Source organism: Fibrobacter sp. UWR4, assembly GCF_003149045.1.
GTDB lineage: Bacteria > Fibrobacterota > Fibrobacteria > Fibrobacterales > Fibrobacteraceae > Fibrobacter.
Genome location: NZ_QGDU01000023.1, coordinates 1 through 56491 on the forward strand (window position 1 = coordinate 1; position 56491 = coordinate 56491).

Here is a 56491-nt window from a genome sequence, read left to right on the forward strand (position 1 = left end):
TGTAGATGTAAAGATAGCCTACGAATGGGAATCGGAATCGAGAGAATCATCTAGCAAGGCTGCCTAAATGCTTCCACACATGTTGATGATGCCTCGTTCTTCTGATTTATTCTCACGATTGCAAAAATACGACATCGTAAAAAGCGGCTTGTTTGCATTTTACGAGGAACTGCATACACAGAGCCTTGACTGGGTCTCCGATTTCATCATCGAATCCTTGCAAAATCGGGAGGCTCAAAACATATGATTCTTTTTCACGGTTCCGACATAGCTGTAGAAAAGCCAATTGCCAATTACGGGCGTAACAAGGTTGATTTCGGCCAAGGATTTTATCTTACAAGTTTACGCGAGCAAGCCGTAAAGTGGGCCAAGATCATAGCCTTCAAAAAGGGCGTCAAAAAGGCGTTTGTCACTGAATTCAATTTTGACGAAGACTTCCTAGCTTCACTTGGTTCGCGTTACAAGAAATTCCAGGTTTATGACATGGAATGGCTTGATTATGTAGTCGATTGTCGCAACGGTGGAAATTTGCAAAGTCTATACGACGTTATTGAAGGCGGTGTCGCCAACGACAACGTTATCGATACTGTTGAGAACTACGAGAACGGGATTATAACCACAGAACAAGCTCTTGGGCAGTTACAATACAAAAAGGTCAATCATCAAATTTGCTTCCGTTCCCAAGAAGTTTTGGATAAATCATTGAGTTTCGTTCGCTGGGAGGAGGTCTAGCCATGCAAAATGGAGTTCTTTGGCGTAAGGAAGCAAGACTTGTAAAGAAACTGGCCGAAGCCAAGAATATTGATAGCGCAACAGCTTTATCAATCTTTTTCGCATCCAACACCCACAAGTTACTTCTGCAGCCTGAAACTGGTTTGCAGCTTATGAGCGACGGCTACATTCTCGAAGACTTGCTCAACGAACTTCGCTAAGAAAAAGAGAACGTCGGCTAGTGCCGCGACAGCAAAGGCTCCCACAGCGATCTCCACACCCAAACCGCAAAAATTCCCCTTGTCCTCCCCACTCTCCGTTTGATATACTGCAGGTATAACCATCAACGTTCGCCATGCGGACAAGGAGAAATCATGAGAAGCTACACAACGTTCAGCCTGCAGTACGCCCACCGTTTCTACGGTTTCAAGGGAGAGGCGCAGTATCTTCACGGTCACACGGGGATCTTGACCATCGAAGTGGAGGATTCCATCAATGCGGGGGTGAACATGGTGTTCCCCTGCAACGAAATCCAGAAGACGGCCTGGGACATTCTGCGGAATTTCGACCACGCACTCATTCTGCGTGAAGACGACCCGCTGCTCCCCGCGATTCTGGACGTGTACGAAAAGCAGGGCATCAGGAATGGCCATCCGCAAAACAAGATGAAGGGGCCTGCGTTCAAGACGGCACTGGCCACGGCTTACCCGGATTGTCGCCTGGTGGTGACGAAGGAGACCATGACGGTGGAAGGCATGATCAAGATTGTCTACGACCTTCTGAAAATGAAGCTGAACATCGCAAAGATTACATTCACCAGCGGAGTGAACGCCGCCTCCCAGGAATTCCCTGTCTCCAGCACTGTCAAGCGTTGCCCTCTCTGCGGAATCGCCCTGGACGAAAACGGCGTTTGCCCCAAGTGCGGATATAAGGAAAAAGCGTAATTCGCGATTCGCCCACTCGGTGCAAAACAATCTTAGAGGTCGCCCATCGATTTTGGGGCGGCCTTTTTTATGACGATTTTTTCTTAAACTGTTAAGACAATTTTATTATTCACTTTCAATTTATAATTTCCATTATTTTCTAATTTCCTTATTTTGTATATTAAAGGATTTCTATATGAGACATCGCATTCTTAAAACTTTAATTACAGCGGCCGTATGCCTCATCGCTGCTGGTTGCAGTTCCACCAAGCCTGTCCCTTCTTCCGAAAACTTCGGCAATTTGTTCATTGGTGCATGGGTGGGCGGCCCGGAAGAAGTTCCCCAGCCCACTGTCGCCAACGTAGAGGCATTCGAGAAACTGCAGAACCGTCACCTGGACGTGATCAACCACTTTGTTCTCTGGCAGTACAATGACTGGGCATGGACCAAGCCCTACGTCGAAATGGCAAAGAGCCGCGGCTCCATCATGATGATCACCTGGATGCCTCAGCCCTACACCGCCCAGGATATTCTAGACGGCAAAACCGACGCCTACCTGGATGACTTCGCCAAGGGCGTCAAGGAATTCGGCGCAGAAATCTGGTTGCGTCCCCTCCACGAATCCAATGGAGACTGGTACACCTGGGGAACCGGCAAGGATCCCGCAAACAACGCCGAAGAAAAGGTGGCCGCCGCATTCCGCCACATCGTGGAACGGTTCCGCGCACAAGGCGCCACTAACGCGAAATGGATCTGGACAACCAACGCAGGCAGCAGCGCAGGCGCCACACTCACCGGCTCCTACCCTGGCGACGACTATGTGGACTACACTTCCATCGACGGCTACAACTGGGGAACCGCCCAAAACTGGTCCCATTGGCAATCCTTCTCCGAAGTTTTCAAGCCCGCCTACGATGCACTTTCCGCATACGACAAGCCCATGTTCCTGGCAGAATTTTCCTGCACGGAACACGGCGGCAGCAAGGGCGAATGGTTCAAGAACTTGTTCGAAGTTCTGCCCACAGAATTTCCGAAAATCAAGGGTCTCGTCATCTTTAGCCAAAGCAAGAGCTACGAAGCCGACTGGGGCGTTGACACTTCCGAAGATGCTCTAAATGCCTGGAAGAACGGCATCGCCGCCTCAAAGTAAGAATTTTTCGAATTTCCGTTTATTTTTTTTACAAAATCAATTTCACTTATTTTTTCCAAATTCTCGAACAAAATAACAGTTGCAACAGTTTTTATCGTTGCAGCCATTAAAAAAGTAAGTTTTTCTGTAAAAACTTTTATTATGGGACGTTGGAGGAAACAAAGTGAAAAACTTCTTTTTAAAATCATTGGTTGCAGCCTGTGCCTGCAGCTTCTTCTTCGGTTGTGGTTCAGACAAGTCTACCGCACCTAACGATAACCCCATCAGTTCTGCCTTAGATATTCCTGCCAGTTCTGCAGCGAACATCCCTCTGATTCCCCAAAGTTCCTCTTCATCACAGGCTTTCACTCCCGTCAGCTCTTCTTCTCTAATTTATATTCCCTTAAGTTCATCTTCTGAAATTTCTAATCTTCCAGAATCTTCTTCTGCAGAAGTTCAGACAACATCTTCAAGTTCCGAAACATTTAAGTCCATGTTCATTGGCGCCTGGGTAGGCGGTTCCGAAGAAACCCCTCAACCAACAGCGGCCAACGTTGACGCTTTCGAAAGATTACAGGGGCGTCACCTGGATATTATTCACCATTTCGTGCTATGGCAATACAACGACTGGAACTGGACAAGGCGTTATGCAGACATGGCAAAGAATCGTGGGTCCATCATGATGATTTCATGGATGCCCGACCCCTATACCGCGCAGGACATTTTAAACGGTCTAGCCAATGACTACATCGATGATTTTGCCAATGGCGTCAAGGATTTCGGTTCCGAAATTTGGCTTCGTCCCCTTCACGAATCCAACGGAGATTGGTACACTTGGGGCACCGGCAAGGATCCCGAGAACAACGCCGAAGACAAAGTGGCTGCAGCATACCGTCATATCGTGAACCGTTTCCGAGCCCTTAACGTCACTAACGTCAAATGGGTTTGGACTACCAACGCTAGCAATAGCGGATCCAAATCCACATTGAAGGGTTCTTATCCCGGCAACGATTACGTGGACTACACTTCCATCGACGGCTACAATTGGGGAACCGCGCAAAGCTGGTCTAGCTGGCAATCCTTCTCCCAGGTTTTTAAGCCCGCCTATAAAGCTATCGAAGGTTTTAACAAGCCCATGTTCATCGCAGAATTTTCCTGCAGCGAACACGGCGGTAGCAAGGCGGAATGGTTCAAGAACATGTTCGAGGTGTTGCCCACAGAATTCCCGAAAATCAAGGGGCTCGTGATCTTTAGCCAGAGCAAGAGTCACGAAGCGGATTGGGGCATCGATACTTCCAACGAATCCCTGAACGCCTGGAAGGCCGGCATAGCAGCCTTCCCCGCAGCAAGGTAAACTAACTCAGCAAATCAGCTAATGTCTCCATCAGCTTATTGATGTCAATGGGCTTTGCCAGATGTTCGTTCATACCAGAAGCAATAGCCTTTTGACGATCTTCTTCAAAGGCATTCGCGGTCATCGCCACAATGAGTACATTTGCCTTTGCAGGATCATTCATCTTACGAATCATCCTAGCGGCTTCATAACCATCCATCACAGGCATCTGGATATCCATCAGCACCAGCTTGTATGTATCCGCAGGAACATCCTGAATTTTCTGGACAGCATCCTGGCCGTCAACAGCCACATCCACAACGAATCCTGCTTCCGTCAAAATTGTAGAAGCAATTTCCTGGTTGAGCAAGTTGTCTTCCACAAGAAGGATGCGCGTTCCCTTGAAGTCAAAGTCAATAGGCTTAGAGGAGGCATTTCCAACTTCACCCTCGCCGACCTTGAACTGCAACGTAACAATGAATTCCGTACCACACCCAGCTTCCGAGATCACCTGAATATCGCCCCCCATCATGGTTACGATATTCTTTGTAATAGCCATGCCTAGGCCGGTGCCCTGAATTCCAGAAACTGTAGAAGTTTCTTCTCGAGCAAAAGCTTCAAAAATTCGTTCCTGGAACTTCGGACTAATACCGATACCATTATCCTTCACGCGGAATTCATAACGAGCATGACCAGCTAAGTCGCAAGGCTGTTCACAAACATTCAGGCTGATAGAACCACCTTCCTTCGTAAACTTGATTGCATTGCTCAGCAGGTTCAAAAGGATTTGATTCAAGCGGAGTTTATCCGTCACAATATTTTCGTTGTTCACAGAAACATGGAAGGCCAGGTCCTGATTCTTGTGACGAACGTTTGCCTGCACGATAGTCTTTACATCCTGCAGTAAATCCGGAAGATGAATTTCCTGTTCTTCCAATTTGACACGACCACTTTCAATACGTCGCATATCCAGCACGTCGTTAATCAGGGAAAGCAAGTGCTCACTGGAAGTATTAATCTTGGATAAATAATCCTGCAGGCGATTCTTGTCATCAATATGGCTTGAAGCAAGGGCTGTAAAGCCAATGATGGCATTCATGGGTGTTCGAATATCATGGCTCATATTATTCAGGAAGAACGTCTTGGCATTATTAGCCTGTTCCGCCTGAACCAGGGCGTCGTGAAGTTTACGCTCGGCCATTTTTTGTTCATTAATTTCCTGAGAAATATAAATCACATGAGAAGGATTCCCCTTCTTATCGCGTCGGGCCACAAGAATCGTCACCCTACACCACCCAAGAACATTGCCCTCATATTCCGCACTATAGGAATCGCGAGAACCAAGGGTATTCTTCCATTCAGAGATGGTATTGAATCGATGCAAGATAGGTTTGTACTTTTCAAGGACCATCTGGTCAGCCATAAGGAACAGAGCCTTCTGCGCATCCTTTTTTAGAGGGCTTATAACCTTATCGACAAAATCCAAAGTATGGATAGTTTCAAAGGAATTGTCGACCACATCCACAAGGAACACGCTATGATACAAATCGCTGATGGTCCGAATCACATCCAGCTGCATTTCAAGTCTTTCATTCTGGGCAAGTTCCCTCGCGGCCTGTTTCTTGGTGCGCCTAAGCCAGAAAATCAACAGCAAGAAGATGACACTCACGAAGGAGGCCGATATTGAAATAACCATTTCCAGATAGTCAGTCAAATCATCCAGCAGGGATGGTTTATAAAGGGATGCCACATACTTGTAGGACAGATTCAGAGCAAAATCATCCCCCATCAAGGCAATACCGCGGTTCAGAAGTTTCAGCAATGGTTCATCACCGACCGCAACACCAAAGTACTTGTCATTGGGGATATTCAGAAGCTTTACGGACAAGCTGGAGAACTTTCGATTTTTAAGGATGTAGGATGCGCGCTGATTTCCAATTACAACGGCACTGGCTTCACCATCAAGAATTGCATTTAGGCAATCTTCAACAGTAGCATAAAACTTGATTTCTGCGTCGGGGAAATGATCCCGGACCAAAAATTCCATCATCCTGCTGTTTCTATTGATCGCGAAAGTCTTAACAGTAGCGTCGTTAAAGCGGCCCTTAAAAACAAGACTTACATCAGAACGAACTACAGGAGCGGATTCTCGGATTCCGTTTTTTTCTGCCCAATACAAACTGCCGCCTACAGGGAAGCCAACGTCAACCTGTTTCTGGGCAATAGAGGAAACCAAGTTCTCGTAATCATCAAAGGCCGTGTAGTGAAGAATAATGTTCTTGGAAGAAATGTACCGATTCATTTCATAGAACACATCCGCCACCATCCCCGTAGGAATGTCACCCAAAATAACAACATCACTGGGGACGTAATGTTCTCGACGTTTCTGGTCAGAGAGCACATCACTATAGGGTAGCAGCTTCTTCAGGTAACCAATTTTCAAAGTATCGTGGCTAGCAAGCCATGCTCTTTCCGGACCAGTCAAAGACTTACTGATGGCGCTAGGACGAATATACTTGTTGAAAAGCTTTGCTGTAACAATGGGGTCGTCTTCCATCAACTGCCCCAAGGCACGGTTTAATTCCCCCAGCAAATCCGGACGTTTCTTGGTAACGCACAGGAAGTAGAAGGAATTACTCATCTTGAAGAAAATTTCAAAATTCGGCCCAATTTTCAAGCCAAGATTTTCCACAACAGCTGCATTCACAGAATCACAAGCCAAGGCAGAATCACGAGCGGCAACATCCTTATAGACCTTCACTTCGGCTTCAATTTTATTTTCCGCAAGGAACCTACGTAAAGTCTCCTCCATAGCACCACGCAAAGTTCCGATCTTTTTTCCCTGCATGGACATAGGATTCGGGAAAAGGGACTGATCCGTCTTTTTCTTCATGAATTGAAAAACTTCTCGACCCATAGGCACTTTAGAGAAGTACATCAACGGTTCACGATCCTTAGAGAATGCTAGACCCGCCATCAGGTCCACCTCACCTCTCAAGAATTTCTGGTAGATTTCATCTACAGAACCGAACACATATTCATAACGCCAGCCGGTATACTGAGCCACCCGCTGGTAGTATTCATACGCATAGCCATTAAGGGACGTTTCCTGAGTTCCTTCCTGGAAATTTTCACTTTGGAAATATCCAACACGGACCGTCTTAGGACCACCTTCAGCACAAAAGGCGATTCCTGCAAAAATTGCCAAAAAGCACAAAAAAACAAATTTTCGCATGATACCAAACTCTCTATATATTCCCCAATCAAAATTAATTTTTTTCAGAAAAAAACAATTTCGTACAAGTTTTCAAACATACGTCCAAATTGGGCTAAAATTACACTAGCCACAGATTGTATCATTTGCAAGAGCGTCTGTTTCATATACGCAATTATTCTTTAAAAACTAGCCGTTTTACACGATTTTTTGTAAAAATCCATAACTTTTGTATCATTCGTCAATTTATCTTATGAGAAAAGAAATTAAATTATTGGAGAACATCATGAAGCTGCATTCTAAATTCATCATTAGCGCATCCGCAATCGCCTGTTCTGCGTTCCTTTTCGCAGGATGTTCCGACAGCACATCTGCAAACGACGTTATCGAAAATCAGCCCATGATTGAAGAAATCCCCACACCGGAACAGCCACAGGGCATCCTGGTAGAGGAACAGCCCGCGGATACAACGTCCTTGGCCACAAAGGACTCCTTTGAGGAGCCGAACGAAGTCGAACCGCCCCTTGATGAAAAGTATTTATGCGAAAATGATGCCTACGCCAATACGATTGTCGACCCTGAAGGAAAAACCTTTACGTATAATGACCGTACCGCCGACTATTCCTTCAAGGGAGACACCTTGATCATTCGCTGGCGAGACATGCGTCCGGCAATGGACTGCGGCCCCAACTGCTACGGAACTGCCGACGGTATTATGCTTGTAGGTGGTATTGAAGGCAAGCTGGAGGGTGGTTCCTGGGAAATGATTCCCTATATCCAGGAAAATTCCTTTGGAGCTAGTGGAACCATCACTCATGTGAACAACATGAGAACCGCCACCTACACCTTTACCGAGATGTGCGAAAATGTCTATCACCTAGCCACCACGGAACAGGAATCATTCGACATGGAAAAATCAGATGACCTGATGAATTCCACCTTCATGGCAATCCTGTACAAAAACATCTATAGTGCAAAGAATAAGGATGAAATCCTCTATTACGACGGATACTTTCCTTCCTACGCAGACTATTTGCTCTACGACAACAAAAAGGATGTAGAGAACAATATTTCCAAGTATGACGTAGAGGTTCTTGAAAAGACGAATACTAGCGAAACATTCTCTATGTACGGGAAGACTTTTACTGTAACCGTAGATTTCGCAAACGCCTTCCCTCTAGGGGACAAGTTTAAAATCGGAAAGTCCATTGTGAACGAAAAAACATCTTTCACCATCAAGTCTGGCGAAGTTTCCTGTAGCTACAAATACAACTACAATCCCAAGGATAACGATCCTGCCAGAAACGAAGCCAACGACACCTACGCCGATTGCTTTGAAAATCTTGTAAACTTTGATTGAGTCCAATAATGAAGCCTGTTTTTGAATACCAAGACTACCGCTCCTTTATGATGGAGTACTACGAGGATCGAAAGAAAAAGTCAGCCTTTACCTGGCGCGACTTTTCCAAAGCCGCAGGTTTTGCATCCCCTTCGTATTTGAAGCTGGTCTGTGATGGCAAGAGTTCCTTGAGCCGTGTCGGTATTCCGAAAGTAGCTTCCGCCATGGGACTTTCTGGCGCAGAAAGCACATTCTTCGAAGCTCTGGTCGAGTTCGGGAATGCCAAGGACGACAAGAAGAAAACTCTTTTCTTGAACAAGATGACCCGCATCGCAGCGGAGCAGCAAGTCCGTGTTCTTTACGCAGACACCTTCGCCTACTATGATTCCGCAGTCAATTCCATTGTCCGTGAATTGGCTCCTTTGATGCCAGGCGCCCTTCCCAACGACATGGCGAAAAAAATCATGCACACATTTTCCGCCCAGCACGTACGAGAATCGCTAGTATTCCTGGTAAAAGCGGGACTTCTACGCGAAACGACTACAAACACATACGAACAGACGGACAAAGCCATCACAGGATCCAAGGAGGCCATTCCTCTCGCCATCCGTTCCATGAATAGGCAGATGATTGATCTGGCCAGAGAATCTTTAGATAAAGTAGACACTAGTGAGAGAAATATTTCTGGCGTTACCATGGGCGTAAATGCAGAGACTTATGCAGAAATTGCCCAGGAAATTGAAGCATGTCGCAAGAAAATCATTGCAATTGCGAACAAATGTCAAGACATTGACCGTGTTTATCGATTAAATTTACAACTGTTCCCTTTGACAGAAACGGTTTAGGAGATAAGCATGAACGCACGAAAGCAATCAACAGCAACAAAGCTAGTGAAAGCAGTTTCATTCGGGCTATGTCTCATATCCGTTTTTAGCGCTTGTTCCACCAATGTTGCAGGCACTGATGAACAAGGAAATACCATTGCCGCGGATTCCTCCACGGACGCGCCCACACCAGCATCTTCCACCAGCGTCAATGTCACTGATGTTCCGTCTTCTAACAGCAGTTCAAGTACAATTGTTGAATCTTCCAGCAGCATCCAAATAACGATTCCTGTTAATCCTGTCGATCCAGAAAAGAGTGAGCCAGGCTCCAATCCGAGTTCAGGTTCAACAGGATCTATAGGTAACTCCGAAAACCTGGAGCATATTCTCAACGCAGCAGCGAATAACGTCATTCTCACTACCGGAGTTGACCTTCCCGATTTACCGCCTAGTTCATCCGATTCGGGAGGCACCCCCATTCAATCAATGATTCAAGTCAGCGTTGAAAACGGATCTCTTACATATTCAACAAAAGAAAATAGAGCATTCGTCGCCTGCGACGAAAACAACTTCGATACCCATTCCTACCTCGTCCTGTTAAATAGCGATGTTGCAATCAAGGAATTCGTATCAAATTCTGCAGAGGACCACGAACTTTTCAAGACGCTTTGCGAATCCCAGAACGGAACGTACTCGTCCAAAGAAGAAAATACTTCGACCTGCAGGATATCCGCAATGGATATCTACAAAGATCCAGACTGGATGACCTTCAGCAATAAGGTCATCAGCCATTGTAGAACATAAAAGGAGGACCAATCACGAGATCCACACTCAAGACCATTATGACCGGGGCGGTCGGAATGGCGTTCTTCGCCTGTGGCGATAACGAAAGCAGCACTGCTCCAGAAAACGGCAACATGCCCGAAAGCAACATCGTACCGGAATCTTCCGCAGCGCAAGAAGTTTTATCAAGTTCCGATGCATTCCATAAAGAATCCTTGCAACGATGGATCAAGGAGAACTACGTCACCAATATGGTGACAATCGATTGTCCCACCACAGGACCACAAGAAGCTCATTCTTGTGCCGAAGAGCGGCTGCGAATCGGAGCCAACACCCTAACTCACGCATGGATTGGGCACAGTAATTACTTCGCATGCGAAACCGATTGCGAGGCCGAGCAGGGAACATACTCTGTTGACAGCGATGGCGTATCCTTCTGCATTGTGGAGGTTCCTCCAATTCCATCACCAGTTTATGCAAGGATGAACCCATCGAGGGACTCACCCACTCCAATCGCATCAAAACGGGAGAATGCAAGGTCGACGGCTTCTCAGTTCATTCAGCACTAGCAAAGGATGGTGCGGTAGAATCGTCCAAGGCAAAGATAATTGACGAAGAAAACGGCTACGAAATCATGATTCCAGACATCAGCGATTATTGCGAAATTGACGTAGGCCTCGTTAGAAAATTAGTGGGAGATATACTATACATCCAATACGACATGGATTGCAAGGAACACGAAGCCCATTTCAATTCATTAGGAAACGACGGCTGTGATGAAAATGCCTGCATCACAATAGCACCCATTCGTAAGCAATTTGATGAAACCTGCTCTCCAGCCATCGCATCAAAATGCATGTGCATCAGCGACCACTATTTCCCTGTTGGTTTAGATTATTTACGTGGAGCAAAGTTCGTCGTTTTCAACGATGTCACCTACCCCATTGAAAATCCTATAAGCCCGTAATATTTTTATTCATCTCTCCTAAACAAAGAACCCCGCACCTTTCGGCGCGAGGTTCTTTTTACGTTTATTATGGCTTTTAAATCATTTCGGCTTATGCCGCGATCCTACATGTTGCTGAAGATCTGGAAGCCACCGTAAGATTCCTGACCATGTTCGGAGAGGTCGAGACCGCGGAGTTCTTCCTTTTCGCTAACGCGGAGGCCCATAGTCTTCTTGATCACGATGAAGATCAGGCAAGCAGAGAGGAAGCAGGGGATTGCGTAGGCAACGACACCGAGAAGCTGGGTGGAGAAGTTGAAGCGGCCGGTGTAATCGAAGATACCAACTGCAAGGGTACCCCAGATACCGTTGACCAGGTGAACGGAGAGAGCACCAACCGGGTCGTCCAAGCGGAGCTTTTCGAAGAAGTACACAGCCAGGACTACGATCACACCACCGATTGCACCAATGATCCAGGCACTGAGCGGGGAAACAGTATCAGCAGGAGCGGTGATTGCAACCAGACCAGCCAAGCATCCGTTGAGAGCCATGGTGGCATCGGGCTTCTTTGCGATAATCCAGGAAGTTGCAGTTGCGGTAATGATGCCAGCCACAGCAGCCAAGTTAGTAGTCACAAGAATCAGAGAGGTATCGAAGGGGTTGCCAGAGAGAGCGGAACCACCGTTGAATCCCCACCAGCCGAACCACAGGATAAACACACCGATAGTTGCCAGCGGAACGTTGTGAGCGGGAATTGCATGAGCCTTGCCGTTCACATACTTGCCGATACGGGGTCCGAGAATGATTACGCCAGCGAGAGCGCCCCAGCCACCCACGGAGTGAACCAGTTCAGAACCAGCCAGGTCGTGGAAGCCTTCTGCACCGAATGCAGCGAAGTTGGAGAGCCAACCACCACCCCAAACCCAGGAACCAACTACCGGGTAGACGAATGCTACGTAGAAGAAGGTGAACACCAGGAAGGAGGAAAGCTTGATACGTTCAGCAACGGCACCGGAAACGATGGTTGCAGCGGTAGCGGCAAACATAGCCTGGAACAGCCAGTCGGTGAACAGGGAGAAGTGACCGTTGTAGGCGGCAGTGAAGTTTGCGGGGTTAAGCCAATCGCCAATGCCGAAGCCTGCAAAGCCAAGCCAACCGTTAAATTCACCCGGGTACATCAGGCCGAAGCCCAGGAGTGCGTACACGGAAATACCGATTGCAGGTACAGCCACGTTCTTAAAGCAGATGTTGGATGCGCTCTTTGCGCGGCAAAGACCGGATTCAACGCAAGCAAAGCCAAGGCCCATGATGAACACCAGCATTGCAGAAATCATGATCCAGATATTTTCGGTCATGAAGATTGCTTCGCCCACAGTGGGAGCGGCTTCTGCAGCAGGAGCAGCGGCAGCTTCGACGGCGGCAGCAACAGGAGCAGCAGCTTCGGCAACAGTTTCAACAACGGCTGCAGCTGCGGAAGAAACGGTATCAGCCACGGCAGCGGCGGTATCGACGATAGTAGAAAGAGTATCAGCCATTTTTATACCTCCTTATTAGCCAATAGCTTCCGGGCCAGTTTCACCGGTACGGATACGGATACATTGTTCAAGGTTCGTAACGAAAATCTTGCCGTCACCGATGTTTCCAGAGCGGGCGCCGGCGATAATTGCATCGATGCAAGGCTGAACGAACTCATCGTTCACGGCAATGCGGATGCAAATCTTCTTGAGCAGGTTCACTTCAGTTTCGACACCACGATAAACCTGAGTGTGACCCTTCTGCTGGCCGCAACCCAGAACGTTGGTGACAGACATCTTGAAGATTTCGGCTTCGTAAAGCGACTGCTTTACGCTATTAAGCCTTTCGGGTTGAATGTAAGCTGTAACGAGCTTCATGTTTTCGTCCTTGTGTTGAGGTTTTCTTTTTGTTTACGCCCTCAATATGCAAAGACCGTGCCAACTTTCATTTTATGATTAAGACACAAGATGTAAAAGCTCGTATTTCCTTATAAATCAAGGAAATAAAGCAATTTTCAACAATTTTGGGAAAGCACAAATCGTCCTAGGGGATCGTTTTTTACAATTACACTTTATGAAGCACCCAAACAAAGTGTTTTACAAATTGTGTAATTTTACCAGATTTTTTCTTATTACAAGTTGGAATACGGGTTCAACCAGCGCCTTAAGGGTCAATAACAGAAATTCGTAATTTTCATTTTTTGTAATAAGCCAATTCGATTTTCTATAAACAAAAAAAGCCCCTTCACAAGGGCTTTTTTTTCGCATTTTCAATGAAATTATTTCTTGGAAGATTTCTTTGCAGTCTTCTTTTTCTTGTCCTTCATTTCAACACGGCGGCTACCGGAGCGAAGGCGTTCCCAGGGAGCAAAGGTCATAACGGGGAACTGGATCACGAAGAACCACAGATTAAACACAAAGAAGAAAAGAACCGCACCCCAGATGTTCGCATTCTTGGCAGGCTGAGCAGCCCCTTCAACCACCTGAACGTTCGGCATATCGAAAGCAATAGCTGTTACCACCAGCAAGGAGGACACCAGCATAGGAACCACCATCTGCTTAGCAGCTTTCACCATGGCACCTCCCTTGGGCATCCCTTCGCCAAGATACTTCCCCGCCAAAGCGGACAACCCCATTGTGCCAGCAAAACCAAGAGCGGAGAGAGCCGCCCATACCAGATAAGAAGGTTCCAGGGACGGCTGAAGAACAGCGACCAAGGCACTCAAGAACAACCAGCCCAGCACAAAGGGGAACAAGCCGCAGGCAACACCCATCTTTACGAAGAGAATGCAGACAATAGATACAAGAGCCAGTACTCCAAAGAAAATCAGGGGCATAGTCTCGTTGCCATCCATCAGCACAAGACTTCCCACAAAGAGGGCAATGGAAGCCACCGCACTTACGCCTGCACGAACTTTTCCAAAGACAAAGCTCAAGACCACAGTCGCAATAGTCGCAACCACCAGATACTGGGCGGAATTCCAGGCATTTGCCACACTAAAATCAGGCAGCCATTCAACAAGAGCACCAGAAGCGCCTACCGGAAGGGAAACAATGTTCTGCCAGCTGGAAGCAAGAACGGCAATCGTTGCAACGACCAGTCCCACCAGGGACAAAAGACGAATTCGCATCAAAATTTCCAGAATTTTCTGGACCTTGCCCGGTTTTTCTCTCAAATCCATATCATTACCTCGAAATCAATAGTTTCTGCTTTTTAGTGAAAGTCTTCTTGCCGTTAGGGGTAGACACCTGTGAGCGGACAACGTAGTGATACAGGCCATTAGCCAGAAGTCTGCCATGGTTATCACGGCCATCCCAGTGGGTTACACCGGATTCAGCATTCTTTATGACCTTTACCAACTTACCATTCTGATTGTAGATGAAAATTTCCACCTTAGCATTCTTATCTACAGCAAGATCCTTAAAGTAGAAGACAGTTCCCTTCTTGCCCATGGGATTGGGCACGTTATAGACATTCTGAAGACCTGCAGTCAAGCCATCCGTAATGTCCAGATATACCATCTTTACGCTGCGATTACCCAACACATCCAATGCACGAACCTTAAAGATGTAATTTCCTGCAGGATAAAGATTTTCACTAAAGTTCATGCGCATCTTTGCACGTTTGGATGTCTGTTCCAGATAAGGCCAGGGATGGAACGGATCCTTTACGCCAGCGATTTCAAAAGTAATACCTTCATCAGCCTGTTCCCTAAAGTCGAGAGCGGTTGAATCTTCCACCACGACCTGCAAGCAGGCAGGTGCCTGAAGTTTAACGGTTTCGCCATTGGTAAAGCCCGTTTTCTCCCCCATATTGCAAGGCTGTATGGTAATGACAGGAGGAACAGTGTCCTGCAAGGAATCCGCATAGCTGGATACACCTTCAATGCGTATATCCCTATGCAGGTACTTGGACACCTCAGGTTTCTTGTTATCAAACGCCCACATACGGATTTCAGAGGTGGAATCCCCGAAGGAAAGTTTCTTGGGCGTAATGAACTGGGTTTCGAAGCGGCCGTTTTTCACAGGGACTTCTTCAGAGAACACCAGGTTACCCTCATTAAAGATGGTAATGGAGTCCTCATCTACCTGCAAGGATATGCGACGGCTGAATCGACCTTCTGTAATCATCAAGTCTACGTAGCCGTCCTGGATGTTGTCAACTGTACCAGAAAGCACGACCTTGTCCAGAGCCCGTAAAGTATCCAATTCACGGTCAAGATGCACTAAGCCTGTAAAGTTAGGAAGCGGGATTACAGGTTCACCAAACAAGGTGTAACGTTCTTCATTATAGCGGTCAGAATTATAGACTGCTTTGCCAGCGCCAGCCTTCTTTCCATAACGGAACGCATCCCCCAATCTCGATCTGCCATTCACTAGACCACCCAGCATGTAGGCTTCAGCAAATTTCTTGTTGGAGGAAGCCCAGGTTTCACGAGTCGCACCAACGGAAGCAATAGCACCCACATCCTTTGCCAGGACAAATTCTTCGGATAATGACTTCTTGGCGCCAAAATCAAAACGGCCCACCGTGCAGGAGAACGAGCCAAGAATCGTATTACGCCCCTTGTTATTCAGGCGGGTCACATACCCAACCTTCATCAAGCCTTCACTAGCCCAGTCCGTCATGGAGCCATGACCAAAATAAGACGTAAACAATGCGCCCTGATTCAGCACATTCATAAAGTCCTCTGCAGCATCCTTCTTCTGGGCTGCAGCGTCTTCTTCGTAGTCAATCAGGTAAACTTTCTTGAAGTTCCAGCGAATGCCATGCTTCAAGGATGCGCTATCAATCGTCGCAATCAGGCTTTCCGTAGACATGGTGTGCCTCGAATAGTCCACGGATCCGCTATTCTTACCATCATCTGCAGAAACAAGCAGGGAGGAACGCCAGTTGGAGAAATCCATGGAGCCGGACATTTCATAGTCCTTTGCCTTGCGGTAATAATTTACCAGTTCCGTATTGCTAGATACAGGCAGTCGGGCGATCGACATATCCAGATCATAAGTACCATACATAATCTGTTCACCCGAATCAAGAACGGCATAGAAGTCATCCACCGCCTTGTCTTCTATTTCGAAGGGCGGAATATAGATAGGGCCAAGCTTGCTATTCATACCACGATAGTCGTAATGACCAGAGCCTGCCAGAAGCACATAATTCAGGTTGGGACAAACCTCTCGGGCATAGGCAATGTAGTTACGAATAGCCACCGGAGACATTCGACCTGCGGTATACTTGCGGTAGATATCTTCCACAGTCACAATAGCCGTAGGAATAGTGGAAGAAGCCTTTCCGCTGGAACGGAATTCAGCCAGAGAATCTGCCCCAGCCACAAATTCCGAGGGAACGATAATCAAGTATTCAATTTTGGAATTAGGACGGCTAAGGTCAGAAATCACCCCGTCCCTCCTGGCGGGAATGCCGGCAACCTTCAAGCCCGTGCGGAACATGTTGTTCTTTACAGCCAGATAACGAACATCCTCATAAGATTTTACACTATCCTTTGCAATTCCATTTGAACCGTCCAGAAGGCCCACCGGCTGCAAGTCCACAAACTTCATGACCTGAGTCCCTGCAGGAACAGGAACATTAATTACGCCGGATACGGCCCCCGGCAAAAGCCATTCAGCAGAATCAACCACGGGCTTCCACTGATAGGCAACGCTGTAACCATCGAATCGTTCAAAACGACCGGAAGGAAGCATGGTCAAGGCATACTGGTTTCCATCAGCCTTCAAGACGGCATTATCCATACGGAAATTGCCCCCCGGCATAAGAGTCACCTTTTCTTCCGAGCCCATGGGACTGGATGTGGCTTTGGAACCATTCACATCCATGGTGAACCAAATTTCATCCATTCGTTCCTTGTACGGTTTCCCACTCAAGCCGGATACATTCTGCTGGCCGCCGTACTTAGTATTATCCCATACGGAACGATTCGGGAAGTAGGAAATCGCTACATAGCTCTTGCCACCTTCAATGAAGCCCGGCAAGGTAGAAGTTTCCCTGGCATGCAAAGTGGAGGGAGCAACTTCAACCGTATCGGATACTTCGCCCCAGGCCCAGAACCATTCCTTACCCGTAGAGGATTCCCAGTCCAGGTCTTTACCGAAGTAGGTATCACGCAGAATGGCGTCCTTTTCAGCGCGGACGTAGCGCATCCAGTCCACATCCTTACCAGCGGCATTAACCACAGGAAGCTTTTCGCTTAAACGCAGGCCACTACCGTTTTCCTTGACGCCAAAGAGGAAACTCTGGATGTAGGAATAGGGGGAATAGGAATGGAAATAATCCATAGTCCCATTGACGTAGGAAGAATCTTCACGGTCCGCACGCTTCCAGAAGCCGTTGCCATAGCCAATAAAGACGATGGAGTCACCTTCGTTGAAAGTTCCATCGGCAACAGAACTTCCATTCGGAGAATGATCTCGGACTTCAATGGGAATTTCAAAAATATGGTTAGGGTTGCGGGCGTCCGCTCCTGGTCCCATAGAGGACAGTGTATCCGGAGACGCCCCGAACAGGCAAAGCTGATCCACCGCAATGCCATCTAAATCATTCTGACGTCCAAGAGACAGGAGGGACGTGCGAATGGTCTTGAAATCTACGGCATAAAGACCGTCTTCACTGAGAGAGCCAGGACGGTTCTTATCCCCTGTAACTTGCAACTGGGCAAGGAACGTCACATTGGAGGTTTGATCAGCGCTAGCCTTACGACGAGCCTTGCGAGATGCACTCATGGACACGCCGAACTTTTCGGCAGCCTTAGCGTTTACTACGGACGAGAGGGCGCGTTTCCCCGGATTCACACCGAGGGTAGCATTTTCAAACTTGACGTTCAGCCTGTAGCTCTTACGGAGGGAGGAGCCATTCCCACTTTTTACATACAGCGGGACACGAATGTCTGTAACCCAGAGTCCATCCTTGAAGTACGGCTCAGAAACCTTGAGAGATGTGTAACGAAGGGGCGCGCGGGCAAAATCCATCTTATCGCAAGCGGATTCATCCTGAAGCGCATTTCCCAAGGGCAAAAGTCTTTCCCCACTTAGGGAGACCACAGGACTATTCTTGGAAGGCAATGCCACACGATACAGACGATAGGGCACGCCGTTGTCATCATCCACAAAAGACCTTTCCGGATCAGCACATTTGCTTACCTGGCTATTGACAACTTCGTCATCCAGCACAAACCTAGATCTGGAATCTTCCACAATAATTGACGCCAGGGCAGGAACTGCCGCAAGCATCGCAAGACATGTTTTTAAGACAGGGAACTTCACATTCCCAAAATAGCAATTTTACTTCTTCGTTTTGATTTCTAGAATGGATAATCCGGACCCATTTGTCCTTAATTCTACGGATTCCCCCTTTGGAGTGGTAGCCCTGAACAAAACGAAAAACTCAGGTGTAATGCCACGGGAAAGAATCGCTTCCAATTCGTCCTGTTTCATCATGAATTTTCCATTCCAGGAAGGCATATACCAATGCCAAGCCTGCCAATTGAAAATACTGCGAGTGGACTGGACGAAAGCACGAAGCATCAAGGAATACTCATACTTGAAATAGTCGTCAAAATCACGCAAAATCACACGTTTTTCAACCATATTCTTCTTGGAAAATTCAGGATCGAGGATCAGCGGGTTCTCCCCCTTCTTTTCGTAGGACAGACGGATGGTATTCCTGGTAACGTAAGCCTTCAGGTTAGGCTGGTCTCGATGGACGAATTCGTTATCGTTCACTTGTCTGTAATCACGTAAAACCACCAGCGGATCCAGGACCCCATTGATGGCAAGATCTACAGGCTTTGCATCCAGATCCTTCAATTCGTAAAACACGATGGTCTCACCAGCGCCCTTGGGAAGGAGCACCGCCATCAAGGGCTTCCTGTTTTCCCCATCACGTTCCGTAAGGATCCAGACCATCTTAGGCTTGTTGCTGGACTTCAGGAGAGGATTCAGGACATCCATTACAGAAGGATCCTTAACGCCATTGACGTCCCACTCCATCCAGGTACCGGAACCACCCACAGAGTCCAGCACCGCAAAAAGGCGGTCCCCATCAAATAGACTCCTGGATTCCACAGCCCCAAGGACGGAAGCGGAACCAGCGGTAAGCCAGCCACTCTTGCTAGCCTTGACGGGAGCGGCGACGGACATGACGGCGGCAGCCAGCAGAATAATCAAAAAAGAAATCTTTCTCACAAAACCTTCCTAAGGAACAAGTAAAATACGTGCCTTAACAGACCGCGGCACTAGAAACCGATAGGTTCGCAGAGGGAATCGTCCAGACGGCTATACTGCAAATGGTATTCCTGGTCCAGCCAGTAGAGAGCCAGTTTCTTGTTGCTCCAGTTCTTCTTGGAGGCGGTGGCTTCGATGCCCTTGGTAATCAGGGGAACCGTTTCTACCAGGTCCAATTTCCAGGCGCTATCATCCCAAGTAAAAAGCATAATGGGAACTTCCGGACTCTTTGCAAGGCCGACGCTACCGCGGTCATTCTTAATCTTTACAGGTCCAAGATTCAGGCTAGTAAAGCGTTCGAACATACCACCCTTGGAAAGGAACAGCCAAAGCATCTTGTATTCGGAAACTTCCCACAGATGTTCACGTTCATACAGACGATACAGCAGAATGGAATAAGCTTCATAGAACTGACAGGTATCCAAGTCTTCCGGAGTGTAGCTTTTTGCATGTGCTTCCAGAGTGTCCAGCCAGTATTCAGAAGAATCCGTAAGCATTTCCAGCAATTGTTCGGAAGTAGAGCCATTGGAAACCGCACTTACAAAACTCTGGAACATATTTTCCAGCAAGGACTGCTTATCCTGTTCACGGGCCTGGACCTTGGCATCCTTCTGGTCGGCGGACTGACCAAGTGCAGCGTCCAGGGCATTAGGCTTTGCGCCATCGGTATTGGAACCAGCACAGCCTGCAAAAATGGAAAGGGCGACGCCCATGAGAACCGTAAGTATTTTATTTTTCAGTACATGCATCGTGATACCTACTTAAGAATGAGTTTAGACGAACTTCTCCGTGCCTGCACCCTCAAGGGCTACCAGGGCAGTGGTCCCGGCGGACAGCACCGGAACAAGACCAATACGGGAGTTCTTCTGACACTTCGTGAGTTTAATTTAGAAATCAAATCCTGCGAAGGAAGAAGCGCCCACGAAAACAAGGTCCATGCACTGCACCGAATGCAGATGGCCCTGGCCCTCCAGGTAAGATGCGAGCCCGCCAACCCGGAAATTCCCTTTCCCGGAAGCAATGGACATATCCAGACCTCCAACGCTCTGTTTCCCTTATTTGTCGCCCACGTATTTGACATTATGGCAAGTAAGGGCGGAGACACGAAAATGGCGGCTGCGGCATTTAAGCTTACCCCCAGCGCCCTTGTCAAAATCTTAAGGCAGGATAAAGCCTGCGCCACGAAACTTCAGGGCAACCGCCAGCAGAATGGACAAAAGCCTTTGAAGCTGTAAAAAACATTTTACAGCTTTTTTCGGGAAAAACTGAAACATTGGGACATTTCCCTCGTTTTAGTATGTAGGACACCAACAAACGGAGGTTTTATGAGTCCTACAATCAAGAACCGCGGCATCTTCGGTACCGCGGCAATCATCCTGTGTGCAGCCACGTTATGGAACTGCTCTACAGACAGCGCAAATGACAATAGTTCTGCAGCATTGAATGGCACATCCACCAATGTGGCACTGAAACTGGAATACAACGCCCCGCCCCTACTGGACAGTCTTGTACTGGACTGCTATGGCGCAGACACGCTCCATCTGGTCCACGCCGCCAATGACGGCAACTTTAGCCTGGACCTGTTCCCCAGCGATCACTGGAACTTCCAGGCAAAAGTATACGCCAATGGAGCCCTCATGCAGGTAGGTGAACTGGAAACAAAGCTGGATGCAGGCACCAATGTAAACCTGAACATCCAGATGCATCCCATTGTGGGATTTGTCTATGTGGAAATTCCCTTAGGTCTAGGCAATGCAGCCGGTATCAGAACCGGCGTCATGACGCTCTCCTCAAAGGAAAACCATTATGAGATTCCCATGACAATTACCGCCAGCAAGGGCTATTTCAAGAGCGAGATGCTTAAGCTGGGAGCAACTTACGACGTGACCATTTCCCTTCAGGATGCCGACGGAAATGAGATCTACGCCCTGTCAGACAAGTTCCTGTTAAGCGAAGACAGTCCTAATCCGGATTTGTCCCTCAATTCCCTCAGGGCACAGATTTCCATTGCCATCCAGGCGGCAGCAGAAAAGAACGTGAACCTCACGTTACCGCTTCCTGCAGGCTACCGTCTCCCTCGGGCAGAGGAACTTCTGATTACCGAATACTTTTCCGCCCCCGATTCCAAGGATAGTAGTCAGTATGAGTTCGTGGAAATATTCAACGGTAGTCTGGACACTTTGATTCTGGACGACTGCACCTTGAACGTTACCAGCGGCAGCACCAGCAAAAGCTTACCCTTGACCGTGAGCGAAATTCCTCCCGCAGGAATCCTGGTGCTAGGCTCCGCCAACTCCGAGAAAACTCCCGCGGGAAACGTAAACACCGAGGGTTGGCTCGACCTTGGGAACTCCAAGGGAGCGGTCGCTCTCAAATGCGGAAACGAAGTGATGGATGAAATCTACTATGCTACAGAGCCCGACAGTCTCCACGCAAACGTGGTTCCGGCCCTAGGTTCCAGCAAGTACGGAAGTTCTGGTCAACTGGACATTGACCAATGGAATAACCGCAAGGAAACAACCGCCTGGTGCCTCGGCGCTCCCACCCCAGGCAAACTCTCCTTCTGCAACTAAACATTCATTCCAGAGGCGAACCCGAGAGTACGCGCTCCTATCTTGAATTAGCACAATCCTAACGCAGGTTTTTCTCCCGACGAACGGGATTGTGCGGGCTTTCATGAGCGAAGGCCCGCTACGAAAGCAGGCCTTTTGCAATCTTTACGGTCTCATTCATTCCAGAGGCGAACCCGAAAGTACGCGCTCCTATCCTGAATTAGCACAATCCTAACGCAGGTTTTTCTCCCGACGAACGGGATTGTGCGGGCTTTCATGAGCGAAGGTCCGGTCAACACCGGGCCTTTTGCGAGCGCGAGGGTTCGTTCGCTTGGCCGAGCCAAGCGATAAAGAAGCCCGAGCTTTTATTTCATGAGCGAAGGCCCGGTCAACACCGGGCCTTTCGCGAGCGCGAGGGTTCGTTCGCTTGGCCGAGCCAAGCGATAAAGAAGCCCGAGCTTTTATTATTACGCGTGGATTTGAGAATTAGCGCGTTCCACGTCGAACAGTCTGCGGAGCAGTTCTGTACGAGCCGGTTCGCGTTCTTCAGCCAAGGTCAGCGGCCCCATATTGATAGCCACCAGGATAGAACCCGGATAATTGTTGGCATTCTTGATGAATTCGCTTTCGGAAACACCTTCAGTATAGAAGTCAACGACAAAGGTATCCCACTCGTCACTTTCCAGCTGTTCCTGTGCTTCGGCTTCAGTCTTTACAGCCTTGATGGTTGCACCCACCAGAAGATCCGTGAGAACTTCCAGGCAAGCGTCGCGACGAGCATCATCGTCTTCCCAGATCAGGATATGACGGTCACTGTAGTCACGAACTTGGTTAGCAGAACCATCGGATTCATCCTCGAGGAATGCTTCGGCGGATTCGTCCATTTCTTCATCATCAAAATCTTCAATATTCTTTGCCATAGTGACCCAAATATAGTAAAACCCCTTCTAAAAACTTGCCATATATAGGGCATTTTTCTATCTTTGGGCGCAAAAAATCAACCTCTCTTATAAAAAGAAGGCCTTATGGATCAGTCTAAAATCAGAAACGTCGCCATTATCGCCCACGTTGACCACGGTAAAACTACCCTGGTGGACCAGCTCCTCAAGCAGTGCGGAACTTTCCACGAAGGCGAAGAAGTCAACGAACGCGTGATGGACTCCGACAACCTGGAACGCGAACGCGGCATTACCATCCTTTCCAAGAACACCAACGTGATGTACAAGGGCTACCGCGTGAACATCGTGGATACCCCGGGGCATGCCGACTTCGGTGGCCAGGTGGAACGCGTTCTCGGTACCGTTGACGGCGTGATTCTGGTGGTGGACGCTTTCGAAGGTCCTATGGCCCAGACTCGTTTCGTTACCCAGAAGGCTCTCCAGATGGGCCTTATGCCTATCGTCGTGGTGAACAAGATCGACCGCGATGGCTGTAATCCTCATGGCGCCCTGGACAAGGTGTTTGACCTGTTCTGCGAACTTGATGCAACTGAAGAACAGCTGGACTTCGACAAGGTGTTCGGTTCCGGCCGTAAGGGCATCTGCAAGGCAGAAATGGAAGATCCGGATGGCGACTTTTCCATCCTCATGGACAAGATCATTGAACGCATTCCGGCTCCCAAGGGCGATCCCAATGCAGAACCCCTCATGCAGATCACTTCTCTGGAATACTCCGGCTTCCTCGGCCGTTTGGCTGTGGGCCGCGTCCAGAACGGTATTTTCAAGCCGGGTCTCACCGTCGCTCAGTCTTCCGTAGACGGCAAGTTCAAGAACGTCCGTCTCCAGAAGGTTCTCCGTTACGATGGCCTTACCCCGCAACCGGTGGAAGAAGCAGGTCCGGGTGACATCGTCCTCCTGGCCGGTTTCGACAACTTCGATATCGGTGATACCCTGTCCGCCCCCAGCAATCCGGTGGAACTGCCCCGTATCCATATCGACCCGCCCACCATCTCCATGCTGTTCACCGTGAACACATCTCCCCTCGCTGGTAAGTACGGTGGAAAGTTCATGACTGGTAACCAGCTGCAGGAACGTCTGGAACGCGCTCACATGGCTGACCCCGCCCTCCTGGTGGAAAAGGTGGATGGCGCATCTACATTCAAGGTTTCCGGTCGTGGTATCCTCCATCTGACCATCCTGGTGGAAAATATGCGTCGTGAACTCTATGAATTCACCATCGGTTCTCCCCAGGTGATTTTCCAGAACGACGAAAACGGCAAGCTCCTGGAACCTATCGAAGAATTCAAGGTTGAAGTGCCCAGCGAATATAGCGGCGCCTGCATTGAAGAAATCGGCAAGCGCAAGGGCGAAATGGTCAACATGGTCACCGACGACAACGACCGAGTGACTTTGGAATACCTGGTTCCCTCTCGTGGCCTTATCGGAATTCGTCCCAAGCTGTTGTCCCTGTCCAAGGGTTACGCCATCAGCCAGTCCATCTTCAAGGCATACGAACCGTACAAGGGAGAAATTCCCGCTCGTATCAACGGTGTGCTCATTGCCAAGGAACCGGGCGAAGCTGCTAGCTATGCACTTTCCAACCTGGAAGACCGCGGCTACCTCATCATCGGACCGGGTGCAGAAGTTTATCCGGGTATGATCGTGGGCGAACACAACCGCGACGTGGATATTACCGTGAACGTGACCAAGGGTAAGCACCTTACCAACATGCGTTCCAAGTCCGCTGACGATATGATCCAGCTGACTCCGTACCGCCGCCTGACTTTGGAAGAATGCGTCACCTTCATCAACGAAGACGAATGCATCGAAGTCACTCCGGAAGTGCTGCGCCTGCGCAAGACCGAGCTCGACCCCATCAAGCGTAAGCAGCTCTCCAAGAAGCCGGTGGAAGAAGACTAATTAGAGGCTAGGATTTAGGATCTAGGGGCTAGGGAATGTTTGTGAAGAACGTTTCCTGAACCTAGAGCCAGCTGAATCCTCTGACTATACGAAAAAGGCCCGCTTTTAAAGCGGGTCTTTTTTGCGTTTAATGAATAAATCCCAGGCGGCCTTCCCCGCTTTTGAGGTATTCATTCATATAGTCTTTTGCAATCTTGCAAGCTTCAGGAAGACTCTTGCCTAGCGCCACATTGGCAAGGATGGCAGAACTCAACACGCAGCCGGTTCCATGCTTTCCGCAGCCTGGCAAACGGGGGCTTGCAAACTTGTATTCCTTACCTTCATGGAGCAGCGTGTCGATGGACTCGGAACCTTCGCAATGGCCGCCCTTCAAGAGAACAGAGCAGTCCTTCCCCATCTGGATAACGCCCTTGGCCTGAGCCTCTTCCAAACCCAGGAACTTGTATTCATCGGCATTGGGGGTAACAAGGTCAATCATCTTCATGACCGGCAAGAACTCATTTGCATCCCGCATAAAATGAAAGCCTGCGCTGGCACTGGCGATGGGATCCCAGACGATAAATGCATCGGGAGACTTTTCGCGGACAAACTCCACAATGCGTTTCAGGATCTTCGCCTTTTCCACAAGACCTATTTTCACGTACTTGAAAGTGTGCTTCTTGAACAAAGTTTCCAGCTGGGCTTCGATACGTTCCCAGATGACCCAACCCGGAGCGACGAATTCATCTTCATTTTGTTCTGTAAGTGCGGTACAAACGGCCTGACCATAGACACCGAAGTGGGACATGGTCTTGATATCCGAAATAAAGCCGGCACCCGCACTACCGTCAAAGCCGGCAATGGTCAAAGCATAAATCATCTCAGCCATTTCAAATCCTTTGCAGAAATTCTTTTTTCTGTGCTGTTAGTAAAATAAAAAAGACCGTTCAACGAAATCCAAGCAGATCTACAAATAGAAGGCTATTAAGCCGCCAGTCACAGCACAAATCAGGACCACCGCAGGGATAATAGGCTTCCGCATGGATTTTGCACCCAGGAAGAACACCAGGCCGCCCTTGGTCAGCGTATTGGCAAGGCTCGCAAAGAGGAACGCAAGGACCAGCTCCCGAACACCCAGGCCTGCCTTCAGGTGCATGTCGATGACGGAGAATGCCACCGCATCCATTTCGGCGGCACCGCCCAGAAAACTACAGGCAAGGAGCGCTCCTGATCCAAGATAAACGCGGGCGGCGTTAGCCACAAACATGACTGCGGTAAATACCAGGCCAAACTTGATGGCGGGAAGCAGCTTGAAGGGATTGCTGAAATCCGCAGTTTTCGCCTGGTGGTTTCGGCTCGCACGATTTTTCAGGAACAGGGCGTACCCCAACCCAGGTACGACAGGCAATAGGAGGGGCAAGGCAAGAGGCACTGCCAGACTTCCGCTTAACACTACACAGATAAGGTAGAGACGAACATACATCACCGACCAGCTAAGAACAATTCCCAGGGTAAAGTCCGGAGCATACTCCTGGTTATCCTTGCTGCGCCCCGCAAGATTCAATGTAAGTGCAGTGCTGCTGGCAATGCCGCCCAAAAGTCCGGTCAACCAAATTCCCTTGCCTGGCCCCACCAGCTTAATGAGAACGTACCCCACAAAGCCAATGCCGGAAATAAACACCACAAACAGCCAAATGGTATGGGGATTTAGAACCTGCAGACCAGGCGGGCCAAATGCCTGATCCGGAAGAAACGGCAAAATCAATGCGGAAATCACCGCAAACTTCAACGTGGCAAGAATATCTTCGCGGGACAATTTCTGGGCAAAGCTATGGAGCTGTTCCTTGGCCGTAAGAATCCAGAGGATTACCACCATAATGGCGCAGGATTCCAGCAAACGATTATGCCAGCACAAGGCGCCCAGCAGGTACACAATGACAAGAGCTACACTAGTGGTAATGCCTGCAGTAACAAAGGCAGCCATGGGGGTTCCAGGTTCTTCCCGATGATTCATGCCAAACGCAATATGACTGGCCGTAAGCAACAGACCAATGACAATAAAACCAGAAACAAAGGGAGCGACCCCACCCATCAGCGCCGACAGATAGGCCGCCATTGCTCCACCCAAACCCACAAGCGTAAACGTCCGAACACCAGCCGGATGCCGATCCGCCTGGTTTCCATAAGTGTGTTCACGCTGCAAGCCAATAATCAGGCCAATACCAATGGCTGCAGCCAAACGATATAAAACACTGAATTCTATCATATTTTTTAATCTATACTATTTTCAAAAAAAAGAAGAGGCGTTTTTTGGACACCTCTCTCTAAGTTGAACTATTCAGCCCAAAGACGTTAACGACGTACTAGTTTCGACTTGGATTCCTGCTTCATCTTGTACATACGCTTGTCCGCCATACGATAGACATCCTTAGCTTTGCAGCAATCAATACATTCGCTACGTTTAGCTACGCCATAGGAAGCCTCCAGAGGAACCGGAAGCCCTTCAGAATTTTTCACAGCCAGGACATCCATACGTTCTTTCACCATGTGGATTTCTGAAAGATGGGATTGACGTACGACGACCACAAACTCATCGCCACCCATACGGATTGCAGTTCCTATTCCTACCACAGCTTCCTGCAAGGCACTTGCAAAACAGGATATCAGAAGATCGCCATTGGAATGCCCATGGGAATCATTCACCATTTTCAGACCGTTCATATCGATACTGACAATGGCAAAATCTGCATCTTCCTGATCCAGTACATCGAAAATCTGTTCGCACTTTGTTCTATTGTACAGTCCCGTCAGGGCATCCTTATAAGCAAGTTCCGCAAGGACCTCCTTTTCCGCCTTGGCAGCCACAGCCTCATACACATAAACCGCATAGGCTAGAATAAGACATAGAATGAACAACAGTGCGCCCCAGGGAGTCCAGGTGGTACTCATGAAATCGCCGGAAAACAGGAAATGGTACAGAAGATTATACCGGACGATATCAAGTAATGCCACCGCAAAGAAAATTACCAGGCCTACCGAGAAAATCTTCTCCGATTTGCCCATATTCCTTGAATAAACCAGACCAGAGGCCATCGCATAGACTGTAAGTAGACATAGGAATACGTGGTATGGAGTAATAAAGTGAGAAACCAGGGCGACATTCGAGAAATGCAGGACCGCCACGCTCGCAACAAACATTGTACAAAGAATCGTGATCATTCTAAGCATCTTGTGCTTAAAAGGATTAAGCTTCCCCTTGTGCATATCCTGCAACAATAGCAGGAACGGGATGGGAATCGAATAAAGGCACATGTATTCCATAAAGTTTGTGGTCACAAAATCCAAGGAACACACCTGGATAACCTTCGTATAGCACATGCTCCAGACGCCAATCAAAAGCGACATGATTCCAATCAGGACAAATCGATAGAACTTCCTACTAAACCCACAGGCGATCAGCCCCAATACAGTTCCCAGGAAGCCTAGCACCACAAGAAAGATGCCAATATAGAGGGAGTATGCATGGCGGGCCAGATAATCGGTATAGGCAACCTCGGTAGAGAGCATTTCAAAAGTGTTCACCCTGTCCAGAGGCTGTCTGAAGCCCCCATAGTAAGTCACATTTAAGACCTTACCATTGGCGGTGTAAGGAACCGGAACAGAGAAAATACCCGTCCCGATAAAACGATGTTGCATAAGACGATCAAATCCGTACATGAAAACGGTCCAATCTTCAATCTGGACCTTCACAGCCGCATGGTTCGTCTTAATACGGAACATGTAGGGCGGGCGGCCTTTAAAGACAAATCTCTTGGAGAAGGTAATGGAATCCTTATACCCTAGCGGCCCTTCCGGAAACTTGTACACGTCTATCGTCTGATTTTCATAAACGTGACCATTCTGAGTAACAGTCCAACCATCCTTCATTATCTGGACGTTTGAATCAATACCACCAGCACGGAAAACATCAAAAACAAGAGTCAACAAGAAAACAGCCAATAGCGCCGCAAGGCTCCATAGCACATGTCTTCTCTTTATCTTTTTTACCAACTTAAGCACGGACTAATCCCTTTCCCATACCTGGAATACAGTCGGAAATTCGTTCTTTTCGTCGGCGGGGAAATTTTCTTCGTCCACCTTGCGCCAGCCTTCCCCCCAGTCCGGAAAGAATACATCGCCCTGTATTTGAGCAAGAACGCGAGTGACGTACATCTTCTTTACAAGAGGCATGGCTTCGCCATAGATTGCAGCACCGCCAATAATGAAGCATTCCGTTTCGCCAGCAGTCTCGCAGGCACGAATTGCAGCATCTAGGGAATTGCACACAACGCACCCCGGAGCCTCAAAGGATGTATTGCGGGTCAGCACGTAATTAGTACGGTTTGGTAACGGACGTCCAATATCGTCGTAGTTCTTGCGACCTAGGATGATGGAATGACCTGTAGTAATGGCCTTAAAACGCTTGAGATCTGCAGAAAGGCGCCACGGCAAATGTCCATCGCGTCCAATCACATTGTTTTCAGAAACAGCAACAATTGCAGATATCCGCATTTTAACCTCTACACAGCGATGGGAGCCTTGATGGTGGGATACGGATCGTAGTCCACCAGTTCAAAATCTTCAAACTTGAATTCAAAGAGATCCTTCACTTCCGGATTCAACTTCATGGTGGGAAGCTTACGAGGCGTACGGGACAACTGTTCCTTCACCTGTTCAAAGTGGTTGGAATACAGATGGGTATCGCCCAAGGTATGGATGAACTCACCCGGTTCGTAATCGCAGACCTGGGCAAGCATCAGAGTCAAAAGGGCATAGCTTGCAATATTGAAGGGAACACCCAGGAAGGTATCTGCGCTACGCTGGTACAGCTGGCAGGAAAGCTTGCGCTTACCAGAGGCGCCAACACCGCCAACGTAGAACTGGAACAGGCAGTGACAAGGAGGCAAAGCCATCTTATCCACCTCGGAAACATTCCAGGCGCAAACCAGGTGGCGACGGGAATCCGGATTATTCTTCAGGCTATTGACCAAGTTCTTGATCTGGTCAATGTGGCCTCCCTCAGGAGTAGGCCAACTACGCCACTGATGACCGTAAACGGGACCCAGGTCGCCATTTTCGTCGGCCCATTCGTCCCAGATGGTCACCTTGTTATCGTGAAGATACTTGATGTTGGTGTCCCCCATCAGGAACCACAGAAGTTCGTGAATGATGGAGCGCAAGTGCAGTTTCTTAGTGGTGAGGCAAGGAAAACCCTTGGACAAGTCATAACGGCACTGACGACCAAATACAGAACGAGTACCCGTACCAGTACGGTCGGAACGGTCCACCCCGTTATCCATAATATCTTTCAAGAGGTCCAGATACTGCTGCATATTAAACCTCTTCTGCAGCATCATCTGCCGCGGTATTTTCAACCATAGGGAAAAGGTCAGCGCGTTTATAGCTCTTTGCGCCCTCCACTTCCTTTTCCACAAGCAGCTGGTTCAACGCATTCAAAATCAAGTCCTGAGTATGGCGAGGAACAGGCTTCTTGCCCAAGCGAGCCTTCTGCACCATTTTATGATTCAAGTGAGCGGCATCCATTTCTACCACGTCGTGGTTAGATGCTCCAATAGCAGTCAAAATTTCGTCAAGTTTAGTCATATACATAAAGATACATTAAAAAAAATCCCCCGGAACGAGTCCGAGGGATTTTAAGCATTCCTAGCTCTAAAGATTACTGAGCGTAGTTGCTATGGCAACTCATACCGTCATCATCGGGGCTTACGAAGAGCATTTCGATACGGCGGTTCATTTCACGGCCATCAGCAGTGGAGTTATCGTCCACAGGGCATGTAGGTCCAAGACCGATTGCCTTGATACGATTCTTCTTAACGCCAGCCTTGGTGAGTTCCTTCATCACGGCTTCAGCGCGCTGCTGAGACAGCTTAATGTTCTTGGCTTCCTTACCAACGTTGTCAGTATGGCCCTGGATAACAATCTGCAGATCCTTGTATTCGTCGACTTCGTTGAGCTTCTTAGCGATGCTCTTCAAGATCTTCTTAGCATTGGATTCGAGAGTTGCCTTACCAGACTTGAAGGTCACACCATCGAGCTTTTCTGCAGCCTTCTTCGGGCAGCCATGACCGTCATCGCCAGCCACATCCGGGCAGCGGTCAATACCGGTACATACGCTTTCGAACTGCTTCTGAAGCTTCTTGTTGGTCACCCATTCAGAGCAGACGCCATCCTTATCAGCATCCGGATCTTCGTCAGACGGGCAGCCGTTATTCCATTCCGGGCCATTTTCGTCTTCGCAACGGTCATAGCCGTGGCAAACATCCTTATACTGTTCCAGCATCTTCTGCTTGGTCACCCACGGAGAGCAGAGGCTATCCTGGTCCGGGTCCGGATCATCAGCCGGGCAACCCTTATTCCATGCAGGACCTGCTTCGTCTTCACACTGGTCCTTACCAGTACAAATATCCTTGAACTGGTCAAGCATCTTCTGCTTGGTCACCCACGGAGAGCAGACACCATCCTGGTCCGGGTCCGGATCATCAGCCGGGCAGCCCTTATTCCATGCAGGACCTGCTTCAGCCGGGCACTTATCCAAGCCATGGCAAACATTTGCAAACTGGTCAAGCATATTCTTTTCAGTTACCCAAGGTGCGCAGAGGCTATCGCCGTCAGCATCCGGATTGTCCATGGGGCAACCATCAGCAAAGGCTTCACCAGCTTCGTTGGGGCACTTATCGATACCGGAGCAGATACCGTCGTACTGGTCAAGCATACCACGTTCGGTTACCCAAGCGTCGCAGATGCCATCCTGGTCGGTATCCGGGTTACCCAGCGGGCAACCTTCGTTATTGGCAGGACCGAATTCAGTCGGGCACTTATCGATACCCTTACAGGTCTTTTCGATAGCGTATTCCTTCTTCAGGTCTTCGTTTTCAGCAGCCTTTTCGAAGTAGTAGCCCATCTTCTTCTGGGTCACCCATTCGTCGCAGAGACCGTCGTTATCGGAGTCAGGATCATCCCACGGGCAGCCCTTATTTGCCTTGGCACCAGCTTCACCCGGGCACATATCGTAACCCTTACATACACCAGCGAACTGATCAAGAGCGCCTTCGTCAGTTACCCACGGAGAGCAGAGACCGTCACCATCCGGGTCCGGCTGCTTGGTCGGGCAACCATTGAACTGGGCAGAACCAGCCTGTGCCGGGCATTCATCGATGCCTTCGCAGACATCCTTGAACTTCTTGGACATCTTCTTCTGGCTTACCCAAGGATCGCAAACGCCGTCCTTATCCGGGTCCGGGTCATCCAGCGGGCAACCATCGTCGCCTTCGCCAGCTTCGTTGGGGCACTGGTCAACGCCTTCGCAGACGTCAGCAAATTCGGACTGGAAGCCCTTTTCAGCAACCCAGGAATCGCAAACGCCGTCTTCGTCAGCATCGGGGTTACCCAGCGGGCAGCCCTGGTTCAGACGATGACCATAGTCATCCGGGCACTTATCTTCGTCATCCGTAACGCCATCGCCATCGCGGTCCTGAGCAAGCAGGAAGCCGCTCCAGGTGATACCGCCATAGACGGTGTACTGCGGGGTAACGCGGATACGGTCAGCCTTTACACTGAATTCGCCTACACCACCGATGTTTTCGTTCTTACGGTCACCATTAGACAGTACATAAACATTGTTCAGGTAGTTGTCTGCACCGCCCAGATAGTAGGAAGCACCCATGTGGATGTCCATACCGATCGGCAGGTGGAATACGATACCACCCGTAATAGACTTCATGTCCAGCTTCTGTTCGATGGTCTGGCCAATCGGGTCAAGATAGGTAAACGGATCCAACTGCATGTCCCAGAAGAATTCTGCAAACAAGGAGAGGAAATCCATCACATAGACTTCGGCAGCACCGCTGATGAACGGATTGGACATGTAGTCTGCATTCATCACATAGTTGTAACCACCGTTAATATGGACGAGGAACGGGAAACCGTCGCCACCATCCAGCTTGCTAAAGTCTGCGGTAACAGCAAGACCGCCGTTAATAGCGGTATTCTTGGTACCATAAGGCAGAGCAACGCCGTTATTCTTGTTGATGTAGCTGAGATGACGGATCCACAGGCCCTGCTTAGTCACGTTGGCAGTACCTGCTTCGACACCACCGAAAATGGCCAAGTCGATGGGCTGGTCATCGGGCAGCGGGAAACGGAACTTCAAGTCGCCCTTCAGGTTACCGATATAACCCATCTTGACGCCACTAATGTCTGCTTCACCCACAATAGGTTCGTCGTCGCCATTGGTAACACGCAGGTTACCATGAGCAGTCATCTGATCATAGTAAACGGGAAGGGTTACGCCGATATCGAAGTAGCTACCGATACCGATTGCGAAACCGACGTTGGCGCTGGCACCCATAAAGTCTGCTACAGGAGCGTCAATTGTCTGTGCACCGGAGTCGTAAGCATATTTCTGAGTAAGAGCAGCTCCAGTTACGTCGTTGTTCGGGAACATGTCGTTACCGAATGTTCCGTCGCCTAAAAGGGTAAAGACTAACTTAGAGCTACCCAAGGACTGAGCAGATTGGGTCTTGTTGACACCAACGAAGCCTTCCTTATTGATGGTCTGGGGATGCGCTGCAAAGGCAGAACCTGCCAAAGCGAGGGCAGCACCCATAGCTATTTTTTTCATAGCGTCTCCTTAAGAAGGGGAACCCTACCAAACAAAGGATTCCCAAATTAACTAAGGTAAATATAACTTATGTTTACATACCCACAAAATTTGACAGGGAGAAATGAAACGAAAATCACAAAAACAGGGGCAAAATCGCCTATTGAAAACAATTATTTACAAATTAGCATGAGCCGCAAGCTGTTGTGTTTTTCACATCACCCGCGCTAAATATTTCTCTGAAACGAATCCTCGAATATTTCGGGATGAGTCCTGCAGATGCTAGTAAAACCTCTCTTTCCCACAATGATGTGGTCCAGTACCGGAATCTGGAGGATCTTTCCCGAAAGGCAGAGAGAGCGGGTAATGGACATGTCTTCCGGGCTCGGCAACAGGGAGCCAGACGGATGATTATGGGCAAAGATAACCGAGACGGCACGATCCTCGATAGCCTTTACGAAAGCCTCCCTCGGATGCACCGGAGTCTGATTCACCAAGCCCGTAGTAAGTTCATGAACCCGAATAACGTAATTTGCGGAATTCAAGGTTACAAGCACTAGGTGCTCCTGCGTCTCATACTTCAAATAGGAAAGCCGGGAAATCAAATCTTCAGGCGCCCCCACTGGAATTGCCTTTTCGCTGAGGATATAGCGTCCGGAGAGTTCCAGGCAGGCAAGAATTTGCAAGGCCTTCACCTTTCCCAGACCACGGATCTTGCGCAAGTTCTCTAAAGTCGGCACAGACGTTTCCGTAGCCAAGTATTCCGAAATACTCCGGGACAATTCAAATACATCGCAATTCTGACAACCGCTCCCAAGGATCAAGGCCAAAAGTTCTTCGTTACTCAAGGCAGCGGGCCCATATTGCTCCATTTTCTCCCGAGGAAGGAGATGGGCTACCGGCAAGTAATTTTGAACAGGCTTCAAGGGATTATCGCAAACATATCCATTCATAGGAGTCCTTTTTTAGTGGTACAACCTTTCCTAAACGTTTTCATCACAGCGATTGAACAGACTTTTTATGAAAAATGAAGTTTACGTTAGTACATTTGAGCTTTCAACGACAGTGAAGACGGATTCAAGAGTCTGTTTTTACAATTACAAGGGGGTCCTTTTCCGCATTTACCAAAAAAGAAAAGCATTTTTAATTTATACAAAACAACATTTTTCAAAATTTCCAGTAAAAAACACCGCTTTTCAGAAGTTCTTTCCGTAACAAAAATCACTTTTGTCAATTTTCTCGTCACTTTTTTCAACTTTTTCACACATTTCCCCTCCATTTTCAAATTCTTTGACTATATTTTCGGCATTAAAATTTGAAGTTTAACTATCCGAAAAGGAAATTTTATGGCAAATAAAACCTTAAGCGGTGCAGAAGTGATCATCGAATGCCTCAAGCGTGAAGGCATCGACACCATCTTCGGCTATCCTGGTGGATCCGCAATTCCGATGTTTGACGCAATCCTTGATTCCAACATTAAGGTTGTCCTCACCCGTCATGAACAGGGTGCAACCCACATGGCTGACGGCTATGCACGTCAGACCGGCAAGGTGGGTGTCGCTCTCGTGACCTCCGGCCCGGGCGCCACCAATACCTTCACTGGTATTTATACTGCTCTTATGGATTCTAGCCCCATCGTCGTGCTGGCCGCACAGACCACCACCCCGAACCTGGGTAAGGACGCTTTCCAGGAATGCGACACCAGCGGTATGACTTTCGCTGCAGTCAAGCACTCCTACCTGGTGAAGGATCCCAACGACCTTCCTCGCATCATGAAGGAAGCTTTCCACATTGCACGCACAGGCCGTCCGGGTCCCGTGCTCATCGACCTCCCGAAGGACGTGACCGCAGGTGCCTGCACCGCTCCGTTCACCGACCAGATGGACCTCCCGGGCTACAAGATTCCTACCTACGCACCTACCGAAGCTGTGGAAAAGGCAGCTGAATACCTGAAGAAGGCTAAGAAGCCCCTCCTCCTGGTTGGCCACGGCGCAATGATTTCCGGCGCATCCCGCCAGGTGAAGGAACTGGCCGAAAAGCTCCAGGCTCCGGTGGCTTGCACCTTGCTGGGCCTCGGCACCTTCCCCACCGACCACGAACTTTCCCTGGGCATGCTGGGCATGCACGGTACCGTGTACGCCAACAAGGCCGTTCTGGACTGCGACTTGATCCTCTCCATCGGTTCCCGCTGGGACGACCGTATTACCGGTAAGCTGGAAGTGTTCTGCAAGGACGCTATCAAGATGCACATCGACATCGACCCTGCCGAAGAAGGAAAGGTTCTCCAGCCGGATGTGTTCATGTGCGGCGACGCAAAGATGGTTCTTGAACAGCTCCTGCCCCTCGTTGGCAAGTTGGACACCGCCGAATGGATCAAGACCTGCCAGACTTGGAAGAAGCGCTTCCCGCTGACCTACCCGAAGCAGGGCGGTCTCCGTATGCAGCACATTGTCCAGACTGTCAGCGACCTCACCAAGGGTAACGCCATCGTTACGACCGACGTGGGCCAGCATCAGATGTGGGTGGCTCAGTACTTCCATATCAACCATCCTCGTCAGCTCCACTCCAGTGGTGGCGCAGGCACCATGGGCTTCGGCCTTCCGTCTGCAATCGGTGCCGCATTCGGCAACACTACTGGTTGGCCGGTCTGCAGCTTCAGCGGCGACGGTGGCTTCCAGATGACCGAATTCGAACTTGCAACCGCAGCACTCCACAAGTTGCCCATCAAGATCTTCGTTCTTGACAACAAGTACCTGGGCATGGTGCGTCAGTGGCAGGAACTCTTCTACGATCACCGCTACAGTAGCGTTGACATGCAGGGCAACCCCGACTTCGTGAAGCTTGCAGAAGCTTACGGCATTCCGGGTCTGCGCATCAAGCGCGCTGCAGACGCTGAACGCATGATCCAGAAGGCTCTGGACTATAATGATGGTCCTATCGTTATCTGGTGCGAATGCGAAAAGGAAGACAACGTGTTCCCGATGATTCCGGCAGGTGCTCCGCTCACCTCCATGATTACTGAACAGCCCAAGGCTCAGCTCGAAAAGCCGACCGGATCGACCTAATCGCGGAAAGGAGATTTAAAAATGATTTCTACAGCTCATTCTATTAGCTTGTTAGTTGCAAACCGCCCGGGCGTGCTCGTTCGCATCGCTCTGGTGTTCTCCCGCCGTGGTTACAACATCGACTCTCTGGTCGTGTCCCCCACGCTGGATCCCAATTTCAGCCGCATGAACATTGTGGCTCATGGTAACCCGGAAATCTTGATGCAGATCATCAAGCAGTTGGAAAAGCTGGTTGACGTCGTGCAAGCCAAGGACCATACCAACATGAACGTGGTGGAAAAGGAACTTGCCTTGATCAAGGTTCGTTGCGCTCCGGAACAGCGTACCGAAATCCTGCAGCTCTGCGACCACTTCAAGGCTGTTACCGTTGACATGACCGAAAACTCCATGATCATCCAGATTACCGGAAACACCGATAAGATCGATGCCATGAAGAGCCTGTGCCAGAAGTTCGAAATTGTCGAATACATCCGCACCGGTAAGGTCATCATGCTCCGCGGTGAAGATAAGACCTAGTCTTATTTTCTAGACCAATAAAAAGTCCTCGGTGATGAACCGAGGGCTTTTTCTTACATTCGACAGATTGCCGAACAGTAGCGGCTTAAGTAATTACGAGTTACGAGACCGCTATGGATTCTTCACACCTGCGGTGTTCAGAATGACGTGATAGAGCGGTGTTCAGAATGACGTGATAATGACGGTTTCTGAACGACAACAAAGTCAAAAGCCTAGCACAGCTTCGGAGATTTCATTAGCTTCGTCGGAGCCGTCGTCCGCCCAGTCGGAGATGAATTCACCCCAGCCATCGCTAGTGCCACAGCCGACGCCCACATCAAAGCTGGACCACTTGAGGGCTCCAAATACATGCTCAAAACGTTCCATCAGGTCGCCAAAGAAATCTTCCGGGAATTCATCTTCCTCCACCATGATGCTTCCATCCATAGCAAGCAATTCCCCTTCGGGAAGTTCCTCGAAACGGCATTCGTATTCGTCCATCATGACATCGTCGACGGAGTACCAGTCCCCGCAATCTTCGCTGGGAAGTTCCGCTTCGGGAAACTGTTCCATAATGGCATCATACAGTTCAGCCAGCTGGCTGCTGACACCCACAAAACGGACAAGAACTCTGTAGCTCATGAAGACTCCTTATATGAACGAGTTAACATTACGTTCCTAATCACAAATATAAATACGGAAAGACGAAACGAGCCAACATCGTCATAAATCGGGTATATTGCGGGCAATAGTTTTTGCTTATTATAGCCCCATTCTATTTCAAATTACTAGCTCTTGAATCCCGCAGATTATAATAGATCAAGGAACAACTTTCTATATTTGCAGCCGTATGAGTGAATTTTTGTTGAAGAATAGTATCGGTCCCGTAGTTCCCCAGACCTTCGTGAAGGATTATGGCGAACAGGGTTTCATGCTGGAAAATGGAAAGACTTTGCCGGCGCTGGAAATCCGATACGAGACTTACGGTAAGCTGAACGCGGAAAGAAACAATACGGTCTGGGTCACATCCCCCCTGACCGCAGACGCCCATGTGGCAGGATATTACACCCCGGAAGACAAGAAACCCGGTTGGTGGGACGCCCTCATTGGCCCGGGCAAGCCGGTGGATACGGACCGTTTTTTCGTGGTCTGCAGCAACATCCTGGGTGGTTGTAAGGGTTCTACGGGCCCCGCAAGCATCAACCCGCGCACAGGCAAGCCCTACGGCAGCACCTTCCCCACCATTACCATCGGGGACATGGTCCACGCCCAGAAGGAACTGGCCGATTATCTTGGAATCAAGGACATTTACTGCGTCATTGGCGGTTCCATGGGCGGTTTCCAGGCCATGAAGTGGGCCATCTACTATCCGGAACAGGTAAAACGTTGCGTCCTCATTGCAACGTCCCCCCGCTTTAGCAGCCAGGCCCTGGGCTTTGAAATTGTGGCCCGTGACGTCATTACCCAGGACCCCAACTACAACAACGGCGACTACTACGAAACCGCTCATCCGGACGTAGGTCTTTCCAATGCACGTAAGCTGGCCCATATCACCTACCTCAGCGCCGTGGGCATGGAGAAGAAGTTCAAGCGCGCCCAGGATCACGAGCACAGGAACCACGCCATTACCTACAGCACCCCGTTCGACCTGGATTTGCCCCTGGAAAGCTACCTGCGTTATCAGGGCGCCAAGTTCGTGGACCGTTTTGACGCCAACAGTTACCTGCACATTGCACACGCCACCGACTGCTTCGACCTGGAAACTGAATACGGTTCCCTTGAAAACGCCTTCAAGGACGTGAAGGCTGAAGTACTGAACGTGAACCTTTCTACGGACTGGCTCTTCCCGCCCCACGAGTCCCGTCGCATTACCAGCGCTCTCCTGAATTCAGGCAAGGTGGTGACAAGCCTTGAACTGGACACCCTGTTCGGCCACGACGGTTTCCTTATTGAAGACGAAGACCTGGGCAAGGCTGTAGGCCGTTTCCTGGACAGCAAGTATGGCGCACTGACCGGCAAGCAGACCATTCCCGTGTTCCACGACCAGCAGGACTTTGAACTGCTCGGCTCCATGGTTACCGATGGCGCCAAGGTCCTGGATCTTGGTTGCGGCAGCGGCGACCTGATCGACTATCTCCGTCGCACCAAGAACGCAACCGGCCTCGGCATCGAAAAGCGCATGAAGGACATCATGGACTGTCTGGAAAACGACGTGCCCGTGGTGCAGCGTGACCTGGATGAGCGCGGCATTTCCGACATCAAGGACGACAGTTACGACTACGCCATCATTAACCGTACCATCCAGGAAATTCGCGATCCGGTGGCATTGTTGAACGAAATTCTCCGTGTGGCAAAACGCGTTATCGTGACCTTCCCCAATTTCGGGCACTGGTCCGCCCGTGGTTCCCTCATGCTTCATGGCCGTATGCCTAAGTCCAAGGAGCTTCCCTACGAATGGTACAACACGCCGAACATCCGCCTGTTGACCGTGAAGGACTTCTACACCCTGTGCGAAAAGGAAGGCCTGAAGATCGAAAAGATGGCTTTCCAGAACGAACAGCTGATGAGCAAGATCCTTACCGCTCTGGGCCAGAAGAACTTCGGCGCAGAACATGTGATTGCGATGGTCTCTAAAAAGGTTTAATACAATGGCAAACAATCCTATTCTTTCCATGACTGGCTTTGGCAAGAGTGAATCCATGTTCCAAGGCACTCCTTGCGTGATCGAAGTCCGTAGCGTCAACAACCGTTTTCTGGACATCAGCTGCAAGCTGCCGAAGAACCTCGCCTATCTCGAAAATTCCTTCAAGAACCAGATCAAGGAAAAGCTGGTTCGCGGTTCCGTAATTTTCAGCGTCACTCTGGGCGCAGGCACAAGCGGCAACGTTCCCGTATCCTACAACGAACAGGCTATCGCAAAGTTTGTGGAAATTACAAAGACAATGCAGGCCAAGTTTGGCATCGCAGGCGACATTAAGTTGGAAAACATCTTGACTCTTCCCGAAGTCCTGCAGTTTACCGATAGCGGAGCTGACGCAGAAGCTTTGGAAAAACATTTGGCAGACGAGCTGAATAAGGCATTGGATAAAGTAACAGAAATGCGCGCAAAGGAAGGAGCAAACCTGGTTGTTGACCTGACCAATCGCGTGAACCACCTGAACTCAGTCCTTGAAAGGATTGAAGTTCTGGACCCGAAACGCATTGACAACTGGAAGACAAAGTTCCGCGATCGCATCAATGTCCTGTTGAAGGATTCCGAAATTGACGAAGTCCGCCTGCTGCAGGAAGCATGCATCATGGCCGACAAGTTGGACATCAAGGAAGAAATCACCCGATTCAAGAGCCACAACAAGCTGTTCCTCAACGCCCTGAAGGAAGGCGGCGCACAGGGCAAGAACCTGAGTTTTATCCTTCAGGAAATGGGACGTGAAGCAAATACATTAGGAACAAAGTGTCAGGATGCAGACATCGCCGCTTTGGCCATTGAGTTGAAGAACGAAGTGGAATGCATCCGCGAACAGAGCCTTAACATCGCTTAACGCCTTTCAAAAAGTGATGCAGAGCACATTTTGATACAGCCGATACGTTTTTTTTCTTGTTTTTACAAAAAATTACGTATTTTGCCCTCCACAAAAATAAAAACTCTTATTAAGTTTAGGACATCAAGGAACAAGGTTCCTGTCACTCTGAAAAAGAGTTTGTGTAGAGCCTCCTAACCCCCCTGGGTCGGATTCCGCAAGGAGTCCGACCCTTTTTTATTTATACTGCTGGCCCGAACAGTCCGTATTTAAGACAAACTCGGGTTACCCTTGTATACGGAAACCAGATGAATTTAATTAGTTTCGGATCATATTTCATATATCTTTACACAAGAAAAACTTAACAGAGGAATATATGGAAAACTTTAACTTCTACAGCCCCACAGAATTCGTATTTGGTAAGGACCGCGAAAATGAATGCGGTGCTTTGGTCAAGAAGTATGGTGGTACCAAGGTTCTTGTTCATTTCGGTGGTGGTTCCGCTGTAAAGTCCGGTCTGATTGGTCGCGTTTTAGCATCCCTGGATGCTGCAGGAATTCCTCATGTGGAACTGGGCGGAGTTCATCCCAATCCCATTGATACTAAGGTTTACGAAGGCATTGAACTTTGCCGTAAGGAAGGCGTTGATTTCATTCTCGCTGTAGGCGGCGGTTCTTCCATCGATAGCGCCAAGGCCATTGCTATGGGCGTTCCCTACGAAGGTGACTTCTGGGATTTCTATAGCGGCAAGGCTCCGGCTGCAGCCCTCCCAGTGGCAACAGTCTTGACCATCGCCGCCGCTGGTTCCGAAGGTTCCGGCGATTCCGTCATTACCAAGGTGGACGGCATGCTGAAGCGTGGCGCAGGCAGCGACCTCATTCGCCCCCGCTTCTCCATCTTGAATCCGGCACTCACTTGCACCTTGCCGGCTTACCAGACTGCCTGCGGCATTACCGACATTATGGCTCACGTCTTTGAACGCTACTTCACCAACACCACCGAAGTGGAAATCACAGACCGCCTCTGCGAAGCCGTCTTGATGACCATGGTGAAGGAAGCTCCCCGTGTGATCGCTGACCCCAACAATTACGAAGCCCGCGCCAACATCATGTGGGCAGGCATGGTAGCTCACAACAACGTTTGCGGTGTAGGCCGCGGCCAGGACTGGAACAGTCACGCTATCGAGCACGAACTCTCCGCCATGTACGACTGCGCCCACGGCGCAGGTCTTGCTGTGATTATGCCGTCCTGGATGGAATACGTGGTGGACCATAACCCCATGCGCTTTGCCCAGATGGCTACCCGCGTATTCGGCTGCGCCATGAACTTCGAAAACCCGAAGGCAACGGCTCTCGCAGGAATCAAGGCCTTCCGCAGTTTCCTCAAGAGCATCGGCATGCCTATCAACTTTGCTGAACTGGGCGCCAAGGAAGAAGACATTCCGGCCATGGTTGAAAAGCTGAATCCGGGTGACGGTTGGGGCTTCCAGCCGTTGAAGGCTGCCGACGTTACTGCCATCTACAAGATTGCTGTAAAGGCAACTGTTTAACGTAGTAGACAGTAGGAAGTAGACAGGATTATTCTGTTGAAAGTTGACTTCCTACTTCCTACTTCTAACTTCCTACTAAATTATGCGTGCACTTTTTATCGGTGGAACTGGAACTATCAGCATGGCCATCACCCGCTTGGCAGTGGAACGTGGCTGGGAAATTTATTTACTGAACCGTGGCAATAGGGCTGATTTGCCTTGTGCGACACTGGCCGACGGGCCTCAAAAGGGTACGCCTGCAGTAAAGCAGATTGTGGCGGACATCTACGACGAAGCGGATGTGGCAACGAAGATTGCGGACTTGCAGTTTGATGTGGTCTGCGACTTTATCGCCTTCCATTACAGCGCCCTGGAGCGTGACTACCGCCTGTTCAAGAACAAGACGAAACAGTTCATGTACATCAGTTCCGCCAGCGCCTACCAGAAACCTCTTTCGGATTACCGCATTACCGAAGGCACCCCGCTTTCCAATCCTTATTGGGAATACTCCCGGAATAAAATCGCCGGCGAGGAATATCTCATGAAGATGTATCGGGAGGAAGGCTTCCCCATCACCATCGTGCGCCCCAGTCATACTTACGACGAACGCAAAATTCCTCTGGGCGTTCACGGCAAGAAAGGGAGCTGGCAGGTGGCCAAGCGCATGCTTGAAGGCAAGTCTGTTATCATTCACGGTGACGGCACCAGCCTCTGGACCATGACCCACAACTCTGATTTTGCCAAGGGCTTTGTAGGCCTCATGGGCAACGTCCATGCCATTGGTGAATCCTTCCAGATTACCAGCGACGAAACGGTGACCTGGAATCAGGTGTACAAGGCAATCGCCGACGTGCTAGGTGTTGAACTCCGCGCATGCCATGTGGCTTCTGAATTTTTGGCCGCAGTCGGTGATAAGCACGGATTTGACTTTACCGGAAGTTTAATTGGGGACAAGGCCAATTCTGTGGTGTTCGAAAACACCAAACTGAAGAAGGCAGTGCCTGAATTCTGTGCAACCACTCGCTTTGACCAGGGCATACGCAAGACTATTGAGAACGTCCTAGCCCATCCGGAATTGCAGGAAGACGATCCTGAATTCGACGAATGGTGCGACAAGGTCATTGCTGCGCTGGAAAATGCGAAGAAGATTTGACAAAACGTGGGGAGAGGAACGATATAAAAAGTGTAGTAGATTGAAATAGTTTACTATATTTGTGTTACCTCAAGTAGAACAGGGGTGCTTTGACCTTTCAGGGCTAGCACCGCGGTTCGGTCATGAAAATGAGCTAGCTCATTTTCGCGACACTCACCTGGGGGTGCTTTGACGCCTACGGCGTCCGCTGCTTCGGCTCGGATATGCAGAAACATAAATGTTTCTGCGCATCACTCGCCTCGCACGCTTTTGGTTTCTTCGAAACCAGAGAAAGCAAATAAATAAACGCGGGGGTGCTCTGGTTTCGACAGGGTTACTGAAGTGTTAGTTGCAAGCCGGGGTCTCAGACGAGGGCACCCGTTAAAAAGTCTGAAAAAAAATAAGTGCTGAAGAAAACTACGCACTCGCAGCCTAATTAGCGGCTACGCCGGGCCTCGACTCACTCCCATTGGGTAGTACGTCCGGACGCAATATGGGATAGGGAAATGTAATGCCTGGGTGCAGGTCCCGAGATTCACTAGGCTGGTCAAAGTCTGCGCCGACCTTCTTGGGCGTGGATCAGACGAGATCTTAAATACGAAGGGAAAGCTTGTAGGAATGGACAGGGATGTGATCTTGGACAGGGGTTCGACTCCCCTCACCTCCACTGAAAAAAAGCTCCGCAATCACAGCGGGGCTTTTTTTGTGTTCTTGAGCCTGGTCTTGCTCAGTCTCCGCAAACCCAAGGGGTGCTCTGGTTTGCTTCGTTCGCGCTGTTCGCACTCGCTCACCCCTACGGGGCCTTTCGCAAGTTTCACTTGCTCAAGGGCCAAAATACTCGCCAGCTCGTATTTTGTCGACAGGGTTACTGAAGTGTTAGTTGCAAGCCGGGGTCTCAGACGAGGGCACCCGTTAAAAAGTCTGAAGAAAAATAAGTGCTGAAGAAAACTACGCACTCGCAGCCTAATTAGCGGCTACACCGGGCCTCGACTCACTCCCATTGGGTAGTACGTCCGGACGCAATATGGGATAGGGAAATGTAATGCCTGGGTGCAGGTCCCGAGATTCACTAGGCTGGTCAAAGTCTGCGCCGACCTTCTTGGGCGTGGATCAGACGAGATCTTAAATACGAAGGGAAAGCTTGTAGGAATGGACAGGGATGTGATCTTGGACAGGGGTTCGACTCCCCTCACCTCCACTGAAAAAAAAGCTCCGCAATCACAGCGGGGCTTTTTTTGTGTTCTTGAGCCTGGTCTTGCTCAGTCTCCGCAAAACCTAGGGGTGCTCTGGTTTGCTTCGCTCGCGCTGTTCGCACTCGCTCACCCCTACGGGGCCTTTCGCAAGTTTCACTTGCTCAAGGGCCAAAATACTCGCCAGCTCGTATTTTGTCGACAGGGTTACTGAAGTGTTAGTTGCAAGCCGGGGTCTCAGACGAGGGCTCCCGTTAAAAAGTCTGAAAAAAAATAAGTGCTGAAGAAAACTACGCACTCGCTGCCTAATTAATCGGCAACGCCGGGCCTCGACTCACTCCCATTGGGTAGTACGTCCGGACGCAATATGGGATAGGGAAACGTCATGCCTGGGGGCGGTTCTCGAGATTCACTAGGCTGGTCAAAGTCTGCGCCGACCTTCTTGGGCGTGGATCAGACGAGATCTTAAATCCGAAGGGAAAGCTTGTAGGAATGGACAGGGATGTGATCTTGGACAGGGGTTCGACTCCCCTCACCTCCACTAAAAAGGCTCCAGTTTTACCGGAGCCTTTTCCCATTACAAGCGCTAGTTACCCGCGTTTACCGGTCCAGCCTAGTTTTTCGCGGAGGGCGCCCACAAATCCTGTATGGCGCATACGGAGGAATGTGGTAAAGGACTTGCTCTGGGTCAAGACCACATGGTCATTGGGTTCCAGGGCAATGCAAGAACGGCCATCAAAGACCAAGTCCAAAGTCTTTCCTGCAGCAGATTTCAATTCCAGCTGTTTATCCGTCAGGGACATGACCAGCGGGCGCACGGAAAGGCTGCTAGGAGCCACCGGTGTAAGGACCACTGCATAGGTCGCGGGATGGATAATAGGGCCACCTGCAGCCAAGTTGTAGGCTGTAGAACCCGTGGGAGTGGAAACAAGCAGGGAATCCGCCCAATATTCCGTGTAATCCGTACCATTGTAGATGACATTCACGTTTACCATGCGTTCTGGAGCATGGGCACGAACGTGGACTTCATTCAGCACGGTCTGCTTTGCAATACGCTTTTTGCCGCGATAGACGGTAGCGTCAATCATCATGCGGTCACGGGTAGAAAAATCCCCCGCCAGGAGATCGTCCAAAGTCTGAGGCAGGCTCTTGACGCGAGTTTCCGCCAGGAACCCTACGTGTCCCGCATTAACACCCAGGATAGGAATGTGGTGACCCAAGGCCATGTGAGCTGCAGAAAGGACGGTTCCGTCACCGCCAACCGCCAGCAGCAAATCGGACTTCAGGAGAGAGGATTCCTTCACGACTTTAATGGGAGCCTTTACCTGTTCCTTCAGGTTTTCCAGAACGCAGAACTTTACCTGAGGATGTTCAGTGGCCCACTGGATAATCTGTTCCAGAGCGAAAGCCAGTTCAGGACTTTTTTCCTTCCAGCCAATAATGCCGATCTGTTTGAAGGTAATCTTCTGCATAGCATCCTTCCTACTTTTCTTCGGATTCCTGCTTTTCATTCTTCAGGTTCATTACCTGATTTAGTTTTTCCAGAATTCCTGGGAAACGTTTTTCCACAATATCGCTATGGGCTACTGGTTCATTATTTTCCAGAGCGATGGAGAGGACACTGAGGGCAAGGCCTATTTCAGGACATTCCCCGCCGTCAAAGTCACTGCCGTTCACAACCGTTTCCAAGCCTCGAATCACGAGACCATCGTCATAGACGCCCACTTCGGCTCCTGTCTTACGGAGATTTTCCGCAAGGGCATCGTTGATGGGACGAAGTTTGGCGCGGCTTTCCTTAGGCACGCGAAGGATGGTTTCGCCTTCGGCAAAACAGGCTGCCACAGCAAGGAATGCATATTCCCCCATGCCAGTAGCAATGGCATCTTCGGAGAAGCGACGTCCCTGCAGTCTCTTACCAGGATTCAGAGGGAACACTTCAATATCCCCGTAAACATCTCCATAACGTTCACGGCGGCTTACGGTTTCGAAACTTGCACCCATACGCTTAAAGCAGGTCAATGCTCCAGCTCGACTGGAGTTCAGGTCCACATTCTTGATGCAGACTTTCGCAGTCTTGGGCAAGCTACCGATGGTCATCAGCAAGGCGATGGCCATGGCTTCCGTAGAGTCCCCAGGCACATAATATTCACGGGCGGTAATGACCTTCGTCTCCGTCATTTCCGTAAACTGAGTACGTTCCACCTTTTGTCCGCGAGCAATCATCATACGGCGTTCCAGCTCGCTCAGCTGTTCCATGCCACGACCTTCGTACTTCATCTTGACACCAAAGTACATGAGCATCTTGGTCCACTGGTCATGAACCGTAGAACGTTCTTCGAAGGTAATGTAATCGGAGCGGATCACCCCGCGCAACAAAAGGCGGTTGCGCATGATGTACGGGACATTTCCCAGGGAATCCTTTTTAATTACAGGCTCCTCGAATCCAAAGGTGAAGGTAAACTTGGCCGGTTCATCGGAAACGGCCTTCACCTTGAAGTATTTCTGCAAGGTTTCCTTGGCACTAGCCACCTGGGCAATGCCTGTTTCATCCGCCTCTGCAGCAAAGGTGTATACCTGTTCCACATCCTTGGATGCCAAGGTCCACAACATTACATTGCATTCCTCGTCGAATTCCATGGGAAGCAAGGATGGCAAGTCATACTGGAATCCCCTGCCCGTCAGCACCAGCTGGTGACCCTGTTGGGCATATTCCAGGCCAAATTCCTTTAGGGCATTGGCAAAGCGTTCGACGCCAGCAGCCCAGGCGAAATCTTCAAGAACCGTGCGGCCATTCACCAGCAGCGCCATGACCAAAGTCAGTTGAAAGCGTTCCCGATCCGGGTTCAGCACAAAATCCATTAGCGATCCTTTACGTCGTAATCAAGAACAGCCAGAATCTGGATAGCACGACGTGCCTCCTCGGGAGTCTTGAAGGCAAGCAGCAAGGTGCCTGCCACATTTTCACGAACCTTCATCAATTCAATATCACGAACATTGAGCCCGGCTTCAGCAAGAGGCTTCAGGACATTCAGCAAGGCGCCCGGCTGATCCTTCAGCGGGACCGTCACTTCGGAGAAGGAAGAGGCTGCATTACGGCCCGGAGCAAACAGACTTGCACGGCCATCGTTACCAGCCTTGAAAACCTTTTCCAGACTTTCAGAGCAGTCATTTTCAGCAGGCTTGCCTTCGGTCACCACCTGGAGGCGGTCCATGGCGGCAATGGTTTCGTCCAGGCCTTCACGGACCTCACGGAGGGCGCGAACCGTTTCGCCACGATTAGTCACGGCAATGTCGTGCCACATATTCCAGCCGGAAGCGGCAATACGGGTCATATCCCTGAACGCTCGACCGGCATAATGCTGGTAATTGTAATTCAACAGGCGTTCCGGAATGTTAGCAGCCAACGTGGAGCTAAGCATCTGCGGCATATGGCTCACCCAGGCCATGGTACGGTCATGATGTTCCGGCGGGAACACCACGGAATGGGCGCCAACAAAATCAATCAGCTGCAGCAAAGGCTTGTAGTCTTCTTCCTTTGTACCATCGGGAGGACAGACAAACCAGTATGCGTTTTCAAAAATGGAGGGATCGTTGTATTCCAGGGTTCTCTTTTCGGAACCAGCCATAGGATGACTACCAACGAACACAAAAGGCGAAGGAAGTTTAGTTCCAGCCTTGCAAATTTCCACCTTGGTGCTGCCAATGTCACTGACAAGAATTTTGCGGGACAACCCCTGCAAGAGATTTTCAGGCAATTTGGATAGATCGTCCAAAGTCTTCAGGATATGCAGAATAGGGCTGCACAACAGGATGACATCCGTATCCTTCACCCATTCGGAGGTCTGGTCGTAACCGAAGAATTCGTCCGCCAGGTTCATCTGACGGGCACGTTCCAGAGTAGACGGGGAACTCACCGCACGTACTTTTACAGGCAGGTTCGCCTGTTTGATTGCGGAGGCCACGGAACTGGCCAAAAGGCCGAAACCAACCAACGTGATGCGATCCATCTTAATCCTCCACCTTGCGGGTTTCAGCCATGATGGTGCGGAAAATTTCCTTGATGGAATCCGAGGAAAGAGGGCCCTTCGTCATGGAGCCCACTTTTTCGAGGACAGCGTCCTCTCGAGCCTGGTCCAAAACCGGCAATCCCAATTCTTTCTTGATCTTGCCAATTTCAGTAGCGAATGACGCCCTCTTATTCAGAAGAGCAATCAGTTCCTCGTTCAATTCATCAATACGGATACGCCAATCATCAATTTTCATATTGAAGAATGTAGAAAATCTCCCTCCCCCGTTAGCCACGACCATAGAAATGATCGCCGAATTTGCCCTTCACAAGAGCCTTAACCGCATTCATGTAGTTATAGGAAGTCTGTCGAGTTACCCCCATTGCGGCAGCAACGCAGGTAATGGGATTTTTCTTGGTATTTCCAAGCTTAAGCCAGGTATCCACAAACTCGTCCAGTTCAGGAGTATCACACTTGCGAATATAGGAGCGAATCTGCTCCATACCTTCGGCAGTCAAGACGTCTTCCTCATGGGCGGCATCCATTTCCAAATCGCCCTGACGGAATACATCCGTGGATGCAGCCATCACATCTTCCTCACAGCGTTTCCAACCGTCAGGATTACGATCGTCCACCCAATCATGGGCACGCTTGGCAAACACCCCACGGACCCATGCCATAAAGGGTTTGCCGCTATCCATATCGTAACGGAGGGCGCACTCACGGAAGCAAATGTAACAGTAGCCAGAAGCTTCCTCGTAGCAGGCCCCCTCACTACTCCAGGAAAAACCAAACTGTTTGGGATGAGTACCGTCAGGACCATAGCGATGCATGGAAATCACCTCTCCCTGATGGTTCATATAAAGTCTATTGCAGGCAATTTCATCCCCACGTTGAGTGGCCTGCAGAAGGATGAAGTCTTCCATGGTTAATCCGGTTCGATTTTCCATACCAGTAATTTTTTTGCAATTGAAGTCCATAATCATTGCTCCCGAAATGATTTTTATAAGGTGTTAGGTCAAAACCGCCTCGGCAAACAAGCCGAGAACCGAGACCACCGACGTGCACAAAAAACCTGAAAGTCGACAATCCGACAATCACGCCTTCGCGCTTATTTTTCCACCTCTAACAGCGATTTAAATGGTTGATGCCAAATATACAAATACAGACGCTCAAGAACACACACACGCAAAAGTTTTTATGGATTTTACAAAGGTCCAATTACAGGCTTTTTTAAAGGGACCATAATTTACATTTCTCAAATCCACGACTATAATATAGGAAATTGGAGTGTCATATAATGACACTCCACGCCTTTTCAAGAAATTATTTTTTCGTCAAAAATCTATCGACAAGTTATGCACTAAAACAGCACTTTGTACTCGTCGAAAGCCTTCGGGTTTGCCTTCAGATCATTTCCCACCCAGTCAAACATGGAAGTGCCCCAGGCCCCAGAGCGTTCCGGTTCCCAGATAAAGGCGCCCAGTCCACGCGGCACTTGTTCCATTACTTGCTGGGTTCTCACGCGGGACCCATCCCAGGCGTAGTAATCGGATTTGGAAGCTCCGTTGTATTCTGCAATGAGGAATTCAAGGTTCTGGAATTTGGAGGCCAGATGAGTGAACAAGGTTTTCCAGGAATCGGGATTACCGTGCTCATAGGCGGTGTAGGCGGAAAACGCCATCACATCGGGAGAAACTTTGGAATCACTGATAATGGATTTCATCCACCAGTCCACCGTGGACGTCTTATGAGGGCTTTCGATGTGGAACACGGTCTTGATGCTATTCGAAACTTCCTTCACAGCACGGGAACCTGCGGCAAGGTACTTCGCCGTATTTGCAATTCCCGTAGAATTGCTCATGACACCGCTAACGGAACTTTTCGCCAGGTCCACATCATTCCCCCAGCAATCAGTCTTGCTGTTGGGAACATCACGGAGCAAGCCATTGGTAATTTCGTTACCCACCTGAACCATTTCGGGAAGGGCGCCTGCAGCCTTCAATGCATTCAGCACATCCTTCGTATAACGATAGACAGAGTCTGCCATTACGTCGGAACTGGAAATATTGCGCCAGCGTTCCGGAATGATCTGCTTGCCCGGATCGGCCCAGTTATCGCTATAATGGAAATCCAGCAACAGTTTGAAGCCCGCCGCCTTTGCACGCTTGGCATAGGCAACCACATGTTCCTTATCGCCAAAAGCTTCGGAATTGCTGCCGAAGGTTCCCGCCCCTTGATCGCAACTACCTTCAGCGTAACCATACTTGGACTTGGGACTTACAAAAGTTTTTAAACGGACGTAATTGAAACCATGGTCTCGAAACAATTCAAAGACATCCTTGGGAGTACCATCCACATCCAGGACTCGAGTTCCCTTGGCTTCAAATTCCTGCATCTGGGAAATATCCACACCCAGAATCTTTGCATAACGGGGATGGATAGGATCCGAGGAAGAACTCATCGGCACAAGTTCAACGGAACTGCTACTAGAAAGCTGATTCTGAGAAGAACTTAAAATGACAATTTCAGAGGATGACAAAGCCGATTCCGAACCAAGTTCGGAATGACTACTAGAACTCGATAGCTGATTCTGAGACGAACTCAGAAAGGCATCGGATGAGGACAAGGCTGATTCCGAACCAAGTTCGGAATGACTACTGGAAACCGGTTCAACACGATTGCTGGATAAAAGTTCCGAAATGTCGGTGAACGAGGAGGACGACTGTCCAATCACCTCATAATCATATCCGGATTCAGTAGCGGAGCCAGAATCACCACAAGCCGCCAGAGCCAAAGCTCCGGCAACGCCAATCACAATTCCCTTCATTTTTTTCATAGAATAAAATTTACCCTATTTCCAGGATAAAGGACTCTAAATTTTAGGATACAAAGGGTCTATTAGCGAGAAATACTATCTTTTGGGCAATACTTATGTTCCATTCCGATTTGCTCACTTCCGCCTCCGTACAGGATTTCATCCAGAGTGCCATCAAGAAGAAGATGGATGCCTTGCAGATATCCACCGCGCTGAACAAGGCCGGTTACAACAATGAGGACCGAGCCTCCATTATGGACTACATGGCCCTGGTTCCAAAATTTCGTGAAAAATTCTGGGGAGAGGCGGGCAAGAAAATCGACAAATTTTTATTGTGCGACAGATTAGCTCTTGAACAAAGTACAGCCCAGGATATCGGGCGTTACAAGGCAAGCCTTTGGGACGCAGGCTTACAAGCCCTCGTAATGGAAGAAAAAAATCCCGTTGTTCACGACTTGTGCTGCGGGATGGGCGGCGACAGCTATTTTATTCCCAGTGCGTTTTCTGTCGTAGGCGTAGACCTTGATGAAGACCGTCAAGCCATGTACCGCCATAACATTCAGGTCATGCGCGGCACCGCAGGCGAAACCCTCCTGGACGACGTCAGGGAAGTCGCCCGCAAAAACGGAACATCGGACACCGCAGATATTTGCGTCGCAGATTTTTTCACCATTGATCCTGCCCGTCGTGCTGTCGAAGGGGAAAACCAGCGAGATCTTCGCAATTTGACGCCCACCTTCGAGGAAGTTCTGGAGATTTCCAAGCACTACAAGGGCGGCATGGCGAAGCTTCCCCCCGGCTACCCCACCGACGAAATTCCTCAGGACGCGGAACTGGTCTACCTGGGAAGTCACTCCGATTGCCGCGAATTGCTGGTCCTGTTCGGCAAGTTGGCCGTCCATCCCGGAAAAGTCCGTGCCATCATGGTTGACAAGAACGGGAACGAAATCGCCCAATGGAATGGCCTACTCAGCGAAATCCAGGCGGCCTCCAACAAGGATGCAGAACATGACTTGCCCGGCTGTGAACGCAGCTTCCGCAACGCCACCAGCGAAAGCGATTTGCCCGTAGGTGAGGTGGCGGAGTATCTTGCGGAACCTACCGCACTTTTGATTCGCAGCCACCTGTTTGGAAACGTGGCTGTGGCAGCGGCTCCTGACGCACACCTGATTTCCGAAGGCATCGCCTATGTGACTAGCGGAAGCCCGCTGCCCTCGCCCGCTTTTGCGAACTTCAGGATTCTTGACAAGTGCGAGATAGCCACCAGCGCCGTACGCGACATGCTGAAACGTCATAACGTGGGAAAACTCACCATGAAGCTACGCGGTGTGAAGCTGGATCCCGACGAAGAAATCAAGCGTTTAAAGCCCAAGGGCAAGGATTCCGCCATTCTTTTCTATACCCGATTCAAGGGCGAAAAGATTGCAATTCTCGCCAACCGCCTTTAAAGAGATTTTAGGCAAATCCATCATTTTTACCTATAAATTGCGATTCAGGCTTCTTTTTATGGGTAAAAAATTAATTTATCCGTAGTAAAAACGGGTAAAAATCCAACATTTAACAACCCGAAGGTGCCAAAAAAAGGCTGATCCCCCCCACAAAATTACATACAAAATAAAACAATTACCTATAAATACGGGTTTATCTCTCGATTTATAGGTAAAAAGCACTTTTTAAACGCCATACAGCTTAAACTCACCCGCCAAGCATTGCCGTTGTATTTATCTTTTAGACATGTTTAAAAGATGTTCTCTACTAGCAATCGTAACCTCCATTCTATTGGCCTGCGGCGATTCTTCCAGCGGTCCCGTTAACGAGGAACAGCCCGCCAGCTCTGCCAAAGCATCCTCTTCCAGCGAAGCTACCGCCAATAGTTCCAGCAGCATTGGGGACGTTTCCTCCAGCAGCACCAACGCTTCAGCAGAAAGCGGTAGCTGGCGCGAGCATTGCCTGGACGTCATCAACAAATACCGAGCTACAGAAGACCTGAAGGCACTTACTTTAGCACCCGAAGCAAAACAGACTTGTACAGACGATCAAGCAGCCGCCGATTTGAAGTCCAACAAGGCTCACGGGCATTTTGGAGACTGCGGCGAATTCGCACAGAATTCCGGCCCTAACATTTCCCTCTCCTGGAAAGGTTCAGAAGTTGAAATTGTAGACTACTATCTAAAAATGATGTGGGATGAAAAAGAACTCATCGAAAGTGGCAAAAGGGATCCCGAAAAGAAGGAAGACTATTCCTACATAGGCCACTACCTGAACATGAGTAACACGAAGTACAGTACTGTAGCCTGTGGAATCGCAAAGTCCTCTGATGGCAAAACCGGCTGGCTGAACATCAACTTCTTCTAATCGCAAAAGTCTACTTGGAGAACCCCATGTCCGTAAAACTTGAAGAATCCTGGTTGGACCTGCTCAATGACCAGTTCGAACAACCCTACTTTAAGCAGATCAAGGAAACACTTGTAAAGGAAAAAGCCGCAGGACAGATCATCTACCCTCCAGGATCCAAGATTTTTGCAGCTTTGGATTTCTGCCCGGTGGAAAAAGTAAAGGCGGTCATTATCGGACAGGACCCTTACCACAATCCGGGACAAGCCCACGGTCTTTGCTTTTCCGTCCCCATGGGAATTGAGCCGCCGCCATCCCTCATCAACATCTTCAAGGAACTGCACGACGACTTAGGCATCGACCCTCCCCCTCACGGCAACCTGGAATCTTGGGCCCAACAGGGAATTTTACTGCTGAACGCATCCCTGACGGTTCGAGCCCACCAGGCCGCCAGTCATGCAGGAATCGGTTGGCAGCAATTTACGGATACCATTATCCAAAGGCTTTCACAAACCCGGGAAAACCTGGTTTTCCTCCTGTGGGGCAGCTTTGCCATAAAAAAACAGGAACTTGTAGCCCCAAATCGAGGTCATCTTATTCTTACAGCACCTCATCCTAGCCCACTTTCCGCATACCGTGGTTTCTTTGGCTGTAAACACTTCAGCAAGGCAAATACCTACCTTCAAAGTAAGGGTCTCGAGCCTATTGACTGGAGTATCCGCTAAGCGATTTTTTCTATATTTGGACTCATGAATCGAAAGAATACATTTGCACGTCTCGTGCTTTTTATTGTCCTGGGTTTGATTATCGGCGGAGTCCTGGGCGAATGCCTCGGTGTGCTGTTCGGTCAGCTCGGTGAATTGATGAATGCGGGTGGTTACAACAACATTGTTCATAACGTATTTGTGTCCGCCCTGAATTTCAACATCGGTTTCCCCGACAAGCCGGAACCTGTGGTTCTTGACTTGTACATGATCAAGTTGGCCCTTGGTGTTGGTTTCAAGATTAACTTCGCCAGCATCATTGGTATGGTTGTCGGCATCTACATTATGAAATGGTCCGGAGAAAGGTAATGATTACTATTGATGAACTGCAAGCTCAACTGGCAAGCGGCGCCACCACTTCTGTGAAGCTCACGGAAGATGCCCTCGCAAAGGTTGAAGCAACCAAGAATTTGAACGCATATATTTCCGTTCTCAATGAACGCGCCCTTGCAAAGGCCGCTGAATCCGACAAGCGTCGTGCAGAAGGCAAGACTCTGGGTGCCCTGGACGGCATTCCTGTCGCTATCAAGGACAATATGTGCCTTGAAGGTACTCGTACTACCGCAGCCTCCAAGATTCTGGAAAACTTTGTGGCTCCCTACACCGCTACCGCTGTTGAAAAGTTGGAAGCAGCAGGAGCCATCATCATCGGCAAGACCAACATGGATGAATTCGCCATGGGTTCTTCCAATGAAACCTCTTACTTTGGCCCTGTCAAGAATCCTCTGGACGAATCCCGCGTGCCAGGCGGTTCCTCCGGCGGTTCCGCAGTTGCAGTTGCCAGCGGCACTGTGGCCTGCGCACTTGGTTCCGACACTGGTGGATCTATCCGTCAGCCCGCAGCCTGCACTGGCGTTGTGGGTCTGAAGCCCACCTATGGCCGCGTATCCCGTTATGGTTTGCTGGCTTATGCAAGCTCTCTGGACCAGATTGGTCCCTTCGGTTCTACCGTTAAGGATGCCGCCCTCCTGATGAATGCAATCGTTGGCGTCGACGCTCACGATAACACCACCAGCACCCGCCCTGCCGAAGACTTTACCGCAAAGCTAGACGCAGGCGTAAAGGGCAAGGTCATCGGTGTTCCCAAGGAATACTTCGCCGAAGGTCTGGACCCGGAATGTAAGGCAGCTATCGAAGCCATGCTGAAGAAGCTTGAAGCCGAAGGTGCTACCATCAAGGAAGTGAGCCTCCCCAATATCGGTTACGCCGTTTCCAGCTACTACATCATCGCCACTGCAGAAGCAAGCTCCAACTTGAGCCGCTACGATGGCGTTCGTTACGGCTACCGCAGCAAGGATGCCCGCAAACTTATCGACCTGTACTCCATGAGCCGCAGCGAAGCCTTCGGTAAGGAAGTCCAGCGCCGTATTCTCCTGGGCAGCTACGTTCTCTCTGCAGGCTTCTATGATGCTTACTACGTTCAGGCACAGAAGGTTCGTCGCCTCATTACCGACGACTTCAACAAGGCCTTCGAAGAATGCGACGTAATCGCCAGCCCCACCATGCCGGGCCTTCCGCTGAAGTGCGGCATGAACGAAAGCGATCCTATGGCAGTTTACCTGAGCGACATCTACACCGTTAGCTTGAACCTGGCCGGTCTCCCCGGCGTTAGCGTTCCTTGCGGTAAGGCCGGCGGCCTCCCCGTTGGTCTGCAGTGGATCGGCAAGCCCTTCCAGGAAGCCGACCTGCTCAGCGTCGCTGCAGCTACTGAACGTTTAAACAAGTAGCAAGCGAGTGTCGCACAAGACACAGGTTGCGAGTTGCCGCAAGACGCGGGTCACCTCTGGTTAGTCGCAAGATAGCATAGGTTCGCCACCCCCTCAAAACGGCATACATAGTTTATTAGATAAGGATTCGCCCTTTCGGGGGCGGATCCTTTTTATTTAGAGAATTGTGTCCGCTAACGGAAATTACCTATAAATCAAACATTACAACGCGATTTATGGGTAATTTTTTAAACAAACTAACAATAAAATAGAATAGTAAGCAGACCAATCTCCATTTTGTACCCATAAGTCAACTTTATAGTTTTTTTTAGAGGCATCATCAACATGTGTGGAAGCATTTAGGCAGCCTTGCTAGATGATTCTCTCGATTCCGATTCCCATTCGTAGGCTATCTTTACATCTACA

47 protein-coding genes and 3 other RNA genes are annotated in these 56491 nt (G+C 49.5%); 27 read left to right on the top strand and 23 right to left on the bottom strand.

The features are described 5' to 3' along the window. Positions 1 to 243: 243 nt before the first annotated feature. From BGX12_RS10320 to BGX12_RS10345, 5 genes are all read left to right on the top strand, one after another. On the top strand, positions 244 to 732 hold the full coding sequence (locus BGX12_RS10320) for a DUF3990 domain-containing protein (RefSeq protein WP_109735982.1): 489 nt from the start codon (positions 244 to 246) through the stop codon (positions 730 to 732). Positions 733 to 734: 2 nt separating this feature from the next. Continuing rightward, positions 735 to 932 carry a DUF3791 domain-containing protein gene (locus BGX12_RS10325; RefSeq protein ID WP_109735983.1) on the top strand — a complete coding sequence of 66 codons (198 nt, stop codon included), beginning with the start codon at positions 735 to 737 and terminating at the stop codon, positions 930 to 932. A 153-nt stretch (positions 933 to 1085) separates the two neighbouring features. Continuing rightward, complete coding sequence (locus tag BGX12_RS10330) at positions 1086 to 1655, top strand: 6-carboxytetrahydropterin synthase (protein ID WP_109735984.1); 570 nt, start codon at positions 1086 to 1088, stop codon at positions 1653 to 1655. A 175-nt stretch (positions 1656 to 1830) separates the two neighbouring features. Next, a complete protein-coding gene (locus BGX12_RS10335) occupies positions 1831 to 2784 on the top strand; it encodes a glycoside hydrolase family 26 protein (RefSeq protein WP_109735985.1) in 954 nt (317 codons plus the stop codon). Between the two features lie 163 nt (positions 2785 to 2947). Beyond that, positions 2948 to 4117 carry a glycoside hydrolase family 26 protein gene (locus tag BGX12_RS10345; protein WP_233246359.1) on the top strand — a complete coding sequence of 390 codons (1170 nt, stop codon included), beginning with the start codon at positions 2948 to 2950 and terminating at the stop codon, positions 4115 to 4117. A gap of 1 nt (position 4118) precedes the next feature. On the opposite strand, the gene BGX12_RS10350 is transcribed toward BGX12_RS10345, so the two are convergent. Then, positions 4119 to 7304 (bottom strand): transporter substrate-binding domain-containing protein, encoded by a 3186-nt coding sequence (locus BGX12_RS10350; protein ID WP_158278223.1) that lies wholly within the window; start codon positions 7302 to 7304, stop codon positions 4119 to 4121. A gap of 292 nt (positions 7305 to 7596) precedes the next feature. Between BGX12_RS10350 and BGX12_RS10355 the strand changes: the two genes are divergently transcribed. The 5 genes from BGX12_RS10355 (at position 7597) to BGX12_RS10380 (ending at position 11223) form a co-directional block, all read left to right on the top strand. Beyond that, positions 7597 to 8670, top strand: coding sequence for a hypothetical protein (locus BGX12_RS10355; RefSeq protein ID WP_109735989.1), 1074 nt, complete (start codon positions 7597 to 7599; stop codon positions 8668 to 8670). Between the two features lie 8 nt (positions 8671 to 8678). Further along, complete coding sequence (locus tag BGX12_RS10360) at positions 8679 to 9494, top strand: TIGR02147 family protein (RefSeq protein WP_109735990.1); 816 nt, start codon at positions 8679 to 8681, stop codon at positions 9492 to 9494. Between the two features lie 45 nt (positions 9495 to 9539). Continuing rightward, on the top strand, positions 9540 to 10277 hold the full coding sequence (locus BGX12_RS15340) for a hypothetical protein (RefSeq protein WP_146196313.1): 738 nt from the start codon (positions 9540 to 9542) through the stop codon (positions 10275 to 10277). A gap of 56 nt (positions 10278 to 10333) precedes the next feature. Further along, positions 10334 to 10825 carry a hypothetical protein gene (locus tag BGX12_RS10375; RefSeq protein ID WP_146196314.1) on the top strand — a complete coding sequence of 164 codons (492 nt, stop codon included), beginning with the start codon at positions 10334 to 10336 and terminating at the stop codon, positions 10823 to 10825. Positions 10826 to 10947: 122 nt separating this feature from the next. Further along, on the top strand, positions 10948 to 11223 hold the full coding sequence (locus tag BGX12_RS10380; protein WP_158278224.1) for a hypothetical protein: 276 nt from the start codon (positions 10948 to 10950) through the stop codon (positions 11221 to 11223). A 104-nt stretch (positions 11224 to 11327) separates the two neighbouring features. Here the strand turns inward: BGX12_RS10380 and BGX12_RS10385 are convergent, their stop codons facing one another. From BGX12_RS10385 to BGX12_RS10410, 6 genes are all read right to left on the bottom strand, one after another. Beyond that, complete coding sequence (locus BGX12_RS10385; RefSeq protein WP_109736027.1) at positions 11328 to 12557, bottom strand: ammonium transporter; 1230 nt, start codon at positions 12555 to 12557, stop codon at positions 11328 to 11330. A 195-nt stretch (positions 12558 to 12752) separates the two neighbouring features. Continuing rightward, positions 12753 to 13094: a P-II family nitrogen regulator gene (locus BGX12_RS10390; RefSeq protein ID WP_073156489.1), complete on the bottom strand. Its 342-nt coding sequence runs from the start codon at positions 13092 to 13094 to the stop codon at positions 12753 to 12755. Positions 13095 to 13495: 401 nt separating this feature from the next. Next, the gene (locus BGX12_RS10395) at positions 13496 to 14398 is read right to left on the bottom strand and encodes a hypothetical protein (protein ID WP_109735995.1); all 903 of its coding nucleotides are present in this window, start codon (positions 14396 to 14398) and stop codon (positions 13496 to 13498) included. Positions 14399 to 14402: 4 nt separating this feature from the next. Continuing rightward, positions 14403 to 18500, bottom strand: a complete 4098-nt coding sequence (locus BGX12_RS10400) for a C25 family cysteine peptidase (protein ID WP_146196315.1) — start codon at positions 18498 to 18500, stop codon at positions 14403 to 14405. Between the two features lie 18 nt (positions 18501 to 18518). Then, positions 18519 to 19421: a hypothetical protein gene (locus BGX12_RS10405; protein ID WP_109735997.1), complete on the bottom strand. Its 903-nt coding sequence runs from the start codon at positions 19419 to 19421 to the stop codon at positions 18519 to 18521. A gap of 50 nt (positions 19422 to 19471) precedes the next feature. After that, positions 19472 to 20209 (bottom strand): hypothetical protein, encoded by a 738-nt coding sequence (locus tag BGX12_RS10410; protein WP_109735998.1) that lies wholly within the window; start codon positions 20207 to 20209, stop codon positions 19472 to 19474. Here BGX12_RS10410 and BGX12_RS10415 point away from each other — a divergent pair. Beyond that, positions 20204 to 20695, top strand: a complete 492-nt coding sequence (locus BGX12_RS10415; RefSeq protein WP_109735999.1) for a peptide chain release factor-like protein — start codon at positions 20204 to 20206, stop codon at positions 20693 to 20695. The genes BGX12_RS10410 and BGX12_RS10415 overlap by 6 nt on opposite strands. 90 nt (positions 20696 to 20785) lie before the next feature. Beyond that, positions 20786 to 22033, top strand: a complete 1248-nt coding sequence (locus BGX12_RS10420; RefSeq protein WP_109736000.1) for a hypothetical protein — start codon at positions 20786 to 20788, stop codon at positions 22031 to 22033. A gap of 446 nt (positions 22034 to 22479) precedes the next feature. Here BGX12_RS10420 and BGX12_RS10425 read toward each other — a convergent pair whose 3' ends face one another. After that, on the bottom strand, positions 22480 to 22932 hold the full coding sequence (locus BGX12_RS10425) for a hypothetical protein (RefSeq protein ID WP_109736001.1): 453 nt from the start codon (positions 22930 to 22932) through the stop codon (positions 22480 to 22482). Positions 22933 to 23037: 105 nt separating this feature from the next. On the opposite strand from BGX12_RS10425, the gene typA reads away from it, so the two are divergent. Then, entirely contained in the window at positions 23038 to 24870 is a 1833-nt protein-coding gene (gene typA, locus BGX12_RS10430; protein ID WP_109736002.1) for a translational GTPase TypA, read from the top strand. Positions 24871 to 24997: 127 nt separating this feature from the next. Here typA and BGX12_RS10435 read toward each other — a convergent pair whose 3' ends face one another. The 8 genes from BGX12_RS10435 to radC form a co-directional block, all read right to left on the bottom strand. Then, entirely contained in the window at positions 24998 to 25738 is a 741-nt protein-coding gene (locus tag BGX12_RS10435) for a hydroxymethylpyrimidine/phosphomethylpyrimidine kinase (protein ID WP_233246361.1), read from the bottom strand. 78 nt (positions 25739 to 25816) lie between these two features. Beyond that, positions 25817 to 27115 (bottom strand): MgtC/SapB family protein, encoded by a 1299-nt coding sequence (locus BGX12_RS10440; protein ID WP_109736003.1) that lies wholly within the window; start codon positions 27113 to 27115, stop codon positions 25817 to 25819. Between the two features lie 86 nt (positions 27116 to 27201). Beyond that, positions 27202 to 28848 (bottom strand): GGDEF domain-containing protein, encoded by a 1647-nt coding sequence (locus tag BGX12_RS10445; RefSeq protein WP_109736004.1) that lies wholly within the window; start codon positions 28846 to 28848, stop codon positions 27202 to 27204. Positions 28849 to 28911: 63 nt separating this feature from the next. Beyond that, complete coding sequence (locus tag BGX12_RS10450; protein ID WP_109736005.1) at positions 28912 to 29400, bottom strand: dihydrofolate reductase; 489 nt, start codon at positions 29398 to 29400, stop codon at positions 28912 to 28914. An 8-nt stretch (positions 29401 to 29408) separates the two neighbouring features. Beyond that, entirely contained in the window at positions 29409 to 30221 is an 813-nt protein-coding gene (locus BGX12_RS10455) for a thymidylate synthase (protein WP_109736006.1), read from the bottom strand. Between the two features lies 1 nt (position 30222). After that, positions 30223 to 30492 carry a hypothetical protein gene (locus tag BGX12_RS10460; RefSeq protein ID WP_109736029.1) on the bottom strand — a complete coding sequence of 90 codons (270 nt, stop codon included), beginning with the start codon at positions 30490 to 30492 and terminating at the stop codon, positions 30223 to 30225. 73 nt (positions 30493 to 30565) lie between these two features. After that, a complete protein-coding gene (locus BGX12_RS10465) occupies positions 30566 to 33529 on the bottom strand; it encodes an OmpA family protein (RefSeq protein WP_146196316.1) in 2964 nt (987 codons plus the stop codon). Positions 33530 to 33735: 206 nt separating this feature from the next. Continuing rightward, positions 33736 to 34461 carry a DNA repair protein RadC gene (radC, locus tag BGX12_RS10470; RefSeq protein WP_109736008.1) on the bottom strand — a complete coding sequence of 242 codons (726 nt, stop codon included), beginning with the start codon at positions 34459 to 34461 and terminating at the stop codon, positions 33736 to 33738. Positions 34462 to 34854: 393 nt separating this feature from the next. On the opposite strand from radC, the gene ilvB reads away from it, so the two are divergent. Both ilvB and ilvN read left to right on the top strand, forming a co-directional pair. Then, positions 34855 to 36573 carry a biosynthetic-type acetolactate synthase large subunit gene (ilvB, locus tag BGX12_RS10480; protein ID WP_109736010.1) on the top strand — a complete coding sequence of 573 codons (1719 nt, stop codon included), beginning with the start codon at positions 34855 to 34857 and terminating at the stop codon, positions 36571 to 36573. A gap of 21 nt (positions 36574 to 36594) precedes the next feature. Then, positions 36595 to 37089, top strand: coding sequence for an acetolactate synthase small subunit (ilvN, locus tag BGX12_RS10485; RefSeq protein WP_073156413.1), 495 nt, complete (start codon positions 36595 to 36597; stop codon positions 37087 to 37089). 204 nt (positions 37090 to 37293) lie between these two features. Here ilvN and BGX12_RS10490 read toward each other — a convergent pair whose 3' ends face one another. Beyond that, positions 37294 to 37710, bottom strand: coding sequence for a hypothetical protein (locus BGX12_RS10490; protein WP_109736011.1), 417 nt, complete (start codon positions 37708 to 37710; stop codon positions 37294 to 37296). A 208-nt stretch (positions 37711 to 37918) separates the two neighbouring features. On the opposite strand from BGX12_RS10490, the gene BGX12_RS10495 reads away from it, so the two are divergent. From BGX12_RS10495 to ssrA (BGX12_RS10525), 7 genes are all read left to right on the top strand, one after another. Further along, positions 37919 to 39712: a homoserine O-acetyltransferase gene (locus BGX12_RS10495; protein WP_109736012.1), complete on the top strand. Its 1794-nt coding sequence runs from the start codon at positions 37919 to 37921 to the stop codon at positions 39710 to 39712. A gap of 4 nt (positions 39713 to 39716) precedes the next feature. Next, a complete protein-coding gene (locus tag BGX12_RS10500; RefSeq protein WP_109736013.1) occupies positions 39717 to 40607 on the top strand; it encodes a YicC/YloC family endoribonuclease in 891 nt (296 codons plus the stop codon). Between the two features lie 355 nt (positions 40608 to 40962). After that, on the top strand, positions 40963 to 42135 hold the full coding sequence (locus BGX12_RS10505; RefSeq protein ID WP_109736014.1) for an iron-containing alcohol dehydrogenase: 1173 nt from the start codon (positions 40963 to 40965) through the stop codon (positions 42133 to 42135). 82 nt (positions 42136 to 42217) lie between these two features. Continuing rightward, the gene (locus BGX12_RS10510) at positions 42218 to 43267 is read left to right on the top strand and encodes an SDR family oxidoreductase (protein ID WP_109736015.1); all 1050 of its coding nucleotides are present in this window, start codon (positions 42218 to 42220) and stop codon (positions 43265 to 43267) included. Between the two features lie 289 nt (positions 43268 to 43556). Continuing rightward, positions 43557 to 43916: a transfer-messenger RNA gene (gene ssrA / locus BGX12_RS10515) on the top strand. Positions 43917 to 44101: 185 nt separating this feature from the next. Next, positions 44102 to 44441: a transfer-messenger RNA gene (gene ssrA / locus BGX12_RS10520) on the top strand. Positions 44442 to 44632: 191 nt separating this feature from the next. Next, positions 44633 to 44980, top strand: a transfer-messenger RNA (tmRNA) gene (gene ssrA / locus BGX12_RS10525). A 46-nt stretch (positions 44981 to 45026) separates the two neighbouring features. Here ssrA (BGX12_RS10525) and BGX12_RS10530 read toward each other — a convergent pair. From BGX12_RS10530 to BGX12_RS10555, 6 genes are all read right to left on the bottom strand, one after another. After that, positions 45027 to 45908, bottom strand: a complete 882-nt coding sequence (locus tag BGX12_RS10530) for an NAD(+)/NADH kinase (protein WP_109736016.1) — start codon at positions 45906 to 45908, stop codon at positions 45027 to 45029. 10 nt (positions 45909 to 45918) lie between these two features. Then, positions 45919 to 47295 (bottom strand): 3-phosphoshikimate 1-carboxyvinyltransferase, encoded by a 1377-nt coding sequence (locus BGX12_RS10535; RefSeq protein WP_109736017.1) that lies wholly within the window; start codon positions 47293 to 47295, stop codon positions 45919 to 45921. Then, complete coding sequence (locus tag BGX12_RS10540) at positions 47295 to 48443, bottom strand: prephenate dehydrogenase/arogenate dehydrogenase family protein (RefSeq protein WP_109736018.1); 1149 nt, start codon at positions 48441 to 48443, stop codon at positions 47295 to 47297. The genes BGX12_RS10535 and BGX12_RS10540 overlap by 1 nt, the downstream gene beginning before the upstream one ends. Position 48444: 1 nt before the next feature. Then, positions 48445 to 48699, bottom strand: coding sequence for a chorismate mutase (locus BGX12_RS10545; RefSeq protein WP_109736019.1), 255 nt, complete (start codon positions 48697 to 48699; stop codon positions 48445 to 48447). Positions 48700 to 48730: 31 nt separating this feature from the next. After that, positions 48731 to 49393, bottom strand: a complete 663-nt coding sequence (locus tag BGX12_RS10550) for a hypothetical protein (RefSeq protein ID WP_146196317.1) — start codon at positions 49391 to 49393, stop codon at positions 48731 to 48733. A gap of 413 nt (positions 49394 to 49806) precedes the next feature. Continuing rightward, a complete protein-coding gene (locus BGX12_RS10555; protein ID WP_109736021.1) occupies positions 49807 to 51282 on the bottom strand; it encodes a glycosyl hydrolase 53 family protein in 1476 nt (491 codons plus the stop codon). Positions 51283 to 51377: 95 nt separating this feature from the next. Here BGX12_RS10555 and BGX12_RS10560 point away from each other — a divergent pair, with 95 nt between their 5' ends. The 5 genes from BGX12_RS10560 (at position 51378) to gatA (ending at position 56086) form a co-directional block, all read left to right on the top strand. Then, positions 51378 to 52709 (top strand): DNA cytosine methyltransferase, encoded by a 1332-nt coding sequence (locus BGX12_RS10560; RefSeq protein WP_109736022.1) that lies wholly within the window; start codon positions 51378 to 51380, stop codon positions 52707 to 52709. Between the two features lie 286 nt (positions 52710 to 52995). After that, entirely contained in the window at positions 52996 to 53616 is a 621-nt protein-coding gene (locus BGX12_RS10565; protein WP_109736023.1) for a CAP domain-containing protein, read from the top strand. A gap of 26 nt (positions 53617 to 53642) precedes the next feature. Then, positions 53643 to 54320: a uracil-DNA glycosylase gene (gene ung, locus BGX12_RS10570; RefSeq protein ID WP_109736024.1), complete on the top strand. Its 678-nt coding sequence runs from the start codon at positions 53643 to 53645 to the stop codon at positions 54318 to 54320. A 24-nt stretch (positions 54321 to 54344) separates the two neighbouring features. Beyond that, on the top strand, positions 54345 to 54668 hold the full coding sequence (locus tag BGX12_RS10575; RefSeq protein ID WP_109736025.1) for a DUF4321 domain-containing protein: 324 nt from the start codon (positions 54345 to 54347) through the stop codon (positions 54666 to 54668). Then, a complete protein-coding gene (gatA, locus tag BGX12_RS10580; protein WP_109736026.1) occupies positions 54668 to 56086 on the top strand; it encodes an Asp-tRNA(Asn)/Glu-tRNA(Gln) amidotransferase subunit GatA in 1419 nt (472 codons plus the stop codon). The genes BGX12_RS10575 and gatA overlap by 1 nt, the downstream gene beginning before the upstream one ends. The last annotated feature ends 405 nt before the right edge of the window (positions 56087 to 56491 follow it).

Coding starts and splice junctions, on each gene's coding strand:
- BGX12_RS10320 (WP_109735982.1), top strand. CDS start 244: ATGATTCTTTTTCACGGTTCCGACATAGCTGTAGAAAAGCCAATTGCC.
- BGX12_RS10325 (WP_109735983.1), top strand. CDS start 735: ATGCAAAATGGAGTTCTTTGGCGTAAGGAAGCAAGACTTGTAAAGAAA.
- BGX12_RS10330 (WP_109735984.1), top strand. CDS start 1,086: ATGAGAAGCTACACAACGTTCAGCCTGCAGTACGCCCACCGTTTCTAC.
- BGX12_RS10335 (WP_109735985.1), top strand. CDS start 1,831: ATGAGACATCGCATTCTTAAAACTTTAATTACAGCGGCCGTATGCCTC.
- BGX12_RS10355 (WP_109735989.1), top strand. CDS start 7,597: ATGAAGCTGCATTCTAAATTCATCATTAGCGCATCCGCAATCGCCTGT.
- BGX12_RS10360 (WP_109735990.1), top strand. CDS start 8,679: ATGAAGCCTGTTTTTGAATACCAAGACTACCGCTCCTTTATGATGGAG.
- BGX12_RS10375 (WP_146196314.1), top strand. CDS start 10,334: ATGGCGTTCTTCGCCTGTGGCGATAACGAAAGCAGCACTGCTCCAGAA.
- BGX12_RS10385 (WP_109736027.1), bottom strand. CDS start 12,557: ATGACCGAAAATATCTGGATCATGATTTCTGCAATGCTGGTGTTCATC.
- BGX12_RS10390 (WP_073156489.1), bottom strand. CDS start 13,094: ATGAAGCTCGTTACAGCTTACATTCAACCCGAAAGGCTTAATAGCGTA.
- BGX12_RS10395 (WP_109735995.1), bottom strand. CDS start 14,398: ATGGATTTGAGAGAAAAACCGGGCAAGGTCCAGAAAATTCTGGAAATT.
- BGX12_RS10415 (WP_109735999.1), top strand. CDS start 20,204: ATGCATCGTGATACCTACTTAAGAATGAGTTTAGACGAACTTCTCCGT.
- BGX12_RS10410 (WP_109735998.1), bottom strand. CDS start 20,209: ATGCATGTACTGAAAAATAAAATACTTACGGTTCTCATGGGCGTCGCC.
- BGX12_RS10420 (WP_109736000.1), top strand. CDS start 20,786: ATGAGTCCTACAATCAAGAACCGCGGCATCTTCGGTACCGCGGCAATC.
- BGX12_RS10425 (WP_109736001.1), bottom strand. CDS start 22,932: ATGGCAAAGAATATTGAAGATTTTGATGATGAAGAAATGGACGAATCC.
- typA (WP_109736002.1), top strand. CDS start 23,038: ATGGATCAGTCTAAAATCAGAAACGTCGCCATTATCGCCCACGTTGAC.
- BGX12_RS10435 (WP_233246361.1), bottom strand. CDS start 25,738: ATGGCTGAGATGATTTATGCTTTGACCATTGCCGGCTTTGACGGTAGT.
- BGX12_RS10440 (WP_109736003.1), bottom strand. CDS start 27,115: ATGATAGAATTCAGTGTTTTATATCGTTTGGCTGCAGCCATTGGTATT.
- BGX12_RS10450 (WP_109736005.1), bottom strand. CDS start 29,400: ATGCGGATATCTGCAATTGTTGCTGTTTCTGAAAACAATGTGATTGGA.
- BGX12_RS10455 (WP_109736006.1), bottom strand. CDS start 30,221: ATGCAGCAGTATCTGGACCTCTTGAAAGATATTATGGATAACGGGGTG.
- BGX12_RS10460 (WP_109736029.1), bottom strand. CDS start 30,492: ATGACTAAACTTGACGAAATTTTGACTGCTATTGGAGCATCTAACCAC.
- BGX12_RS10465 (WP_146196316.1), bottom strand. CDS start 33,529: ATGAAAAAAATAGCTATGGGTGCTGCCCTCGCTTTGGCAGGTTCTGCC.
- radC (WP_109736008.1), bottom strand. CDS start 34,461: ATGAATGGATATGTTTGCGATAATCCCTTGAAGCCTGTTCAAAATTAC.
- ilvB (WP_109736010.1), top strand. CDS start 34,855: ATGGCAAATAAAACCTTAAGCGGTGCAGAAGTGATCATCGAATGCCTC.
- ilvN (WP_073156413.1), top strand. CDS start 36,595: ATGATTTCTACAGCTCATTCTATTAGCTTGTTAGTTGCAAACCGCCCG.
- BGX12_RS10490 (WP_109736011.1), bottom strand. CDS start 37,710: ATGAGCTACAGAGTTCTTGTCCGTTTTGTGGGTGTCAGCAGCCAGCTG.
- BGX12_RS10495 (WP_109736012.1), top strand. CDS start 37,919: ATGAGTGAATTTTTGTTGAAGAATAGTATCGGTCCCGTAGTTCCCCAG.
- BGX12_RS10500 (WP_109736013.1), top strand. CDS start 39,717: ATGGCAAACAATCCTATTCTTTCCATGACTGGCTTTGGCAAGAGTGAA.
- BGX12_RS10505 (WP_109736014.1), top strand. CDS start 40,963: ATGGAAAACTTTAACTTCTACAGCCCCACAGAATTCGTATTTGGTAAG.
- BGX12_RS10510 (WP_109736015.1), top strand. CDS start 42,218: ATGCGTGCACTTTTTATCGGTGGAACTGGAACTATCAGCATGGCCATC.
- BGX12_RS10530 (WP_109736016.1), bottom strand. CDS start 45,908: ATGCAGAAGATTACCTTCAAACAGATCGGCATTATTGGCTGGAAGGAA.
- BGX12_RS10535 (WP_109736017.1), bottom strand. CDS start 47,295: ATGGATTTTGTGCTGAACCCGGATCGGGAACGCTTTCAACTGACTTTG.
- BGX12_RS10540 (WP_109736018.1), bottom strand. CDS start 48,443: ATGGATCGCATCACGTTGGTTGGTTTCGGCCTTTTGGCCAGTTCCGTG.
- BGX12_RS10545 (WP_109736019.1), bottom strand. CDS start 48,699: ATGAAAATTGATGATTGGCGTATCCGTATTGATGAATTGAACGAGGAA.
- BGX12_RS10550 (WP_146196317.1), bottom strand. CDS start 49,393: ATGGAAAATCGAACCGGATTAACCATGGAAGACTTCATCCTTCTGCAG.
- BGX12_RS10555 (WP_109736021.1), bottom strand. CDS start 51,282: ATGAAAAAAATGAAGGGAATTGTGATTGGCGTTGCCGGAGCTTTGGCT.
- BGX12_RS10560 (WP_109736022.1), top strand. CDS start 51,378: ATGTTCCATTCCGATTTGCTCACTTCCGCCTCCGTACAGGATTTCATC.
- BGX12_RS10565 (WP_109736023.1), top strand. CDS start 52,996: ATGTTTAAAAGATGTTCTCTACTAGCAATCGTAACCTCCATTCTATTG.
- ung (WP_109736024.1), top strand. CDS start 53,643: ATGTCCGTAAAACTTGAAGAATCCTGGTTGGACCTGCTCAATGACCAG.
- BGX12_RS10575 (WP_109736025.1), top strand. CDS start 54,345: ATGAATCGAAAGAATACATTTGCACGTCTCGTGCTTTTTATTGTCCTG.
- gatA (WP_109736026.1), top strand. CDS start 54,668: ATGATTACTATTGATGAACTGCAAGCTCAACTGGCAAGCGGCGCCACC.